Here is a 49036-nt window from a genome sequence, read left to right as displayed (position 1 = left end):
ACTCTCCGCTTCTGCAAAGCTGATCTGCCGCTTCATCACTATTGGTCCGTTCCGTGAACTTCCTTCTATAACGTACTCGAACACGTCAGCGATGACGGCCGAGCCTGATAAATCAGTGTTTCCCTAGACGAACGCAGGCGTTGCTTTTCACCGCATCGAAAAAGTTGCGCTGCTCTGCGAGGTCTGCATCGGGTGACACGATTTGAGAAAGCTTGCTCATTGGAAGTCTTCGATTCGGGTTGAGAAGGCCCAATACTCACACCCGTCGAACGTGACACGGCTGAGCGTTTTCCAACTTCAGTAATCAAAATTGCAAACCGGCGTGGTTGCCTCGACGGTCTGAACGTGGCACGCGCGCTCCGTGCATGAAAATTCCGGTCAAACTCTTCGTTTTAAATCGTACCGAGTTCCTGTATGCCTCAACCAGCAAGCGTTTAGCGGGCAATGTCGAAGTCGAAAATGCGCAAATAATCATGCGACTTGACCGACATGCAAGTGCGCCCGGATTGCTGTCGACCGAATGGCAACACGCCCCACAGTCCGTTCCGTATTGCAGATTGGCTAAAGGGTGCAGAAATTGCACCCGTCGCAAAGGGTGCAAACGGCGGCATAAAGGGCCCGACTGACGACAGAAAAGGGTGCAACAGCTATTGCGCCCGCAAATAACCATCAACAATCGTTAAAGAATCGTAAGCGTGCCATCGAGAGGTTGGCGGATCGTGGTGCAATCATGCTTCCACCGTTGGGGGAAACGTCTTTCCTCGGGGCCGATGGTCGTCGGCAGACGGTTGCCGACGATCGCATCGGCAAGCGTGACAGCTACGTGATCGGCGCGCAACTCTCGCCGGAATTCACCGCGCGTCTGGTTGATCGCCGGCAGGAACTTGAGACGTAGGTCGCCAAGCCCGCGCTCGACTTGAACGACCGGATGGCGTTGCGTGCGGCGCTATTTCGGGGTTGCGCTAAAAAGGCGGCAAGCTCAATCGTCCGGCTGGCGCCGAACCGACAACCACGTCCCCGCCGGACAAAGGAGCCAATAGCCGCTCCACACGCGGCCGCGCCACCGCCAACGCAGTCCCGATCCCGCCCACCAGCCCCACCCCGTACAAGGCTAGGAAGCCCGTATAGGACATCGCCGGGGCGATAAGGCGCGCCACGCCTACAAAAGACGCATAGAGCCACGACACCGAACTGATGGCCCCCAACAAGACGCATATCGTCGCCGCCCGACGTGGGCGACGCTGCGGTGTGGTCAGCATCGGAAACGCGACTCGATGCAGCAGCAAGCCGTTCGCCGTCAGCAGGCATACCACTGTCAGCTTTGCAGCCAGCTTCGGCTTGGAGACCAGCACAGCCACGTGTAAGCCGGTGCCAAGCAGGATCATAGCGACGCCCGTTATCCAGAGCAGGCCGAGCAACCCTGCAATGGTACGTCCGGTGGTTTCCAGTCTGACGGCATCAATGCGCCGAGCTGTGAGCAGCGCCACGTCTTCCCGCAACACGCGCACGATGGCGAAGGCGAAGGCGAGGGTGTGGCTATACAACAAGAGCTGGCGAGCGGTGATGGTTAGCATGTTCATGACGGGCCTCACTTCCTTTTGAGGGTCTCGCCGACCGACTCCTGGCAGGCGGTGGGTGATCGTCTTTGGGGGTCGCGGCGTTCCATTTTCCGACCAGAGCCCACTGTGCCGACGGTTGCATTTAACGGCTTGCCGACTCGACCGTTCAAGGCGTCAATCCGGCTGGTGAGCGTGGCGGCTACTGCTCGACAAAGCTTCGCGAATCTGGCCAGCTCGATTTCTTATATGCGGCTGTCGATTCATCGTCCGTGCGAGCCGTTGGACTGCCATGGCGCAGTGCCAGGCCGTACAGTTCGTCAAGCTGCTTGTCTGTCGGGTATTCGAGGGCGATTGAGCCATACGTACGGGTGAGGGCGTCGAACGCTCTGGCTTCCGCGTCGGCAATCGTGGCGAACAGCGCCTCGTTCTTCGACATGAAAGCCACGGCCTTGACTGCGACCCGTTGGGCGCGTCGGGTAGCCATCGGGTCAGTTCTTGAACCAAAGGCGCGGCCAAGGAACTTCAGCAGCCGGTCGCACGCGCCATTCCTTTCCGTTGCCGCGGCCTTCAACGCGTCCTGCATATCTGCTTCGGCCTGGCCCGTGGCGCGCTGCGCGGCCATTGAAGCCTGACTCCGCGCATGGTCTTCCGGCAGTTCCGGGCGCTTCGTTGCGGACACAACCAACTTCAACAGTTTGGCGAACTTGCTCACGGTAGGTCTCTCGTAGGGTCTTGTCGTTTTTTGATAGTGCAAGGAAGATGATAGATGGGCCATATGTTTTTAGTATGCACCTTGGAAAAAGCCTGTTTTGTTGTGTTGGAAAACGAACATAACGAGGGCAAGTACAAAAAGGTTCTAGAGCTGCATGAAGAGGTTGTCCCCGCTATGTTTTTATTCAACAGCAGCGTATCTGTCCGCCCAAACCGGCTCCATGTACACGCCCACGCCGACGTCAGCGGCCTGTAGCACGCGCTTGGCGGCCCGCCAGTACGGACCGTTTCGCAGATATCACAGCACTGCTCACTGCGAGGCTGGGTTACGAATTCAGGGGATCAGGTCTGTCGCATGAAATTCACCCATGAGCGAGGCGGCGCGAGATTTCAGCCCGGCCATCGGGCGTCAGTTGCGGCCACGCGATTGAAGAAGGTCCGCGCATCACAGCAACTCCGTCCGTGAGCGCCTGCGCCGTTGCGCGCCATCTGTCGTCGCTCGTGCGATACAGCCAGCCTTCGCGAACGAGCAGTTCGAACAGGTCGCCGCGACGCAGATCGCCCCGTTTGGTGCGATTCCAAACCGTGGAATTGCTGCAATCAAAAAGCGCAGCAACGACTTCAACGGACACGCCAGCCGCGTTCGGCAGCGCGTCGAAGTCAGAGAGGGGTTTTTTAGCTTTCTTCGTTTTCATTGTATCGACGTGGAAATCGTCCGGGATTGGACGGGTCGATACGAATTTATGCTCGGAGCCTAGATTGGAAAACCTGCGTACGACGGAGGGCTTTCGACGCGGAAGGGAATGCGCTTGGGTCGCGTGACCACTCAGCGATTACCAAACGTTCAATTTTTTTCATGGCGGCATGGCGTTTTTCAAGCAATAGTTGTGATTTCCGCTTCCGCTCCTTGGCGGCGAACCCTTCTTTTTCAGCTAACGCCTTCGCTATTTCTCTGGCGGATAAATGTGAAAGGTGCTGTCTAAGTTGTTCCTGACGGTCCATGGCTTCCGCCGTCGTGACAGCTTCCATAGCCTCAACGGCCCAATAGATAGCCTGTTGCAATTCAAAGGAGATTGGAGGATGGGCCTTTGGATTCAGTCAGGGACACGAAGTCGTTTTCGTCGGAACTCGCGTGCGTGATGCGCGGAGCGACGCGGCTCAGTTCGGCCACCTGCGGTCATACATCGGCCGTAGACGCCAGACATTCGATGGGCTGTAGCGGTCTCGATAACGGACATTCCTGGTGAGTGCGGATCGCATAGGGACGCGCGTCCACATCTGAGAACAGCCGATTTGAGCCGCCTCATGCGCCGTTCGCGACCGCCTGCACCTCGCGCGCATACTGCGTGGGCGGCCGACCGACGTGCCGCGTGAAGGCGACGCTGAAGGTGCTGGCTGAACTGTAGCCGACGCGCTGCGCAATCTCGGCGATGCGGCCTTCATTGCGACGCAGCAGGTCCTTCGCGAGTGCCATGCGCCAAGTGAGCAGGTATTCCATCGGCGCAATGCCGACCGTGCGGCCGACGCGCTGGAAAAAGATCGAGCGCGAGAGCGCGGCCTCCTTCGCGAGTTCAGCAACTGTCCAAGCGCGTGTCGGATGTTCGTGCATCCCGCGGATCGCGGCCGCGAGGCGGCCGTCGGAAAGCCCGCGCACCAGGCCCGGCGACGCATTGGTCTGTGCCGCGGACCGCAGCGCTTCGAGGAGCAGCACTTCCAGCAGTCGTGCGAGCACGACCTCGCGCGCAGGCCGCTGCTCGCGTGTTTCCTCTCGGACCAGTTGCACGAGCGTGGCCAGCCGCTGTTCGCCGCGCACATGCACGAGTCGCGGGAGCAGCGAGACCAGCAGCGATGCATCCGGTGAGCCGAAGCTGCAGTGGCCCGCCACCATGCGCGCGTCGATGGGGCGATCGGGGTCGCCGATTCTGAATTCGCCGTTGCCCAGCGCGACGGGCGGCCGCGTCTCGACGCCCGGCGGTGGCGGCTCCAAACTCGACATCGCCACACCGTAGGCCGCCGGAATCAGGACAAAGTCGCCCGACAGGAGCTCGATGGGCTCATGTCCGTCGATCGCGATGCGGCAGCCGCCCTCCAGGATCACGCAATAGAACGGCTGGCCGGCGACCGAGCGGCAAATGCGCCACGGACTCGCGCCGTGGACGAGCTTGGAGAATCGGGCGCCGGGCTGCAGCAGCGTCACGACTTCGGCCAACGGCTCGATCATCGCCGGACTCTCGCGAATGAAATTCGGATGATCGATTGTAGCGGGTACGACCTTGGCGATCTATCGTACGGACACCTTGCCCACAGGAGTCCCCATGAAAACCGTACTGATCACCGGCTGCTCTTCCGGATTCGGCCTTGAGATCGCCCGTTACTTCCTCGCGCGCGACTGGCAGGTCATCGCCACGATGCGCACGCCGCGTGCGGATGTGCTGCCGCCAGCGGACAGTCTGCGCGTGCTCGCGCTCGACGTCACGAACCCGGACAGCATTCGCGCGACTGTCGAGGCCGCAGGGCCGATCGACGTCCTCGTCAACAACGCGGGGTTTGGCGCGGCCGCCCCGGTCGAGCTCATCCCGATCACGACGGTGCGCGAAATTTTTGAAACCAACACCTTCGGCACGATCGCATTGACGCAAGCGGTGCTACCCCAATTCCGCCAGCGCAGGGCCGGTGTGATCGTGAATGTCACATCGAGCGTGACGCTGAAGGCCCTGCCCCTGATTGCCGCATACCGTGCGAGCAAGGCGGCGGTGAACGCATTCACCGAGTCGATGGCGCTGGAGCTCGAGCAGTTCGGCATACGGGCGCGCCTGGTGCTGCCGGGACGTGCGCCCGACACCCGCTTCGGAGACAACGCGCGCGCGCACATGAGCGGCCTCGACCACGAAGCCTATACCGATCTGGTCAAGGAGGTTTTCGCGCGGGTCCTCGATACGTCTGCCCCGATCACCCGGGTGCACGACGTCGCCGAAGCGGTGTGGCGCGCGGCGACCGATCCGTCAGCGCCGATACGCATTCCGGCCGGCGCCGACGCCGAAGCCTGGGCGGCCGAGGCTCACTAACCAGCCAGCGGCATCGCCCTGAGCTGAACTGAAAAACGGAACTGGCTTTTGCACGCTACAGCGCAACACCACAAGGAGATTGCCATGCAGGACAAACCCGTCGCCCTGGTCACCGGGGCCAATCAAGGCATCGGCCTTCAGATCGCCAAGGATCTCGCGGCACACGGCTTCACTGTGCTGGTCGGGTCGCGCAATCTCGAGCGCGGCGAGGCTGCGGCCAAGGAGGTGGGGCCGGACGGCCACGCACTCCAGCTCGACGTGACGGATCAGGCGTCGGTCACAGCCGCGGCGGAGCGCGTAAGCAACGAGTTCGGCCGCCTCGACGTGCTCATCCAGAACGCCGCCATTTCGAACACGAAAAAGCGGTCCGGTCAGTCCGTCGAGGAGTACGCGAAGACGACCCGCCCGGGCAACGTGTCCCCCGATGAAATGCGCGCGGTGTGGGACACCAACGTGTTCGGCGTGCTCGCCGTTTATCAGGCGATGCTGCCGCTTCTGCGCGCGACGCCGGGCGCCCGCATCGTCAACGTGTCGAGCGGCGTTGGGTCGCTAACGACGAACTCGGACCCGGCCTTCGCCTACCGTGCGATCTTCGGCCCCGTCTATCCGGCGTCCAAAACGGCTCTCAACGCATTGACGGTCGCCATGGCGATCGAGCTGGAACCGCACGGGATCAAGGTCAACGCTGTCTCCCCGGGCTTTACCAAAACGAACCTCAACGGCTATTCGGGCACCGAGACCGTCGAGGAAGGCGCTCGCGAAGCGGTGCGCGTCGCGCTGCTGGGCCCGGACAGCCCAACAGGGACATTCACGCGCTGGGAGAATGAAACGATCCCGTGGTGAGGGAGTCGCAGGCGGTCGAAGGGATTGATGGATTAGGCCAGGGCGAATGCAAATCGGCCGTTCGCCTAAACAATCGGTCACTGCGTTGCGTTTTGCCGTCATCGGATTGATGTCAGCTGACCGGCCACTCGGCAAATTCGATGAGGCGACTGGCAGTTGCACCTCGGAAGCAGCCGTTGCTGTGGCGCGAGTTCGAGCGGCGGCTCGGGGTCGAAACTGCGAGTTGGCGGATGCCGGAAGCGATCGTCCCGCTGCACGACGCCGTCACCGTCGGTAACCCGTCATATTGCTGACGTCCAAGGGAGCCTCGTCGAACGTCGGCAAAGGCCGATTCGGGTAAGAAGACCAGATGGAACCGGTGTGGCGGAAAAATAACGGCAGACAATATATCTCCCATTAACTCAAGGGGAGTCTGTCATGGGAAGCATTCAAAACCGGGAGCCTTGGAACAAGGCCAAGCTGATCGGTCAGAAGCCGCCGTTGAAGCCAAAAGACGTCTGGGCAATCCGGATTCACTTGCAGAACGCGCATGCGGTTCGTGATCTTGCGTTATTCAATCTTGCGATCGATAGTAAGCTGCGCGGTTGCGATCTCGTCAACCTGCATGTCCGCGACGTGACTCACGGCAATCAGATACTGCCGCGTACGATGATAATGCAGAGCAAGACTAAACGGCCGGTGCAGTTTGAGGTCACGGAGCCAGCTCGCACTGCCGTTGGTGCATGGATTGAGAAAGCCAAGCTGAGGTGCGATCAGTACCTATTCCCAAGTCGGCTTTCTCGCTCGCCGCACATTTCGACGCGACAATACGCTAGGATGGTTCATCAGTGGGTCGCTGCAATCGGTCTTGATCCGACCGCTTACGGCACGCACACGATGCGCCGGACGAAGGCCACCTTGATCTACAAGCGGACGAAGAACCTTAGAGCCGTTCAACTCCTGCTTGGTCACAGTAAATTGGACTATCTCCCGCGCGGAACTATGTCCGGTGCTCACTGAGAACCCCTGTCCCGCGTGGCTTTCCCGCATCGACGCTAGACATTGGCATTCTCCCTTTGCAGGCACTTTCGCCTGATAGGAGAAGACCATGGCTGATTCTTATGAGAGCGCTGCCGCGCTGGCCTGCACCATCAGAGGCGCAACTGGGGAGTACCTTAATGCGTTCGTCGGTTCTCTGATCGGGCAGCAATACTCGGTCAGTTATGTATGCCAGTTGGCACAACACGCGCTTGCGTTTGGGCACTGGTGCAAGGATAGCTGCATTTCCTTCCATGCCTTGAAGGACGATGACATCGTGCGGTATCTGAAGTTGACCCGGCAAAACGGACACCTATCCTTTTGATCAGGAGGTGCCATGATGAGGAAGCATCGCACACCGTACCCGGCGGAATTCCGGGCGCAGATGGTCGAACTGGTGAAGGCAGGGCGCACGCCTGAGGAACTTGCGCGCGAGTTCGAGCCGACCGCGCAGACGATCATCAACTGGGTTGCGCAGGCCGATCGCGACGCGGGCGTGCGTCAGGACGGCTTGACCACGGCCGAGCGGCAGGAACTCACGCGGCTGCGCCGCAAGGTACGCCAGCTTGAGATGGAGCGTGACATCCTCTCTCACGCGGCCGCCTGGTTCGCCCGCGAGACCGGGGCCGTACCACCGAAGGGTACGGATTCATGAAGGCGAACCGGGCCCGCTGGCCCATTGCCACGATGGCGCGGCTGCTGCAGGTCTCCACCAGCGGCTACTACGCGTGGCTCAGGCACGAGCCGTCGAAGCGCGCGCTGGCCGATGCGGACCTGCTCGCGCAGATCCGTGCCATTCATGCCAGCTCGCGCGGCACCTACGGCATGCCGCGCATTCATGCGCAACTGAGCCGCCAGGGCGAGCATGTGGGACGCAAGCGGGTGGCGCGGCTCATGCGCATGGCGGGACTGTGCGGCGTGAGCCGGCGGCGCTGGCCTGCCACCACCCGCCCACGGGCCGGCGCGCGCCGCGCCCCGGATCTGGTGCGCCGACACTTCAGTGCCGGGGCCACGAACGTGCTGTGGGTGGCTGATGCCACGTACATTCCTACGGGCGAAGGGTTCCTCTATCTGGCCATTGTGCTGGATGTGTTCAGCCGACGCGTGGTGGGCTGGGGGATGTCGGATCACCTGTACACGGAACTGATGCTGCGTGCGCTGGACATGGCTGTGCAACAACGTCGGGCTGAAGGGGTGATCCACCATTCAGACCAGGGGTGTCAAGGCGGATTCAACCGGTCGTTGCAACACTAGATTATTGAACAGATTTTAGGTATTCGTCCAAGGCCTCCGCAGGCGTCTTCCAGCCGAGTGTTTTCCGGGGCCTGGTATTCAATGTGTTAGCAACGGCCTGGATCTCGCGAGCACTCCACCGGGACAGGTCTGTGCCCTTTGGGAAGTATTGTCGTAGAAGGCCATTGGTGTTTTCGTTCGTACCGCGCTGCCATGGGCTGTGCGGGTCAGCGAAGAACACCTTCACGCCGGACTCGATCGTGAAGCGGGCGTGATCGGACAGTTCCTTGCCACGATCCCAGGTCAATGATCGCCACAACTGAGCAGGCAAGTCCGCCACGGTCTTCTTGAGTGCGTTGGCCATCGTAACAGCTCCGTAGCCGGCCAGCGCAGGCCCGTTTTTCGTGCGTGGAATTAGCCCATAGCCTTTCTCGCGAGGTAAGTGCACGAGCATCGTAAAGCGGCTTGATCTTTCCACCAACGTCCCGATGGCTGATCGGTTTAAGCCGATAATCAGGTCGCCCTCCCAATGGCCTGGCACAGCACGATCTTGCACCTCTGCAGGCCGGCTGGAAATCATCACCTCCTCGCTGACGTGCGCCCACGCCTTGGCACGCGCTCTCGCTCGGGGAACGCGCAACGCGCGCCCGGTGCGAAGGCAACCCACCAGCTCGCGCTTGAGCGCACCGCGCCCTTGAATATAGAGCGCTTGATAAATGGCTTCGTGAGAGATGCGCATAGATTCATCATCCGGGAAATCAGCTTGCAATCGATTGGCAATCTGTTCAGGTGACCAGCCGTTGACCCACTTTCGGTCACCGCGATGTGGTTTATTGCGCCCCTTGAACGGTGCCTGCCTGGGCCCCGCAATTTCACGACCATCAGCGTCATGTACCTTGCCCTCAAGGCGCTCCTGTACGTATTGGCGCAGCCGTGCGTTCGTCGCCAGCTTCGCTGGCTTTGGTCGTTTGGCGAACCGTTCCGCCTTCCACTGCGCGACCGAAGCACGATACTCGAGGCACCCACCACGGGTTGCCGCATTGCGTGTGAGTTCCCGCGAAACGGTTGACGGACTGCGTCCAAGACGCCGGGCAATTTCGCGTACCCCAAGACCTTGTACCGAGAGCAACGCTATATCTTCCCGCTCAGCGAACGACAAGTATCGACCAGCGATAGGTTTCGACATGAATAGTGGCATGCCGCCACGATAGCGGAACCAGCGCGAGCCTACCGCTTGAGATACGCCTACCGCCTCCGCTGCTTTCAAGCCTATTGACTGCAGTCAATAGGCTGGAAAGCACCGTTCGATATCTCGGGATTGAGGTCGACGATGCCCTCGAAATATCTGAGCAAACTGAAATCTGACATCGGAACGTGGCTGCGCGACAGGTTGCTCGCCGCCAGCCGCGCATGCGCCACGGCTAAACCGCGCTTTTCGACCAATATCCGTCATCCACCGCTAAGTTCGCTGGCTCCGTAGCTGGAACGCCCGATGCGCCATGGCCTACCTCGCTTTGTTGCCGGTGGGCGCCGCAAAGCGCAAGCGGCTCAGAAAAGAGACAGCCCTGCACGTCCGGTCGGCTATCATGCCAATCCTCTCCGAAGTAGCCCCTTATGATTTCCGTCCGTAATCTCACGCTGCGCCGCGGCGTTAATGTCGTACTCGACAGCGCCTCCGTCACCTTCGCCCCCGGCGAAAAAATTGATCTTGTCGGCCGCAATGGCGCCGGTAAGTCGTCTTTCTTCGGCCTTCTCAACGGCACGCTGCACGAAGACGGCGGCGAGTTCTCGATTCCCGCTGCGTGGAAGATGGGCCAGGTCGCGCAGGAGATGCCGGAGACCGAGCAGAGCGCGACGGACTTCGTAATCGAGGGTGACACCGTACTGTTGGCCGCGCAGGCCGAAGCAGCCGCCGCCGAAGCCAGCGACGACGGCATGCGCATGGCCCACGCCTATATGGCCCTGCACGACGCCGGTGCACACGATGCCCCCGCACGCGCCCAAGCGCTGATCCTGGGCCTCGGCTTCAGTGCTGCGCAGCTTAGCCAGCCGGTCAACAGTTTCTCCGGCGGCTGGCGCATGCGACTGCAACTGGCGCGCGCGCTCATGTGCCCGTCCGATCTGCTGCTGCTCGACGAGCCGACCAATCACCTCGACCTCGACGCGTTGGTCTGGCTGGAAGCCTGGCTCAAGCGCTATCAGGGAACCCTGGTAGTGATCAGCCACGATCGCGAGTTCCTCGACGCGGTGACGCAAGTGACGGTGCACGTCGACAACGCCAAGCTCGTGCGTTATGGCGGCAACTACAGCAAGTTCGAAGACATGCGCGCTGAGCAGCTCGTGTTGCAGCAGGCCGCGGTGGCCAGGCAGGCGGACAAGATCGCTCACCTGCAAAAATTCATCGACCGTTTCAAGGCCAAGGCCTCGAAGGCGAAACAGGCGCAGAGCCGGGTCAAGGCGCTCGAACGCATGGAGAAGATCGCACCGGTGCTTGCCGACGCGGAGTTCAACTTCGAGTTCAAGGAGCCCCTCAACATCCCGAACCCGCTGTTGTCGATGCTGGACACAAGCTTCGGCTACCCCGCGCCGACCGGCGCACTGCCGGGCACCCCGCCCACGGTCATCGTGCGGGGCATCAACCGATCCGTGCTGGCCGGGCAGCGGATCGGCATCCTCGGTGCCAACGGCCAAGGCAAGTCCACGCTGGTGAAGACGGTGGTGCACGCGCTAGCGCCGATTGCCGGCGAAATCAGCGAAGGCAAAGGCCTGAACATCGGCTACTTCGCACAGCAGGAGCTCGACGTGCTGCGCCCGCTTGACACGCCGATGGAACACATGATCCGCCTTGCAAGGGACACGCCGGCTCACTTGCGCGCCCCCGGCCAGAGTGGAACCGAACAATCGCTTCGCACCTTCCTCGGCACTTTCAACTTCAGTGGCGACACGGTCCATCAGGCGGTTAGCACGATGAGCGGCGGCGAAAAGGCGCGGCTCGTGTTGTGCATGATCGTGTGGCAGCGCCCCAACCTGCTGCTGCTCGACGAGCCTACCAACCACCTCGACCTGGCCACACGCGAAGCGCTAGCCATGGCGCTCAACGAATTCGAGGGCACGGTGATGCTGGTCAGTCACGACCGGGCCCTGCTGCGCGCGGTATGTGATGAGTTCTGGCTGGTCACGGGGGGCGGCGTCGAGCCCTTCGACGGCGATCTGGACGATTACCAGCAGTTCCTGCGCGACGAAGCCCGTCGCATGCGCGAGCAGGCTGCCGCGGAGCAGAAGGTCATCGCCTGAGTTACCTCCAGGCGGGCGGCGGGCGTTGCATGGCAGGCGAAGCGCGGACGTTCGCCAACGTCTTCAGCATGCGTGCGGACAGGCGCGCTCCAATGCAAGATTCGGCCATAGCCGACCGTGAGCGAGAGTGCGTTCTGCGTCAGCAGTGTTGCGGTTTGCTGACGTTGGCGGGTCATGCCGCGGACGTCAGCTTTTCGGATCGGTGAACTCGCACTTTCGACCCTGAGCCGCCGTCCACCGTCTTTAACCCGGACGCCCGTTTCCCAAGGTTAAGCAGTCGATCGCGCCTCCAGACGCAGCGACGGAATCGGCAGAAATGTCCGAAGGCGGAACCGATGCTCCAGGAGTTGAATCCCCGAAATCCCTTCGTCAACTCTTAGAGGATGCCGCCGCCCAGGCGACCTTCGAGCGCTCATGCGTCCAACGTTACGCCCCTTCCTCAACAGCGAATGCCCTTCCGTCACACATCCATTCGGCGTTCCGAAGAAGTACAACGACTTGCCTGTAGCGGATAACGCAAGAATTAATAGGGTTTTCCCTGATGTAATTCTGCGACTGTTTGCCTTTAATCCAAGCCGGTAAATTCGATGGAGGCTCAATGAAGAGACACGCGCTGCCCTGTGAGCCTTTCACAATCTTGCGCTGGCTTTAGAGTCGCGAAAGCTTGACCTCGCCTTGACGAGAACACCTGGGCACCCACCGGCTAAATTAAGGAACATTCAATGGAACACTACAGCGGTACCCTTTCCCCCGAGGCCGCAAACGTCTCCGCTGATCTTTTAGAGAAACTCGCATACGCCACGACGGAAACAGCCCCACTAGTAGCAGGTCGCCGAACATTCTTCAATTATCGGGATCTCGGTGTTTCCGACGCCACAGACGGTCGAATGAGGGCGCAGGTGACCGTGGCGACAGGCGTGATGCAGCAGACCGGTTGGCATTACCATGTTTGCGAAACGCAGTTTATTTTCACCCTCCGAGGCTGGATAGATCTTCAGTTCGAAGATGGTCGAGTTGTTCGGGTTGGCGCTGGCGAATCGCTTTATATTCCACCTGGTCTCAAACACAATGAAACGGCGATCTCGGAAGATTTCGAGTTCCTGGAAATTTCAGTGCCGGCCAGGATGGGAACAATACCGTGCGACCCTCCTGAAGGTTTAAAGATCCTCGACTGAATTGCACGACGTGCCGCTTGGCTCGCAATGCGCACTGAGACGCAGTAAGCATGACCTGAGGTCGTGCTTACCAGTCAAGAGCGCTTGCGCTGGTTGTTTTACTGCCCGCCCTTTACCGCCCGTACATTCCTAGTCATGCAGGCTAAAGGTTCTAACCAACCACGCGGCATGCGGCAGCAACAATGTTCTGCTTGTCCTGCTTTCCTTGGCGAAGCCGACGTTGCACGCAACAAAGACCGCGAAAGTCCGACGGCTGGACGGAGCCTATGTATCAGTTCAACGGGTATGATGCTTGGTATGTTCGTTACATAAGTCGTCTGGCCGATTGACCTGTCCGGCGGCTGAAGCCCAGGCGATGAAAGGAAGGCCGAAACTGCATCTGTCGTTAAGTCCAGAGGACAGAGCCGCACTCAACGACTTCGCGCAGCGCGGCGGCAATAGTCCAGCGCTGGCTTTTCGCGCCCGAATCGTCCTGGCCTGTGCAGAGGGACTGGACAATGCGGTTGTGGCCGCTCGCGTTCAGTCGACGGCGCACACAGTCTCCAAATGGCGCAGAAGGTTCCTCATGGATGGCCTGCAGGGCTTGACGGATCTTCCTCGCAGCGGGGCTCCCCAAAGAATCGGCGAAGCGACGGTGGCTGCGATTGCATCTCGCAAGCCCGACGGTGTCACGGCAGTAAGCACTGCCCGCCACGTTGCACGAGAGTCTAACGTTTCCGCCTCCACTGTCGGCCGGATATGGCAGAACATGGACAGGCCGGTAAAACGATCCGGATCCCACGGACAATCCCGTACCGCGCATCCTTCTGCTGGATCCGAAGTCGTTTCCATAAAGGCGGTGCCCCCCACCGTCAACCAGGAAGGACAGGGTTCCAGTGATGACAGACTGGCTACCGACGTGGGTTCCGGTGGGTCGCCGTATCCGCCTGACGATCTTGCGCAGGCGTTTCGCATGGCACCCGTTGGCCTGCTCCTGTCCAGGCAGCGAGTCATCGTGTCTTGCAACCACACGTTCGGTGAAATATTCGGGTGTGCGCCCGACGAACTGGCTGGACGCTCGCTGGAATACCTCTACCCCTCCCAGGACGAGTTTCGACACATCGGCGAGCGCGCATGGCTGGTGATGAAGGAGACGGGCTTCTATTCTGATGAGCGCATCATGCAAAGGCTTGATGGCAGCCCGTTCTGGTGCCACGTTTCCGGGCGCTCAATGAACCGAGACGATCCATTTGCAACTGCGATTTGGGCATTCGAGGATATTTCGTCGGTCCGTCGGGTGACCCGCGACCTGACTCGGCGCGAGCGCGAGGTCGCGCAACTGTTGGTGACGGGAAAAAGCAGCAAGCAGATCGCGCGCGAGCTGCAAATTAGTCATCGAACGGTTGAAGCACACCGTGCCCGGCTTATGCGCAAGTATGCAGCCATGACGACGGGAGAACTGATCGGCAAGCTACTCGGGCGCGATCGGTGACCTTCTGTACTACCTCTGCACCACGTTGCCACGTTATAGGACCTACGCCCGGAAAAACGCGGATTAATGAAAGGAAGTTAAGACGCATCTTACCGGTGTTCACCCTAATGTAATTCGACGACTGCCACCTCGGTGATGACGCGGGTAAATTTCCCAAAAGCACACTGATGGGAGAACGCGATGGGAGTGGCGATTGTAGGCTGGGCGCACTTGCCGTTTGGCCGATTCGACGGCGCAAGCCTTGAGGATCTGATCGTGCGGGCCGGCCGCGAAGCCGTGAAGGATGCGGGCCTGCAAGGCGAAGAAATCGACGGCACCTGGCTGGGCAATTTGAATGGTGGTCTGGTCCCCGATATCTTCGCTTCGTCACTGACGCTGAATTGCAGCGATGGGCTGCGATGGAAGCCGGCGGTGCGTGTTGAGAACGCCTGCGCGTCGGGCGCCGCCGCAATTTACTCGGCATGCGATGCGATTGAGGCGGGCCGTGCGCGTATCGCGCTGGTAATCGGCGCCGAAAAGATGACCGATGTATCCGGCGACGATGTTACGCGCATTCTTGGTAACTGCGCATACTCAGGCGAGGCGGGAAATCCACCCGGGGGCTTCCCGGGAATCTTCGCCTCAATCGCGCAGGACTATTTCGCGGAGTACGGAGACCATTCGTCGGCGCTCGCGCGTATAGCCGCAAAAAATCACGCGAACGGCGTCGACAATCCGTGGGCGCATATGCGGCGAGATCTCGGCTTTGAGTTCTGCAATACCGTATCTGAAAAAAATCCGATGATTGCGCCACCGCTGCGCAAGACAGACTGCTCGCTAATCTCCGATGGCGCTGCGGCACTGGTGCTTGCCTCGAGCGATGCGGCCGCAGATTTTCCTCGTGCGGTATCAATCCGTTCCCGTGTGCAGGTCAACGACTATCTGCCGCTGGGGCGCCGCCATGCTGCGTCGTTCGAAGGTCCGAAGCGTGCCTGGCGCGGCGCACTCGAGCGTGCCGGTTGCGCGGTTGACGACTTGTCGTTCGCCGAGGTTCACGATTGCTTCACCATCGCTGAGTTGCTCAGCTACGAAGCGATGGGCCTGGCCGCTGCTGGCCAGGGCCATCGTCTTGTCGAAGAAGGGGTCGTTGCCCGTGGAGGGCGACTTCCGGTCAACGCTTCTGGCGGGCTCAAAGCGAAAGGCCACCCGATCGGCGCCACAGGCGTGTCCATGCACGTGATTGCTGCGATGCAACTGACCAATACGGCAGGCGCAATGCAGGTTCCCGATGCCTCCCTCGCAGGCGTCTTCAACATGGGAGGCTCCGCGGTGGCGAGCTATGTCAGCATTCTGGAGCGCAGCCGATGAACATCGCGCGGTGGCTGCAGCGCACCGCAGCGATCTTTCCCAAGCGGCTCGCGGTTCTGCACGGCGACGAACCCTGGCTCGAATACGGGCAACTTGCAACACGCGTGGCGGCGCTAGCGGGTTTCCTGAGCGAGCAATGCGGCGTACAGCCTGGTGCTCGGGTTGCCATCTACTCCGCCAACCGTCCCGAATATCTGGAGGTGCTTCAGGCCATCTATTGGGCAGGTGCCGTTTCCGTGCCTGCTAACTGCAAGCTGCATCCCAGAGAGTTGGAGTACATCCTGGATGACGCCGGGGCCGACGTGCTGTTCGTTTCGAGCGAGTTGCTGTCGGCATTGGGCGACCTGCAATGCGGTAAGCGGCGCTGCGTCGTGTTCGGCTCGGACGAATACCTGCATGCGGTCGAATACGCACCGACCGACCTGCGTCACCGTCAGCCCGACGATCTCGCGTCGTTGTTCTACACATCCGGAACAACTGGGCGACCGAAAGGCGTCATGCAAACTCACCGGAACCTGATGGCGATGACCGCGTGCTATTGCATTGACGTGGACGACGTCAGCCCCGAAGACGCGATGGTCTACGCAGCGCCGATGTCCCACGGGGCCGGACTTTACCACTATGCGTACATCTTGCGAGGCGCGCGTCACGTGGTGCCGCGCTCGGGTGGATTCGAGCCCGAGGAGCTTGCTGCTCTGGCTGCGCGTGTCGGACCTCTCGCGATGTTCGCGGCACCGACGATGGTCAAACGGCTTGTCGATCACTTCCGCGCGGTCGATGCCGATCCCGCCGGCTTCAAGACGATCATCTATGGCGGCGGACCGATGTACGTGAATGACCTACAGCAGGCTTTGGAAGTGTTGGGTCCGCGCCTTGTGCAAATCTATGGGCAGGGCGAAAGCCCGATGACAATTACTGCACTCGGACGTCACCACCTCTCAGATCGGAAGCATGCTCACTGGTTGGCCCGTGCCGCTTCCGTGGGTGTCGCACAGTCGCTCGTCGAAGTCGACGTCGTGGCGCGAGATGGAAGCTCCGTTCAGAAAGGCAAGACGGGCGAGGTCGTAGTGCGCGGCGCCGCCGTCATGTCCGGCTACTGGAACAATGCGTCCGCTACGCGCGACGCGATCCGCAACGGCTGGCTCTATACGGGCGATACCGGCAGTCTCGACGAGGACGGGTTTCTCACGCTGAAGGACCGATCGAAGGACCTGATCATTTCCGGTGGTTCCAACATCTATCCGCGAGAGGTAGAGGAAACGTTGCTGGCCCATCCGTCGGTGTCGGAAGTGTCGGTAGTGGGACAGCGAGACGACGAATGGGGTGAGGTGCCCGTGGCTTTCGTGGTGCTTCACGCGGGCCGTCAAACGACCCGCGACGAACTGGACGAGTGGTGTGTGCAGCACATTGCACGCTTCAAGCGCCCGAAACACTACCGGTTCACCAATGAGTTGCCAAAAAACAGTTACGGCAAGGTATTGAAAACGGAGTTGCGCGCCCGGCTCGGCCAGTAGCCGTTGCGCAAGCTTCTGAAGATGAGGAGAGCAATCTTGAAACAAGTCAATGTACCGGTACTGATCGTCGGTGGAGGCGGTTGCGGGCTGAGCACATCTATTTTTTTGGCCAACCTTGGCGTTGAATCGCTGCTGATCGAGAGGCACCCGCAGCAGTCGCCGATGCCGAAGGCGCGGTACCTGAATCAGCGCACGATGGAGGTGTTTCGTCAATACGGCCTTGCCGACGCAATCTACGCGCGCTCGTTGCCGATCGAATACGTCAGCAAGATGCGCTGGTGCACGAGTCTGGGCGGCGATCGCCCTTGGGACCGCAAGACGCTTTACGAACTCGAAGCCTGGGGCGGCGGTTCCCTGGCGTCGACGTATCAGAAAGATAGTCCGTGCCAGAGCACCGTTTATCCGCAAGTCCGCCTTGAGCCGCTGCTAAAGGCGCATTCGGAGCAGATGGATGGTGCGCAGATGCGCTTCGGTCACGAGTTGCTGTCGATCGAGCAAAGCGGGACCGAGGTCATCGCGATCGTGCGTGACCGTATCGCTGACGAAACCTATCAGGTTCGCGCGCAGTACGTCGTTGCTGCCGACGGTGGCAAAACGGTCGGTCCTTGCGTCGGTGCGCGTCTTGAAGGTACGCCCGAACTGCTGGAGATGGTCACCGTGTATTTCGCGGCAGATCTCTCGGCCTATATCGACGACGACAACGTCAGCACGTTCTGGTTTGCGAATCCCGAAGGCGACACCAAAGCATGGGGTAGCGGCGTGCTGGGCAAGTTGGGCCCGACGCGGTTCGACCGTCGCTCAGAAGAATGGATGTTCCACTTCAGTTTCAAGCCCGGCAGCAGCGAAAATTACGAGGCGGCTACGCTCGTGCCTCGCATCCGCGCATTGTTGAAGATTCCTGATCTCGACGTTAGCGTGCTCAGCGTCGGCAAATGGATCGTGCAAGGTGTGCTGGCTGATCGCTATCGGTTTGGCCGCGTCTTTCTGGCAGGCGATGCCGCACATAGACACACGCCCACGACGGGGCTTGGCCTGAACTCCGCTGTGCACGACGCACAGAATCTGGCATGGAAACTGGCTGCCGTGATTCGGGGCCGGGCCGGCGCCGGGTTGCTTGACAGCTATGAGAGCGAACGTCGCCCGGTCGCCGAGCGCAACGTCAACTGGGCACTGTTCACGTTCGGAAATTATCAGGTGACGAACGCAGCCATCGGCATCGTGCCGGGCGATCCGCGGGGCAGCGAGGCAAACTTCAAGGCCTTGCTCGCCGAGGGCGACGACGCAGATGCACGACGTGCCCGGTTCAATGAACTGATGAAGGTTCACCAAACCGAATATCAGGCGCACGACCTCGAAATCGGCATCCGGTATGACACCGGTGCGCTCGTGAGCGACAACACATCGCCTCCGCCTCGCGACCCGCTCGGTCAACGCTTCGTTCCGACCACGCGCCCCGGCCATCGCATCGCGCATGCATGGCTGGCGCGCGGGGCGCAGAAAATTTCCAGCCTTGATCTCGCACGGGCTGATCGCTTTGTGCTTATTACCGGCCGGCCGGACGTCTGGGAAACGGCGGCAAAGGAGACCACTGACAGGCTCGGTATGCCCGTCGAGGTGGTGGTCATCGCCGACGACGCACAGGTAAGCGATCCTTCGGGCGAATGGCGCAACGTACGCGAAATCCAGGATGACGGCGCAATCCTGCTGCGCCCGGATCAGCACGTTGCGTGGCGCTGTACAACTGCTCCAGTAGGTGTCGATCTCGCGCAGTGCCTGACGGACGTGCTGGCACAAGTCATCGATCGCGCCCCCGTGCCGGTCTAACTACGACAGATAGGAGTCGATATGCAAACTTCCACATTAGCATCGCGCCGCTCGGCCTCCGAGCTGGGACTGCGGCCGAATATGCTCAATCACTATGCACGCGTCACGCATGACGTCGGTGCGACTGCCGACTTTTACGGCCGCATCCTCGGAATGGAACTCGCGAGCACGATCATGGATGATCACGTGCCGTCTACGGGTGATGCCTTTCCCTATTTCCATATCTTCTTCCGGATGGCGGACGGATCAACGATGGCGTTCTTCGAATGCACCGATTTGCCTTTGCCCTCGTCTCCGTCGCATCCCGCCTACGACGTCTTCGACCACATCGCGCTTGAAGTGAGCGATACGGCCGAGCTCATGCGCTGGAAGGAATGGCTGGTAAGCCAGGGCGTAGATGTACTTGGCCCCGTCGATCACAAAGGCATTATTCAGAGCATCTATTTCAGGGACCCGAACGGATATCGGCTTGAGTTGACGACGCCGATCGATCCTGCATGGAACCAGCACACTACCCGGGCGCAGGAAGATCTTAATCAATGGCTCGCCGCGAAAGCAGCGGCGCAAGCCGAAGGCCGGGACGTCTCCGCCGCCATGATTGAGTTGATCGGACAGATTAAGCGCAAGCGCTACGAGACCTCTGCGGAAGGAAATAATTGAACATGACCCGTTCCAATCACACCCATGACGTTTCACGGAAGAGCTGGGTCCGCTCAGCCAATGACGGCGCGACGGATTTTCCAATTCAGAACCTGCCCCACGGCGTATTCCGGCGGGCTTCGGGAAATGAAAATTTCCGCGGCGGCATCGCGATCGGCGATCAAATCCTCGACGTAGGCGCTGCTCTGGCAAGGAATCTTTTTCCGGCAGAAGCGCGTGAGGCAGCGCAGGCGGCTGCACGTGCGCCGCTCAACGATTACATGGCGCTGTCGCCCGACAAGCGAAGCGCTGTGCGCTCGGCTGTGTCGTTCCTGCTATCTGAGGACTGTCCTCAGCGGAAGGAGGTTTCCGAATGCCTCGTTCCGCAGGCGGACGCTGAATACGCTCTTCCGGCGCGCATCGAGAACTTTTCCGACTTTTACTCGTCGCTCAGCCATGCGACAAACGTCGGCCGTCTGTTCCGCCCCGACAATCCGATCTTGCCAAACTATCGCTGGCTGCCGGTAGGCTATCACGGCCGTGCGTCCTCGATTCGTGTGTCGGGACAGGATTTCCGCCGGCCAATCGGTCAACTGAAGGACCCGAGCAGCGCCGAGCCGGAGTTTGCGCCCTGCCGGCGACTTGATTACGAAGCCGAGCTCGGTGTACTCATCGGACAAGGAAACGAACTCGGCACGGCCATTGACATCCAGAATGCTGACGCGCATGTATTCGGCGTTTGCCTGTTGAACGACTGGTCCGCGCGCGACATTCAGTCATGGGAATATCAGCCGCTGGGGCCGTTCCTTGCGAAAAGCTTTTTCACCAGCCTGTCGCCGTGGATCGTGACGCTCGAGGCGCTCGAGCCGTACCGCACCGGCTTCTCTCGGCCTGAAGGTGATCCTGCGCCGATGCCGCACCTTTGGAGTCCGGAGCTGGCGACACGTGGTTCGATTGATATTCGAGTCGAGACCCTGTTGCAGTCAGCGCAGATGCGAACCAGCGGCGCACCTCCGGCGAGCTTGTCCATCTCGCGTTATCCGGACGCTTATTGGGCAATGTCACAACTGATTGCACATCAGACATCAAACGGGACGAATCTTTGCCCAGGCGACCTGCTCGGCAGCGGGACGCTCTCAGGCCCCGATCCGGCTTCGCGCGCCTGTCTTCTTGAACTCACGGAAGGCGGCAAGCATCCGTTCACGTTGCCGGGCGGAGAAACCCGCACGTTCCTGGAGGACGGCGACACAGTCATCATGCGCGGATGGTGCGAACGAGACGGCTATCGTCGCATCGGGTTCGGTGAGTGCCGCGCGACGGTGCTTCCCGCGCGCCGGCCGTGACGGGTGACGTGAGGATGTAAGGAGCGGCGGTGGCCTTGGCCCACCGCTGGTAGGAAAACATGAACCGTATTGTCCGTAAGAGATAAGCGGCTACCCAGGAATCACCTGGATCGGTGAAGGACAAGGCAACCCAGTGACATGCCCAAAGGGTTTGGTCCAAAGCCGGTCCACCATCGTCCGGATGGAGGAGACACAATGAGATCCGATCAAACCGCCGCGAGCCTCGCGGCAGGCACAGCTTTGCCTGAACATTCCGCAGGAAAGCGCTCGGGCGCGAGCCTTTACCAGATTGTGGTTGCTGCATCGCTTGGATCGTGCTTCGAGGCGTACGATTTGTTCCTCGTCGGCACTATGGCTGCCGTGATTGGCAAGCAGTTTTTTTCCGGTGTCAATCCCGCGCTGTCGCTGATCTTTACGTTGCTCGGATTTGCGGCAGGCTTTCTCGTCAGGCCGCTTGGCGCGATGGTCTTCGGCGGCATAGGCGACCGGCTCGGTCGAAAACAGGTTTTCGTCGTGACGGTCGCGCTGATGGGACTCGCGACCGTGCTCATCGGTCTGCTGCCGACATACGCAACCGTCGGCGTCCTCGCCCCCGTTATGTTCGTCGGGCTGCGGCTTGTGCAGGGGTTCGCGTTGGGCGGCGAAAATGGAGGGGCGATGGTGTACGTCGCGGAACACGTTCCGGCAAATCGGCGTGCCTTCTATACCTCGTGGCTCCAGATTGCACCGATCGCTGGTCTGATTCTCTCTCAGTTGGTCGTGCAGGGCACGCGTTCTACATTTGGCGAGGCGGCTTTTCTTGAATGGGCCTGGCGTGTGCCGTTCGTGCTATCGCTGGTTTTGCTGGCGTTGTCGTTGTGGATGCGTACCCGCATGGGCGAATCACCTGAATTCGAACGCCTGCGCAACGAACACCAGGTCTCACGCGCGCCGCTCAGGGAAGCGTTCACCGGTCGTCGCAACATCGTCGCAATGATCTGTTCGCTGTTCGCTCTTGGACCCGGCGCGGCGGTGACGTTTTACAGCGCATTTTTCTACACGCCATTTTTCCTGACTGAGGTGCTGCGAGTTGAGCCCGCAACGGCCAATACGCTTTCAATGTTCTCGCTCGTCGTGTCGGTTCCGATTTTTCTCGGTTTCGGGGTGCTGTCCGACAAGATCGAGCGTAAGACAGTAATCTGCACAGGTTTCATTCTAGTTGTCATTTGTTATCCGGCGATCTACCGCGGCCTGACGCATTTTGCCAATCCGGCGCTGGAACGCGCCATTGAGACGGCGCCCGTCGCGGTCGTGGCCGATCCGCACGAATGCTCGACGCAATTCAATGCACTCGGAACGTCGAAGTTCCATACGTCCTGCGATCTCGCGAAGAGTGCGCTTGTCCGCGCCGGCATCAGCTACACGAATGAGACAGCGAGCGCGGGTGCCGGTGCAATCATCAGGGTGGGCGATAAGGTCGTCGCTTCTTACGACAGCAGCGGGCCGGACGCCCCAGTCAAGGCTAAAGCTTTCGCCGCCTCGCTGCGCGGTGCGCTGGACTCCGCCGGATACCCGCAGAAGGCCCCGGCGCACGGTGTGAATCGGCCAATGGTCTTCCTGCTGCTGGTCGCCCTTGCCACGTTTGCAGCCATGACCTACGCACCTTTGGCAGCGGCCATGACTGAACTGTTTCCAGCCAGGATTCGCTTCACCGCGCTTTCCGTGAGCTACCACATTGGTTTTGGCTGGACTGGAGGATTTCTTCCTGCAGCGGCTTTCGCGATTGTCGCGGCGAACGGGAACATGTATGCAGGATTGGCCTATCCCAGGGTGGCCGCCCTGATCGGCGCAATTCTTGTCGTGACGTTCATGCTGGCAGCACGCACGGGAAGTCTGAAGCACGAGACGTGACACGAGGGGTTGGCGTGGCGGGCGGGCGCCGGGTCGGCGTTGCATGGCGTGGACCTGGCGGTGCGGTTACGCAAGGTTGTAATCTGGAGACATTGACAGTGCATAGTACCTATCAGTACGAGAAATTCGAATTTGTGCGTCCGCCTGAGCTCAATGGCGTTCCCCATGGGCACTACCCGGTGGTCGTGGTCGGCGCCGGTCCGGTTGGTCTCACTACCGCTATTGACCTGGCCGCCCAGGGGACGCCGGTGCTTCTCCTGGACAACGACGACACTGTTTCACTCGGCTCACGCGGGGTGGCGTACGCCAAACGCACGCTCGAGATCTTCGACCGACTCGGCTGCAGTGGGTCGATGATGGAAAAGGGCGTGTCTTGGAACGTCGGCCGTACATTCTTTGACGAGACGGAAGTTTTTAACTTCAATCTCAGCCCGGAGCCCGACCATCATCGGCCGGGCATGATTAACCTTCAGCAGTACTACCTCGAAGAGTTTCTGCTTCGACGCGCTCGCGAGTTGCCGAATCTCGAGATCCGTTTCAAGAACGAGGTGATCGGCGTTATGCCGCAGGGCCATGAGGTGACGCTTCAGGTCAGGACCCCTGCGGGGGACTACACCTTGGATACGGAATGGCTCGTCGCTGCGGACGGCGCGCGCAGCCCGATCCGCACCCTCCTTGGGTTGGACATCGACGGGAAAATCTTCAAGGATCGGTTCCTGATTGCCGATGTGGTCATGAACGCCGACTACCCCACGGAGCGGTGGTTCTGGTTCAATCCGCCGTTTCACCGTAATCAGTCGGCGCTCGTACACCGTCAGGCCGACAACGTCTGGCGGATCGACTTCCAGCTTGGCTGGCAGGCCGACCCCGAAGAGGAAAAGAAGCCAGAGAATGTCATCCCGCGCATCAAAGCGATGCTGGGCGACGACCGAGAGTTCGAGCTCGAATGGGTGAGCATCTACACGTTCCAGTGCCGGCGCATGGGCAGCTTCAACCATGGCCGCGTGCTTTTTGTCGGCGATTCCGCGCATCAGGTTTCTCCTTTTGGGGGGCGGGGTGCCAATTCGGGCATACAGGACGCCGACAACCTGGTATGGAAGCTCAAGCTCGTTATGGAAGGCAAGGCGCCGTCGGCGCTGCTCGACACCTACACGGAAGAGCGCGGGCTGGCTGCTGACGACAACATCAGGAACTCGACGCGCTCGACGGATTTCATTACCCCGAAAAGCAACATCAGCAAAACGTTCCGTGATGCTCTACTGGGGCTGGCCGGGGAGCAGCCTTTTGCACGGGCGCTGGTGAACTCTGGCCGTCTCTCGGTGCCCACCATCCTGATCGACTCGAGTCTTAACACGCCGGATGCGTCAAGGTTCGCCGGCAACATGGTGCCGGGGGCGCCGATGGCCGATGCGCCGGTGACCGGTGGCGGTCAATCATGGCTGCTCGGTGCATTCGGTGACCGCTTCGCGCTACTCCTTTTCACGAAGGACGCGTCAGCGCTCGATGCGGCGACTGTTCAGGCGCTCGTCGAACTTTCGGATGCGCCGATTCCGGTCGAAGCGGTTGTGGTGGCGGAAGGTGGCAGCGCCCCTAGCGGCATTCCCACGCTCATCGACGTCAAGGGGCGCATCCGCGAGCGATACGATCTCGCTCCCGGGAGCGTCTATCTAGTGCGGCCCGACCAGCATGTCGCGGCACGCTGGCGCGAGCTTGACCCGATGAAGGTACGGAGTGCGATTGCCCGCGCGACGTGCAACGATTGAAGGACTCACAATGGCACTGACTACGCAGCCCAATTTTGCTGAACCCGGCAAACGCTATTTCTATTCGTTCGTTCCCGGCGACGATTTTTACGAGGCGCTCATCGATGCTCATCGTGACCTCACCGATGAGCAGAGTTCAACGCTCAACGCGCGGCTGATCCTGCTGCTGGCCAACCACATCGGCGATCTATTAGTGCTGCGCGAGGCGCTTGGTATCGCGAGGGGAAAAGTGGAGACCACCGGCAACCTCGAACCTTCCGCGGAGCATTGATCCATGAGCGGATCCAATGATTTGATGCAGGCTGAATGGCGTCTGACGGATTTTGTGCATGGGTTTGATGCCTCGCATGCACCGGAACAGGCACTCGCAGTCGTGCGCAACATGCTTTTGACGACCCTCGGGCGACGACGGGCGAGCAGCAATAACCCGGAGGCTGTCGGAAAGCACTGAAGTGTTTGCAATATCAGCCGCCTGATGAATTTCTAAGGAACTCGATAGCAAATTCAGTTGCACGCCGCGAGAAGAAACGAAAACCCGCGTTGCCTCTAGCTGCCCGCGTGGACTCTGAGCGGTAGGCGGCTGTTGATTGTTGTGAAGCGGACAAACCGACGTCCCGTATGCGTAGGCTTCGGGCGTCGCCTAATGGCCGATAGGACCTGTTCGATGAGCGTTTTTGAGATCCGACGTTGGAATCCTCAACGCCGGCTTTCCGGCGACTTGCGTGAACGCGTACTGCCGGCCAATAGTTGCCATTCGCGCAACACAGAAGGCCGCCATTGCAATGGCCGGTTCACTTCGGAACCCGCCGGATGCCGGATGGAAGGAAGTCGGCCTTTGCCTTCGTTCGAGAGTCTGACGTGCTCAGGCAGCTGTGCTTCATCTTCCGGCCGTTCGCACATTTATTTCGCCGTGCTTGCCGGATAGCAAAACGAGCCGTTTAGATGGGGGGCAGCGAAATCCTAGCCATGTGCAAGTTTAGATGACGGAAAGTTCGTTGACGAGCCGGGAGTAACTGCTCCTCGCTTCTTGGCGTTAAATGGCCGGCGCAGTTTACACGTGGAATTCACGGTGGGCAAGTTCGGGCAGCGGTTTGATCGCTAAGTGAAACTATCTTGCAATTTGATTTACAGAAGCTAAGCTGATTAGCATCGAAAGCGCATACAGACCAGTCCCCGCGTCTGCCCACATGTAACGTTCGCCCGCAGCGCCCCTTAGAAACAGCCATCGGCGCTCGCAATCCATCCGCTTGAACGGCAGAGAGGAACTTCAGACCGCCGGTTTTCGAAACCCACTACATGAGGTCGAAAATGAAGCCTAAAGCGGACAAACACCAAAACCGTGATCGCGGCACGCATCAATCGTTCCAGGTTATAGACTGGGGAAAATTAAGAATGGAATCCCCCGTCGCAATCGCGACACGTCTACGCGGGGTGCAAACCGGCGTCTTGCCGGTTGCCAGCCTAGAAGGGTTAGTTTCTTCAGAAACTTTAGGAAAACTACTCAGCCGCGATTGGGTCACATTACCACGGGCGGAGCATGGTGCGCGCACACGCGGGAATGTGCCGATGGCGTCGTCGCTTGTCGTAACCGGCTCAAAGAGCGCAGTCGCCACACTTACGACGACAACCGTAGTAACGGATCCCAAACCCAGTACCTGGGGTGCGGTGATGGGCGTGGCCCAAGGTACATTCACGCCCGAGTATCAGCCACAGAGGATCGACTTCGGTGAACTAATGCCGGAAGAAAAACGAAGCGCTCGTATCACGTTGACCTCGCCGAACGATACAACATTGAACGTGGTGTGGGCCGATCAAAGTCATGCGCCCGAAAACCTCCTCCTCCCGCGGTTCACAGTTGACCGACTGACAACCTATACGCATGTCTGGAAGAATTTCGGAAATAAGTTCGCCGTTGTTCGCGAAGTAGACCAGACCACCACAGAAGGATCAATTGACATACGCGAAGGTCAGGACATCACAATAGACGTCAGTTTCGCGTCCGGTCCGGATGAAAACGACCGATTTAATAACACGCTTCAGGTTGCGGGACCTTCGGCACCGTGGACGGTCCGCATTCCTGCTCAGGCGCTCGTCACATTACTAGGGGATACTGGGTCTGTCGTTGTCACTGTGGACGGAGGATTCGAAGCGCTTAAGGGGCAGCAAGTCAATGCGAACGCAACGTTGATCCGGATCGGAGGCCCAGCTGAAGCGATGGATGTGACGATTAGTGGTGACTTCCTGCCTAACGGCGTCACCATGACCAATGTCACCACCACGCTCGGCCAAGGTGAGGAGCGCACCATCCCTTTGCAATTTAACGTGGCGCAGAATGCACCTCCGATGCGAGGGTTCGAAGCGTTGCTCGGAGTAAGTTGGCAGACTGGCTCGCGGGAACTTGGGATTGGCATCAGTGTTTACGACCCGCTGCTCTACAGCAAAGCAGACATAAACGCAGGGTCCATGACCGGCACCATCGAGGTAACGATCAAATCCGATGGTAGTTGGAGTTGGCATGTGTCTATGCAGGAACACGGCAAACTCGTTGGCGAAAACTACATCATTGCATTTGGCCTTGTCGTTCCGGGCGACGAAGGAAATTTGGGCCTTTACAAAACAACACGTGGAGCACTTGCGGCCGTCTTATTACCCGGCGATTCCAGTAGAACGGTTGATGAAGCTGGCAGTCACCCAGACATCCTCGAACACTTCTTCGAACTAGTCGACGCAGGAGTCTACTTCGAGGCAGACACTCAGGATAACCCTCTGCCGCTTCTTGCATTTATTGTAGGGGCTCTTTTTACGGCTGGCGCTGTCGGATTTATCAAAGATCTTGCGGCCCCCGTTGACTCTCCCGTACAACCAGTATCGCAACCTCCACCACCGGCAAACCCATGAGGCTGTCTTTGGTTTGATCGGAAGGCACAAGTGGCATGCATTTGTTGACAGCGAGTGGACAGCGCGACCGACAGACCGCCCGCGAGTGTTGCAGATAGGTTCGGTTGCCTAAACCGAGAAAGCAAAGTGACGAGCGTCAGGCGATGGGCGAATGACCGGTGCATCCCGCAGGCAAGATGTTAGTGCGGCAAAGCGACGATCGAGCTACGGGTCGAAAGTGTGTGATTCGGCCAATGCAGGAAGCGGCCCGCCCCGCGACGCGATGCCGCCAACGTCTGCAACCCGCCGAATTGCTGACGTAGAAGCGAGCCTCGTCGGACGTCGGCAAAGGCCTAGGGCAGCTTCGGGTCGAACTCGGCCAGATGCACCAGGCTAGACTCGGCCGACAGTTCGTGAAATATTCGAGAACCTGGCCGTCCGAAAACACATCTAGTTGACGTGAAATGCCTACACAGCGCCTACACAGACTCCAGAAAACAAAAAGCCCAGTCGCGAGGACTGGGCTTTTTGCTTGAAACTTGATGGTGCCGGAAAGAGGAATCGAACCCCCGACCTTCGCATTACGAATACTTTTTGATGCACTAGCGAATCGCAATTATATCAGGAGTACGCAACGAACGATTCGAGAGTGAACGATCTGTTGCCGTCTGACGGCTTCGCGACGCCGCTCCTGCGTCTACTACGTACCGACCGCGCGGGCGTCCCTGCGCGTCTGTATGCGATCCCCGGCGCTGTCGGCGGTCCAAATGCCTGCTCGCGCAGATCAAGCCTGCTACCGGCGCGCGGATGGACGTCGCGTAGAATGGCCGTCGCGCAACTACTGACTCCGATGCTTTACTTCGATCCCGACCATCTCGCTGAACTCGACCGTGAGGCCATTGCGCGCTATCACGCGATCCCGCGGCTGAATGATGATTACCGGCTGCACACTGAACTCGGGCCCCAACCGTTCGAGGGCGATGTCGCGAATGCGAGCATCGTCATCCTGATGAACAACCCCGGCTTTGGCGATACGAGCAAGTTCGAGGATCACCGCTTCCATGTCGACGGCTGGCCTTACGCCTCGCTGCATCCTGATGCGCCAAGAGGTATGCACACCTACAGCGCGCCGCGCTTTGCCGACCTCATTGCCGAGTTCGGTGCGCAGCGCGTGTCGGGCCGCGTTGCACTTCTTCAGATCCATCCGTGGGCGAGCGTCGCGCTGGACCGGTCGAAGCGGTTGGTGCTGCCTTCGATGATGCTGGCACTCAATCACGCCCGAGCGGCGCTATTGCGCGGCGCACTGGTAGTCATTGGGCGGGGCGCATGGTACTGGCTCCCGGCATTGGGGCCGGCGGACAGGCCGCTATTCGTCCACCAGTTTCCGCGTAGCGTCTACTGGAACCGCTCGTCAGTCCCGAGCGAGATTTACGAACAGATGCGCGAACGTCTTGCATAGCCATCACGAGCCCGGTGGCGCCTCGTGGCGACGTAGGCAGGTCACCGGGTGGGGGTGCAAAAAGATTTACCGGTCTCACCGGAAACCTCGGGCGAAGGTTTTCTTTCCACCGGCGCACTTCGATAACGGGGGCCGGAACGCGCCCGCACCCGCAACGCACGCCGCCGGTGTGCCGACCGCAACCGATGTTGATCGGGCAGCAACCGGCCAGGAAGCGTCATCCGACCGCACCGTCGTTCCGACATTCGGACGTCGGCATGCACCGGTTTGCAGCCGCTCGCATGGCGACGAGGACGAGGAGCGGTCAATCGCTGCGCGATGACATTGGTCGATGAGGCGAACTGGGCCTGTCGCGGTCACACATTCGCGAGCCGAGGCAACGGACTGTGAGGACAGCCCGCTTCTTGGGTCCGCTGCTAGAGGGGGAACAATCGCTCACGTAACTCTTCGCACGCGCCATCTAGACCAGGAAAAAGCGAGCCTGCCGTTATACCCATCAGCGCCAGTTCGCTCATTACCTTCTCCCGTTCCTTAACAAAGGCTCCATTGAATCCCGGGAAATCCTTGTGGCGGAAGGCAGCCGGAGTCGAACCGACCCGAGAGCGTCTGACGCCCCCAACTGGGTTTGAAGCCCAGCCGCACCACCGGATACGAATGCCTTCCTACGGTGATTGAATGACGCGAGCCCGATAGAAACAGACCGCCAGCCAGATCAAGGCAGATCGAGCCAGCGGCTATCCGTGCGCACGAGGTGCAGGCCACGGTGGAAGCGAGTATACCCAACCCGGTCGAAGAACTCCAAAAGCTGGATCGCGCGTTTTCGGCCGAGCCCGGTCGCGTCGCGAAACGGCGCGGCCGCCACGGTGCCGCCGTTCTTGTGCGCCTCCGCCGCCGCGATCGACGTAAGTTCGCGAATCACCTTCTGGTGATAGAACAGGTCATGCACGACCTGGAACAGCTCGCCCTGACGCGCGAGCTTGCGCAGCAACTGACGCACGCGCTCCTCCGGCACACCGTGCGCGTTCGCGAGCTCGCGCACCCACGGCGGATCGAAACGCCCCGCCTCGATCTCGGGCAGCAGCGTCGCGGCAAGCGCCTGATCGGCGGCGTCGAGCGTCACGGCGTGGTCGGGCAAATGCAGCCACGGTCCGCGTCTGACGAGCTCGCCACGCGCCGCCGCATCGTCGACCAGCGCGCGCCACAGCGCGTCGTCGACCAGTGGCGCCGCGATGCGCCGCAAGCGCGACACGTCCGGGCCGAGTTCGTCGGGCGAGCGCTCGTGATATTGCGCGAGCGCATTCGTCAGGCGCCCCTCGAGCGTGTGCCATGTCGCGTCCGCGACCAGCAGCGCGTCATGGCCCGGCAGTTCGATCGTGCGTGTCGCGGCGGGCAACGCGAGCGCCGCCGCCGGCATCCCCGTGAGGCGCTCCAGCAACGCCCGCGACAAACCGTGCGGCGCGCGAGCGAACAGCGCGTCGAGTGAGCCGGTGTCGAGCAGCGACTGCATCGCGTCGAGCCAGCCGAAGCGTTCCGGCGAGCGCCGCTTGCGCGCCGGAGCGAACGCATCGAGCACGTGCCCGCCGCCCACCGTGCGATTGGCCTGAGCGTTACGCACGACGAAGCGATCGCCCGGCACCGTGCACAGCGGCAGCTCGAACACGAGTTGCACGCGCGCGCGCTGACCGGGCGCGAGCGTGTCGCCTTCGAGCAGCGCGACATGCGCAACCTGATGCTGCGTGCCGAGATGCACGTGCAGCGGCTCCCAATGTTCGAGCGCGTGCGGCGCGTCGGCGAGCAGCGTCAACGCGACGTCGATGCGCTCGCTCGCTTGCGACAGTCGCGGATCGACGATCCAGTCGCCGCGCTCGATCGCACTCTTCTCGATGCCCGCCAGATTCAGCGCGCAACGCTGGCCGGCGCGACCGGTTTCGGCGGGGCGATTCTGCGCGTGGATGCTGCGCACGCGCACCGATTCGTTTTTCGGCGCGAGCAGCATCGTGTCGCCGACGCTCACGCTGCCCGCCACCACGGTCCCGGTGACGATCGTGCCCTGCCCTGCGAGCGTGAACACGCGATCGACGGCGAGGCGGAACAGGCCGTCGTCGCGCTTCATGCGCCATGCGGCGGCCTGCTCGCGCAGATGCGCGTTCAGCGCGGCGACGCCCGCATCGCCCGCGCGCGTTGCGCAGGTATCGAATACCGGCGCGTCGCGCAGCACGCTGCCAGCGACGAACGCGCTCACTTCATCGCGCACTTCGCGCAGGCGCTCGTCGTCGACGCGATCCACTTTCGTCAACGCGATTGCGCCGCGCCGGATGCCGAGCAGTTCGACGATCGCCAGATGTTCGCGTGTTTGCGGCATCACGCCGTCATCGGCGGCGATTACGAGCAGCGCGAAGTCGATGCCGCTCGCGCCCGCGGTCATCGTATGCACGAGCTTTTCGTGGCCCGGCACGTCGATCAGACCGAGCACGTCGCCATTGTCGAGCGGCACGTACGCGTAGCCGAGCTCGATCGAAATGCCGCGCGCTTTTTCTTCCTTGAGCCGGTCCGTGTCGACGCCGGTGAGTGCCTTCACGAGGCTCGTTTTGCCGTGGTCGATATGCCCAGCAGTACCGACGATCATGCGTGCCCGTCCTTCAGTTGCTTTTCGGTTGCGCGATCAGCTGTGCGATCAATTGCGCTTCGTCGGCGGCTTCGAGGCAGCGCAGATCGAGCCGCAACGCGTCGTCCGCGATCCGGCCGAGCACCGGCCGCGCCATCTCGCGCAACTGCTTTTCGAGCGCGAGCAGATGACGGCCGCCGCGCTTGCCGTCGGTCATCCTGATGACGAGGCCATAGCTCGGCAGCACGTCGACGGGCAATGCGCCGCTGCCGATCTGGCTGAACATCGGCTCCGCGGCCACGGTGTAGCGCGCGTCGATCGCCTGCTGTAGCGCCGGTAACACGCGCTGCGCGGCGCCGTGAATATCTTCGGCGGGCCGCGTGAGGAGCCGTAGCGTGGTCAGCCGCTCCGTCAACTTCTCCGGCGCGCGATACAGCTGGAGCACAGGCTCCAACGCCGCGAGTGTCAGCTTGCCGACCCGCAGTGCGCGCTTCAGCGGATGCTTCTTGATCTTCGCGATCAGATCGCGCCGCCCGACGATCAACCCGGCCTGTGGGCCGCCGAGCAGCTTGTCGCCGCTGAACGTGACCAGATCGGCGCCGGCCGCGACGGTCTCGCGCACCGTCGGCTCGCGCGGCAAGCCCCATTCGGCGAGATCGACGAGCGTGCCGCTGCCGAGATCGACGGCGACCGCAAGCCCGCGCGCGTGCGCGAGCGGCGCGATCTCTTCGATGCCGACTTCCTTCGTGAAGCCACTGATCGCATAGTTGCTCGCGTGGACTTTCATCAGCAGCGCGGTACGCGCGTTGATCGCCTGTTCATAGTCCTTCAGATGGGTGCGGTTCGTCGTGCCGACTTCGCGCAGCTTCGCGCCCGCGCGGCTCATGATGTCGGGAATGCGAAACGCGCCGCCGATTTCGACGAGTTCGCCGCGCGACACCACCACTTCCTTCTTCGCCGCGAGCGCGGACAGCGTGAGCAGCACTGCGGCGGCGTTGTTGTTGACGATGGTCGCCGCTTCGGCGCCGGTCAGCTCGCAGATCAGATCGTCGATCAGATCGTCGCGGTCGCCGCGCGTGCCGGTGGCGAGATCGAACTCGAGGTTGGCCGGTTGCGTGAGCGCGCTCATCACCGCGCGCACCGACTCATCGGGCAGCAGCGCGCGGCCGAGGTTCGTGTGCAACACGGTGCCGGTCAGATTGAACACGCTGCGCAGCCGCGACGCGTTACGCGTGAGCAGCGCCGCGGCGACCGTCGCATGCAGTTGCGCGGTATCGAGCGCGCTCACCGCCGGGTTGGCCGCCGCATCGCCCGATTGCGCGCTGATGCGCCACGCATCGAGCGCGTCGCGCAGCGCGTTGAGTACCTGGGTGCGGCCGTATGCGCCGATGAGCGGCACGAACTCTTCCGACGCCAACACCTTGTCCACCGACGGCACGCGCGCCATCAGCGCGCGCAATGCCGAGCTGCTCACATCGCTCACGAGCGATCCTTATGTCGTTTTGAACTTGGCTCCGGTCAGGTCGCCGTCAGGCCGACTCCTCGCCCTCCGTTTCGGCCGCGCCGGCCGTCTGCTCCGGCCACAGCCATGGATGCGGCGACGCGCGCCGGTAACCTTCCGCGCCCATCAGCAGATCGAGCGTGAGGCTCGCGAGGTCGTCCGCGAATGGATCGAACTCGTAGTCCTTCGCCTGGATGCCGATCTTGCGGTAAGTATGGCATTCGTCGCACGACTCCGCCTTCAGCGCGGCGTTTTTCGATTCGGCTTCGCGCGCGGCTGCGTCGGCGTCGGGCGAGCCGGCTACCTGGTACGCGATGCCCTTCGTCGAATCGCAGTTCGAGCATTTGCTACGGACCATATGCCATTCGGTCGCGCACAATCCGCATTGCAGATAGCGATAGTTGTCGTACGCGCCGCCGATGCGCAGCGTGCTCGCCACCGGATGCGAGCCGCACACCGGGCACAGGCCCGGCGTGTCGAGGTACGGTACGGCGCGCTTGTCGATGTCGGCGGCGAGGTCGGTCCATACGACCTGCAGCGCGGCCATGATGAACGGCGCGCTCGCCGGCTCGACGTCGGCGAAGCGCTGCGCGAAGATCGCGTCGGCCTGCGCTTCGAGCGCGGCGACGTCGAGCGAGCGCAGGCGCGCGAACAACGCCACGAGCGGCGGCGTCAACGGGGGACCCGCCGCTTCGATCCTGTCGAGCAGTTGTAGCAGCACGTCGCGCCACGCCGGATCGCGCGCGCCGGACAGCGCCGGAATCAGCGGCATCGAATACTGCTGCGCGCTCGCGATCAGCTCGGGGCTCGGCGGCTGGGCCTTGAAGTGCGCGAGCACCGCCTGCTGCGCATCGGCGAGCGCCGCCATCAGCCGCAGGTAGCCGGCGATCGGATTGCCGCGCGAGGCGAGCTGACGCAGGCGCGCGGCGCGCGGCGCGAACACCGCGAGCCGCTCGGGCATGCGGATGCGGGGTATTGCCGAGGGATCGAGCGACTCGATGTCGGCGGCTTCGAGAATGCGTTGAGTCAAGATATCGACCTCTGAAAACTGAAGGGCCGCCGCCCGTCATCGACGAGGCGCGGCGGCCCGGCGCGAGGGGCGCTGCGTGCGGCGCATTGAAACATGCGCTGGGGCAGCGCCGATTGAGCATACTTTACTTGCCGATGATTTCCCTGAACCAGTTTGGATGATGCTTGCGCGCCCAGCCATAGGTAACGGTGCCGCGCGTCATCGCACCTATGGAGCCCTTGACCCACAGCGCCGCATAGATATGCACGATGATGCCGACGATCAGCAGGAATGCCGTCACGGCATGCACGAGCGCCGAGAGCCGGATCACACCAATCGGGAAATAGAACGAAAAGTAGCGCCGCCAGATCACGATGCCGCTCAGCAACAGCAGCAGCATACAGATCACCATCACGAAGAACAGCAGCTTCTGCCCGGCGTTGTACCTGCCGATTGCGGGCAGGCGTTCCTCGCGATTGTTCAGCACGTCGCCGATCTGCTTCATCCACTGGATATCCGCCTGGTCCAGATAGTTGTGATGCCAGAAGCGCAACGCAAGAATCAGGAACGAGATGAACATCACGCAGCCGATGAACGGGTGCAGAATCCGCGTCCACTGCCCGCCGCCGAGTACCACGTACAGAAACGCCATCGACGGATGGAACAGCGCGAGACCGGACAGCGCAAGCAGGATGAAACAGATCGCGGTGATCCAATGATTCGTGCGCTCGTTCGGCGTATAGCGCACGATCAGTCGGTTGCCCTTTACGTCCGTGAAGTCGGTGTGCTCAGAGTGGTTCATTGCCTACCCTCCCGCGAACGGCGTGCTTCTTCGGCTTCCTTGACGGCTGCGGCTTCGTCGGCCTCGGACACCTCGTTCGGGCCGACGCGCGTGTAGTGGAAGAAGCCCGCGAGCGCGGCGATCCCCATAATGGCGAGCCCGATCGGCTTGGCGATGCCCTTCCACAACGAGACCAGCGGACTGATACGCGGATCGTCCGGCAGGCCGTGATACAGCGAGGGCCGGTCGGCGTGGTGCAACACGTACATCACATGCGTGCCGCCGACCTTGTCCGGGTTATACAGGCCAGCGTTCTGAAAACCGCGCTCCTTCAGATCGACGATGCGGTCCTCGGCCTGCTGCTTCATGTCCTCCTTGGTGCCGAACATGATCGCGCCGGTCGGGCAGGTCTTCACGCACGCCGGCTCCTGGCCGACCGCCACACGATCCGAACACAGCGTGCACTTGTATACGCGGTGATCCTTCTTCGACATACGCGGGATGTCGAACGGGCAGCCGGCGATGCAGAAGCCGCAGCCGATGCAGTTCTCCTGGTGGAAATCCACGATGCCGTTCGTGTACTGCACGATCGCGCCCGGCGCCGGACAGGCCTTCAGACAGCCCGGGTCCTCGCAGTGCATGCAGCCGTCCTTGCGGATCAGCCATTCGATATCGCCGGCGGAATTCTCGTACTCGGCAAACCGCATGACGGTCCACGAATGCTCGGTGAGATCGGGCGGGTTGTCGTAGACGCCCACGTTCACGCCGATCTCGTCGCGCAGATCGTTCCACTCCATGCAAGCCGTCTGACACGCCTTGCAGCCGATGCACTTCGACACGTCAATGAGCTTCGCGACCGTGCCCGTGGCCGGCTCGCGAATCACCGGCGGCTGCGTGGTGGTGGCCGAAACGCGTCTGATGTCCAGTGATTGCAGTGCCATCTCTTTTCCTTATGCCTTTTCGACCTTGACGAGGAACGACTTGAATTCCGGTGTCTGCGAATTCCCGTCGCCCACCGGGGGCGTCAGCGTATTGATGAGATAGCCCGGCCTCGCGAGCCCTTTGAAGCCCCAATGGAGCGGCAGCCCGACGGTCTGCACCTTCTTGCCTTCGATCATCAGCGGTTTGATCCGCTTCGTCACGACCGCGACGGCAACCAGGTGCCCGCGGTTCGAGCTCACCTTGACCCGGTCGCCGGCTACCACGCCGATCTCCTTCGCGAGGTCTTCGCCAATCTCGACGAACTGCTCGGGCTGGATGATCGCGTTCAGACGCGCGTGTTTGGTCCAGTAGTGGAAATGCTCGGTCAGACGATAGGTGGTCGCCGTATGCGGGAAGTTCTCGTGCGTGCCGAACGTGGCCATGTCGTCCGGGAACACGCGCGCCGCAGGATTGCTGACGACCAACTTGTTGTCCGGATGCAGCGGGTTGTAGCCGAGCGGCGTTTCGAACGGCTCGTAGTGCTCGGGGAATGGCCCTTCCACCATAGCTTCGCGCGCGAAGAAGCAAGCCACGCCTTCCGGATTCATGATGAACGGATTCATGCCGTCTTCGGGCGGCTCGTCGACCTTGAAGTCCGGAATGTCGGCGCCCGACCATCTGCTGCCGTTCCACGCGATCAGCTTGCGCGTCGGATCGAACGGCTTGCCGCTGAGGTCGCACGACGCGCGGTTGTACAGAACCCGCCGGTTCACCGGCCATGCCCAGGCCCAGTTCAGCGTGTTGCCGATGCCGGTCGGGTCCGAGTTGTCGCGGCGGCCCATCTGGTTGCCCGCCTGGGTCCACGCGCCGCAGAAGATCCAGCAGCCGCTCGAGGTCGAGCCGTCGTCGCGCAGCAGCGCGAAACTCGCGAGCTGCTCGCCCTTCTTCGCGAGCACCTTGGTCGTGTCCTTCGGATCGGTGACGTCCGCGAGCGCCTTGCCGTTGTACTCCATCGCGAGTTCTTCGGGCGTCGGGCTTTCCGGGTTCGCATACGGCCAGCTCATGTTCAGGATCGGATCGGGATACTTGCCGCCGTCCTTGCGATAAGCGTCGCGAATACGCAGCCACAGCCCCGCCATGATATCGAGGTCGCTCTTCGCTTCGCCGGGACCGTCCGCGCCCTGCCAATGCCACTGCAGCACCCGGCTCGAACTAACGAGCGAGCCGCGTTCCTCGGCGAAGCAGGTGGTCGGTAGACGAAACACCTCGGTCTGGATCGAGCCGCTGTCGACGTCGTTGAACGGGCCGTAGTTCTTCCAGAACTCCGACGTTTCGGTCGCGAGCGGATCCATGATCACGAGCCACTTCAGCTTGGCCAGCGCCGCGCCGTTCTTCGCCTTGAACGGCGCGGCGGCAAGCGGATTGAAGCCCTGCGCGATGTAGCCGGTCATTTTGCCCTGATTCATCAGCTCGAAGACCTGCAGCAGGTCGTAGGACTTGTCGAGCTTCGGCAGATAGTCGAAAGCGAAGTTGTTGTCGGCGGTCGCCTTGTCGCCCCACCACGATTTCATGAAGCTCACGTGGAACGCGCGATAGTTGCGCCAGTAGCTCAACTGGTTCGGCCGCAGCGGCTGTTTGGCGCGCGTCGCGATGTAGGCGTCGAAGTCCTGCTCCGCTTCCATGGGCAGCGTCATGTAGCCCGGCAGCAGGTTCGACATCAGGCCGAGATCCGTCAGGCCCTGGATGTTCGAATGGCCGCGCAGCGCGTTCATGCCGCCGCCCGCGATGCCGATGTTGCCGAGCAGCAGCTGCACCATCGCGCCGGTGCGGATGATCTGCGAGCCGACCGAGTGATGCGTCCAGCCGAGCGCGTACATGATCGTGGCCGCGCGGTTCGGCACCGACGTCGACGCGAGCATCTCGCACACGTGCTGGAACTTCTCCTTCGGCACGCCGCAGATTTTCTCGACCTGCTCGGGCGTGTAGCGCGAGTAGTGCTGCTTCATCAGCTGATAGACGCAGCGCGGGTCCTGCAGCGTCGGATCGACCTTGGCGAAGCCGTCGTCGCCGCGCTCGTAGTCCCACGAGGTCTTGTCGTAGCTGCGCGTGTCGGCGTGGTAGCCGGAAAACAGGCCGTCCTTGAACGCGAAATCCTCGCGCACGATGAACGGCACGTCCGTGTAGTTCTTCACGTACTCGTGCTGGATCTTGTCGTTCGTCAGCAGGTAGTTGATCACCCCGCCGAGGAACGCAATGTCCGTACCGGTGCGGATCTGCACGAAGTAGTCCGCGACCGACGCCGTACGCGTAAAGCGCGGGTCGACCACGATCAGACGCGCCTTGCGGTGCGCCTTGGCTTCGGTGACCCATTTGAAACCGCATGGGTGTGCCTCGGCCGCATTGCCGCCCATCACGAGAATCACGTCCGCGTTTCTGATGTCGACCCAATGGTTCGTCATCGCTCCACGGCCAAACGTCGGGGCAAGACCTGCCACCGTCGGGCCATGTCAGACACGCGCCTGATTGTCGAATCCGAGCATGCCAAGACTGCGAACAGTCTTGTGCGTCAGATAACCCACCTCGTTGCTGCCGGCCGATGCCGCGAGCATGCCGGTAGTCAGCCAGCGGTTGACCTTCTTGCCGTCCGCGTTCGTCTCGACGAAGTTCGCGTCGCGGTCTTCCTTCATCAGCTTCGCGATGCGGTCTAGCGCGTCTTCCCACGAGATGCGCTTCCACTCGTTCGCCCCGGCCGCGCGGTACTCGGGATAGCGCAGACGGCTCGAGCTATGGATGAAGTCGATCAGGCTCGCGCCCTTCGGGCACAGCGTGCCGCGATTGACCGGATGGTCGGGGTCGCCCTCGATGTGGAAGATGCTCGTCTTCACATTCTTGGCCTCGTCGCCAAGACCGTACATCAGGATGCCGCAGCCCACCGAACAGTACGGGCAGGTGTTGCGGGTTTCAGTCGCACGCGACAATTTGTACTGACGGACTTCGGCCAGCGCGGGTGTCGGCGAGAAGCCCATCAGGGCCAGGCTCGATCCGGCAAGTGTCGTGGCAGAGACCTTCAGGAATTGTCGCCGAGTCATTTGCGTCATTGCATGGCCTCGGCTCTTTTGGGGACAAAATTGATTATAGATGCCGTTTCGCGACATGCATCGTAGTGCATTCGCCACCCCTGTAGATGGGACATGCGAAAGTCACTTGAAAGGGCGGCACCCTGCTGGCACGATTTATTCCCGCTGTTGGGCACCGTTCATGCTGCATCCGCGAATAGTGACTCCCACTGACCTCATCGGCGGACCATTGCGCTCCTATGAACTACCCGGGCGCCGCGGAATTGCGTTGTAGCGTAAAGAATTCGTTTCATCGCGCGTACATGCCGCCTGCTCGGCAAAACGGGGTTCGAAACGGGTTCGGCATAGAGCCGGTTTGCGCCCGTGCCGACGCTGCACAGTGTGAAAACAACCCTCATAATGCGGTCATTCGACGAACCCCAACTCTCGCCCCCATGACCCAAGTCCAAGCAAGCCAGTCGCCCCGCCTGACGAGCCTGTCGCACGGCGGCGGCTGCGGCTGCAAGATCGCGCCCGGCCTGCTCGCCGATCTGCTCAAGCGCAGCGCGCCGCTGCCATTCTTCCCCGACCTGCTGGTCGGCAACGACACCGCCGACGACGCCGCCGTCTACAAGCTCAACGAAGACCAGGCGATCGTCGCGACCACCGATTTCTTCATGCCGATCGTCGACGATCCATTCGACTTCGGCCGCATCGCCGCGACCAACGCGATCTCCGACGTCTACGCGATGGGCGGCAAGCCGATCATGGCGCTCGCGATCGTCGGCATGCCGATCAACGTGCTGCCGCACGACGTGATCGCGGCCGTGCTGAAAGGCGGCGAATCGGTCTGCGCGGAAGCAGGCATCCCGCTCGCGGGCGGCCATTCGATCGATTCCGTCGAGCCGATTTACGGCCTCGTCGCGCTGGGCATCGTCGATCCGAAGCGCGTCAAGCGCAACGCGGGCGGCCAGGCCGGCGACGTGCTGATCCTCGGCAAGCCACTCGGCGTCGGGATTCTGTCCGCGGCACTGAAGAAAGACCGGCTCGACGAGGCCGGCTACGCGGCAATGATCGGCGCGACCACCAAGCTGAACCGGCCGGGCGCCGAGCTGGCGCGGCTCGACGGCGTGCATGCGCTGACCGACATCACCGGCTTCGGCCTGCTCGGCCACACGCTGGAACTCGCACGCGGCTCGAAGCTGACCGCGCGCGTGCGCTACGCGGACCTGCCGTGGCTGCCGAACGTCGCGAGCCTCGCGCAAGCAGGCATTTTCACCGGCGCATCGGGCCGCAACTGGGATGCCTACGGCCACGACGTGGTGCTGCCCGCCACCTTGCCGTCCGCCGGCCGCGCGTTGTTGACCGATCCGCAGACGTCGGGCGGGCTGCTGGTGTCGTGCTCGCCCGAAGCGGTAGACGAAGTGCTCGCGCTGTTCCGCGCCGATGGCTTTGCCGACGCACGGGTGATCGGCGAGCTGGTGAGCGGCGAAGCGCGGGTCGAAGTCATCTGAGGTAGGCGGCCGAAGGACGTCACTGGAGAACCCGGGAAGGACGCATATAACCGGCCCGAACGAGCCGCCCATGCGATAATTTCGGTCTTCCCGCGGTCCGTTTTGTCCCTACTCCCTTGAAAAGTCTTCTAGTCAGCCTCGACAAAGCCGGCGATTTCGATGAAATCGTCGACGTTCGCACTCCGCTCGAGTTCGAGGAAGACCATATTCCGGGCGCGACCAACGCGCCAGTGCTGAGCAACGAGGAACGCGTGCTGGTCGGCACGACCTACACGCAGGTGTCGCCGTTCGAGGGCACGCGGCTCGGCGCGGCGTTAGTCGCGCGCAACATCGCGCATCATCTGGAAACCACGTTCGCCGACCGGCCGCGCAACTGGCGCCCGCTGATTTACTGCTGGCGCGGCGGCAAGCGTTCGGGCTCGGTCACGACGCTGTTCAACATGATCGGCTGGTCGGCGCGGCAACTCGACGGCGGCTACAAGAGCTACCGGCGCGCCACGCTGGAGAGGCTCGAAACCCTGCCGCGTCGTTTCAGCTATATCGCGCTCGTGGGCCCGACCGGCAGCGGCAAGACGCGGCTGCTGTCGGCGCTGCATGAGGCCGGCGCGCAAACGCTCGACCTCGAGGCGCTCGCCGCGCATCGCGGCTCGTTGCTCGGCGCGTATGCGGGCGTGGCGCAGCCGTCGCAAAAGCGTTTCGACACGCTGCTCGTCAGCGCGCTGCGCGACTTCGACGTGAATCGGCCGGTGTTCGTCGAGGCGGAAAGCCGGCGTATTGGCTCCGTCACGCTGCCGCTCGCGCTGCTCGAAACGTTTCATCGCGGCGCGTGCGTCGAGGTGCACTCGAGCAGCGAGGACCGCGCGGCGTTTCTGTTGCAGGATTACGCACATCTGTTCGAGCATCCCGATTACTTCAAGGGACAGCTGGAACGGTTGATCGGTCTGCACAGCCGCGAGCGGGTCACGGGCTGGCTGCGGCTCGTCGACGAGAACCGGCGCGCCGAGCTCGCGCGCGAACTGATCGAACGGCACTACGATCCCGCATACGCGCGCAGCAGCGGCCAGCATTTCGAGCAGTTGCCCAACTCGCTGCAACTCGATTTCCGCCCGAACGACGCCGACATCGTCGAGCAGGCGAAAACGCTGCTCGCGCAGCTCGATACCCGCACGCTAGTCGTCGGTTGATCCACAACGACATTCAATAACCATCATGCAATCAACCCTTCGGCAACCCCGCGTCACGCTTGGCTGGATCGTGTTCCTGCTGATCGCCGTCGTCGGCCTCTTCTATGTGAAGTGGTTTCCGTACTACAACCGCGCGTTCGTCGCCGCGAGCCAGCATTCGATCGGCAAGTCGATCCTGATGGGCACGTCCGCGAGCGCGCCGGCGGCCTCATGGCAGGCCGCGATCGACTTCGCGCTCGCTTACGGCAAGGCAATCTGGCAGGCGATGGTGCTCGGCCTGCTGCTCGGCTCCGCGGTACAGGCGCTGATTCCACCGCAATGGGTCGCGCGCACGCTCGGCCGTGCCGACTTCAACAGCGTCGTCAAAGGCGGCCTGATGTCGTTGCCGGGCATGATGTGCACCTGCTGCGCGGCGCCGGTCGTCGCGGGCCTGCGCGCGCGTGAAGCGGCGCCGGGCGCGGCGATTGCTTTTTGGCTCGGTAATACCGCGCTGAATCCCGCTACGCTGATCTTCATGGGCTTCGTGCTCGGCTGGCAGTGGATGGGCCTGCGCCTCGCGCTCGGCATCGTGATGGTGCTCGGCCTTGGCTACGTCGTGAACCGCATGGTCACGCCGCAGGAAGCGCAAGCGTCGCGAGAGGCCGTCGCGCAACTGGTCAGCGCCGACGATCCAGGCACCGCGTTCTCGCGCTGGATCACGATTCTGGGGCGCATGACGCTGCGGCTCGTGCCGGAATACATCGCGCTCGTGCTGATTCTCGGCGCGGCGCGCGCGTGGCTGTTTCCGCACATCGGCCCGGACGTCGACAACAGCCTGCTGTGGATCATCGCGCTGTCGATCGCCGGCACGCTGTTCGTGATTCCGACCGCGGGTGAAGTGCCGATCATTCAGGCTATGCTGTCGTTCGGCATGGCCGCCGGCCCCGCCGGCGCGCTGCTGATGACGCTGCCGCTCGTCAGCGTGCCGTCGCTCGCGATGCTCGCGCGGTCGTTTCCGCGGCGCGTGCTGACGGTGGTGACCTGTGCAGTGGTGGTGGGCGGTGTCGTCAGTGGACTGCTGGCCGTTACGCTGGGCTTCTGAGTCGGTTTTTGAGTTCGAGTCGTAGAAGAAGGAAGCATGAAACGTATTGCCGCATTCGCTGTCACGTGTTGGTCCGCTGCCGGGCTGCTGTACCTCGGACAGCACTCGGTGGCGCTGATCGCACTGAGCGGCGTCGTGGCGTTCGCGGGGTTCGATCTGCTGCGGCCGTGACGGCGGCGTAGTTTTTCCCTGCTGCGAAAGTGCGCTCGTCCCTTGCGTTCGCCGTATCGTTCGCGTCCGCCTGCGCCTAACCGGGAAGCGCGTCGCGAATCGCCGCGAGCCACAACGCGACCGCATGCGCGCCCGGATCCATATGACCGAGCGCGCGCTCGCCGACATAGCTCGAACGCCCGCGCCGCGGATGCATCGATGCGGTACGAGACGTGCCGTCGCATGCCGCAGCGACGGTGGCCTGCAATGCGGCATCCGTCGACGCTCCTTGAGCGAGTGCGTCGTGCAGCGCGTCGGCAGCGGGCCTCAGCGCATCGACCATCGTCCGATCGCCCGGCCGCGCGCCCCCCAGTTCCATCAACCCATCGACACCGGCGCTGAACGCCGTCGCCCATTGCCGTGCGGTGGTCCCGCCCGACTGTTCGAGCGCGGCCGCCGCGCGCAGCAGCATCACCGCGTACAGCGGACCCGACGTGCCGCCCACCACGCGCCGCAGCGTCGCCGACATGCCGCGCAATACCGCGCCCGGGGTGGTTGCGCACGCGTAGGAATCGAGCTCGAGCTGCACCGCGCGTGCGCCGCGCGCGAGGCTGATGCCGAGGTCGCCGTCGCCGACGCGCTGGTCCATTTCGGTCAATGTCGGCTCGGCTGCCAGCAGGCACTCGCAGACCGCTTCGAGCGCGCGCCGCAGCGTCGCGTCACGCGCGAGCGTCGCGCCGCTCGCGCTTTGCGGCGCGGGTGGCGCCGCACGCACCGCGACCTGCGCGACGCGGCCGCTCAACGCAGGCCATGCGCTCGTCTGTGAGGCGGCGTCGAGCAGGCTCAGCCGTTCGTCATCGATACGCAGCAGCGTCAGCGAGACGCCGGCCATTTCGAGCGCGCTCAGGAACGTGCCGGCCCACGCGCGCGCGACTTCGATGCCGCGCCCGGCAAGCTCGCGCAGCGCGGCACCAGCCACCACGTTGAGTTCGCTCGGCGGCGTGCCACCCAGATTGTTGACGAGCAGCGCGACGCGCTCGCCCGCCTGCAACGCGAGATCGTCGACGATCTTTGCAAGCAGCTTGCCGACGATCGCGTCGGCCGGCTCCAGCGCGCCGCGCGCCACGCCGGCTTCGCCATGAATGCCGAGGCCCCATTCGATTTCGCCATCGCCCAGCGCGAAGCCCGGCTTGCCCGCGGCCGGCACCGTGCACGGCGTCAGCGCGACGCCCATCGTGCCGAGCGACGCGGCCGCTTCCCGAGCGAGCCGCGCGACCTCGGCCAACGGCAAACCGCGCGCGGCCGCCGCGCCCGCGATCTTGTGAACCAACACTGTGCCCGCGAGTCCGCGACGGCCCGCGTGATCGCCGCTCGCGCTCAGCGCGACGTCGTCGGCGACGATCATCATCTCAACGAGGATGCCCTCGGCGCGCGCGATTTCGGCCGCGAGGCCGAAGTTGAAGCGGTCGCCCGTGTAGTTCTTGACGATCAGCAACGCGCCAGCGGGGCCGGCCACCGCGCGTATCGCGTCGAGCACGGCGTCGGTGGAGGGCGAGGTGAAGACCTCGCCGGCCACCGCCGCGCTCAGCATGCCGTGGCCCACATAGCCGCCGTGCGCGGGCTCGTGGCCCGAGCCGCCGCCCGAGATCAGCGCGACCTCGCCGCGCGCGGCCACGGCCTGGGCATCGGCGCGCAAGACGATCGTGCCGCCTTGCAACAGCGAGAGTTGGGGATTGAGCGCGATGAGCCCGTCGAGCATCTCGGGGACCACGGTGGACACATCGTTGATGAGCTTCTTCATTGCGTCAGCTCCGTTGGATGCTGGCGGCATCGCATGATCGAAGATGCGATGGGAACGGCAGTCGGGTCGGCGGCGAAAGCGGAAGGTCTAACTGTACCGCGCATTGTCGAACGACGACGCAACGGCGAGAGCGCGCGCGTGAACGTGCATGAGCTTCGGGCCACGAGCGGACAACAACAACGAAGGGGACGTGATGCCGAACGGCGAAACTGAGGGAACGACTGGATCGATTTGACAGGACCGTAGACGAAAGCGGAACCGCTTTCGTCTACGTCACAGATGCGTTGGTAGGCTCGATTGGATTCGAACCAACGACCCCCACCATGTCAAGGTGGTGCTCTAACCAACTGAGCTACGAGCCTTTAGAGGCGCGAATTATAGAGACTCAATGCGGACTGCACAAGCCCTTGCCGCGACTTATCGAAACGCATGCATGTTGATCAGTTCGTCGCGGTCCATTCGGTGTGAGGGTCCAATGGATAAACCGGCCGCTTCACGTGCTCGAAGCTGAACAGACCATAGTCCGAACTCGTGACGCCGCGGCTATCGCATTCGACGAGTGCCTCCGCGATCGGCACGAAAACCGGCCGGCAATACATGCGTGATTTGAGCAGCAGAAAACGCGCGCGGCGCGGATCGATGCCGACGCTCTCGAACACGCCGAGATCCCACGGCTCATGCGTTCGTTCGGTCACGACGAGTTTCACCGTGCCGGTGTCGAGCACTGCCGCGCGCCCCATGTACGCGCGCTGGCCGGTGTAGGTCGGGCCGCTGATCACGTATTCGCCGTCGGTCAGCGCGCGCACGACGCCGGTCAGGGCAAGCGGCGAACGCGAGGGCAATGCATCGTTTGTGAGCTTGTTGCCGATCGCGAGCGTGACCGTGCTACCGACGCCCGAGGCCGCCAGGGCCGCGACCGCCTGCGGATCGCACAACGGCCCGCTGACGATGCCTTCGAGGCCCTGCCTCAACGCTTCCTCGAGCAAATCCATCGTGTCGCACGTGCCGCCCGACATGCAGTTGTCGCCGTGATCGAGCATTAGCACCGGTTTATCGGCGGCGCGTGCCAGCGACGCCGCCCGCTCGACCGATTCGGCAAGCGGCGCGCTGCGATAGACGAAATCGTCGCGCTCGTCCCAGATCTGCCGCGCGATGCGCTCGGCGACCGCCTCCGCATCCGCGCGCTCGCCATTGCCCACGACGACGACGCTAATGCATGGCGCTTCGATATCGGCGAGCGAGAAGCCCGCCAGCACCGACACCGCGAGCATGCCGTCGGCCTCGGCGGCGCGCGCGGCATCGAGCGCGCGTTTCATCGCGCCGTCAACGCTCGCGCTGCGCAGCGTGTGCGTGAGCAGCGGCGGCTGACGCCACGCGATCACCGGCTTCGCGTGGCCCTCGATCATGTCGAACAGCAAGCGCGCTGCATGTGCGCCAGTCTCGTACATGTCGACGTGCGGATAGGTCTTGAAGCTGACGATGACGTCGGCGTTGTCGATCATTTTTTGCGTGACGTTGCCATGCAGATCGAGCGCGACCGCGATCGGCGCGTGCGGCAGCGACGCACGCACGCGCCCGAGCAGATCGCCTTCACCGTCGGTCGAGTTCTCGGCGACCATCGCGCCGTGCAGATCGAGCATCACCGCGTCGCAGCCCGTAGCGGCTGCCACGATCGCGTCGCAGATCGTATCGTAGGCGGCGGCGTCGACCGGCCCGCTCGGATTCGCCATGGCGGAGATCGGCGTCACGATTTCGGCATGCACGCGCTCGGCGGCGTCGATGAACGCGGCCATCGCGGTTTGCATGCCCTTGTTTTCGTCGAACGCGGCGCGGCCGTAGCTCGGACCGTTGCGGCCGAATGCGGCCAGCGGGGTCTCTACTGGCGAGAACGTGTTGGTCTCGTGGTTCATTCGTGCGATCAGGATCTTCATGCGCGCATGCTCCCCGTTCTCGACGCCGCGCTCGGCATCACCTGCAGCAGCATATTGCAGCCGGCTTCCAGATGATCGGCGCGCGCGTCCTCGATTTCGTTGTGGCTCATGCCGTCCTTGCAGGGAACGAAGATCATCTCGCTGGGTGCGCCGCGCGCGCGATAGGCGGCGTCGTGGCCCGCGCCGCTGATCACGTCCATCGACGACACACCGAGCCGCTCCGCGCTCTGCCTGACCTCGGCGATCCATTGCGCGGCGAATCGCTGCGGCGGGAAGTAGACGACCTGCTCGATGTCGATAGTGATGGGGGCGTCCAAGCTGCTGCTCGCGCGGGTGGCGGCGGCGTTGGTGGCGGCGTTGCCCCCATTGCTGCCCGCCTGCGCGCACGCTGCACGCCATGCGAGGTCCATCGCAGTGAGCGATGCGTCATCGGCTGCGCGCAGGTCGACGCTGAATTTCACGCGGCCCGAAATGACGTTGCGCGAGTTTGAATGCACGTCGAGCCAGCCGACCGTGCTACGGCCATGCGGCGCGTGATCGAGTGCGATACGGTTCACCGCATGGATCGGATCCGCGGCGACGAGTAGCGCGTCGCGGCGCAGCGCCATCGGCCCCGCGTGCGCTTCCATGCCGTGCGCGGTCAGGTCGTACCAGCGCTGCCCGAGCGCGCCCTGCACGACGCCGATGACCTTGTCGTGCGCTTCGAGCACGGACCCCTGTTCGATATGCACCTCGAAATATGCGCCGACAGCGTGCGACTTGCGATGCTCGCCGGCATAGCCGATCGCCGCTAGCGCGTGGCGCACCGCTACGCCGTCGCGATCGCGTTGCGCTAGCGCGTGCTCGAGCGTGAATGCGCCGGCGAACACGCCGGACCCCATCACCACCGGCAAGAATCGCGAGCCCTCCTCGTTGGTCCACATGGCAACCTCGAGCGGCGCGATGGTCTGCACGTTGGCCTCGGCCAGCGGGCGCAGCACCTCCAGCCCTGCCAGCACACCATAATTGCCGTCGAATTTGCCGCCGGTCGGCTGCGTGTCGAGATGGCTGCCCGTCATTATGGGCGGCAGATCGTCACGCAGCCGCGTCCTCCGCGCGAAAATATTGCCGATCGCGTCGACCGGCACCGTGCGGCCGATCTCCTTCGTCCACGCGATGAACTGATCGCGTGCCTCACGGTCGAGTTCGGTCAGTGCTGGACGGCAGACACCGCGTTTGTCGGTCGCGCCGATCCGCGCGAGCTGCATGAGACAGTCCCACAGCCGCGCGCCGTCGATCCGCAAATCGGCGGGCGTCGAGACAACGTTGGATGAATGAGCCTGCATCGATGCATCTCGGGTCGAAGACAGCTGGATGGCGCTTGCCGGCGGGAGTTGCTCCGTTCCGGCTTGCTGGCCGAGGTTGTTCCAATCGTCATGATAGAGAGGTTTCGCCGAGGTAGATGGCCGGACGCGCGCGAGGTGGCAATGCGGCGCGACGCCTTTCCGTGGGCAAGCATAGGAAGCAAAGCCGCTGGATTCGTGGGGAGTGAACGGCGCATCTCGGGCGATGTAGGTGCCAATTCGCTCGACGACGGACGCCGCGACGTGCCGGCAATCTGCGCGCAAGTGGCCGCCAGCAAACGTTTTCGTCGAAGGAAGCGGCTAAAACGCAATGAAGGCTCAACCTTTTGCGAAGCGCGCCGTTATTGCATGTGCTCAGGCAAACCCCTCGGATCTCCATGGCACAACCAATTCCTTTCCGCAACACTGGCGCCGCCCGCGCGCGGCATGCCAAAGCCATGCTGTTGCCCATCGCGCGCCAGATCGCCGACGATCTCGCGTTGCGAGTTCATCTGTCGCTCGACGCACTGCGCCGCGGCCTCGGTACGAAGAGCGATGCGCAGACGGTCACACAGATCATGCTGTTGACCAGCTACCTCGCTGATGCCGGCTTTGGCTCGATGAGCCACGAAGAGCTCCACGCCGCGGACCGCGCCTCGGCGATGATGTTCGATGGAGGTCGGGAACGCAACGAATGGAAACTTGACGAAGCGGGATTCGCGCTCTTTGCATCGATCGCAACGAGCTACGATCGGCAGCTGCATCGCGCTCCGCTTTGGGCGATTACGGAGGCCAGCGAAAGACTCGACCGCTTTATCGCAGGGGGATCCGATCGAGCGCCGGCGCGTAAGCGGGCTTAGCGTGTTTGGAGGAGCTGCTGACCGGCCGAGCCAGAAGGACACGGATTTTGGACGACCGCGTCGGAAGTCGCCGGATTACGCGGATGCGTTGCGGATCGGAAAGTAGTGAAGCGCGCAAAGTCGGCCGCGTAAACGCAAAAACCCCACCGCGGCGGGTGGGGTTTCTGACCTGGGGGGAGCCTGACGATTACCTACTTTCACACGGGCAATCCGCACTATCATCGGCGTGGAGTCGTTTCACGGTCCTGTTCGGGATGGGAAGGGGTGGGGCCGACTCGCTATGGTCATCAGGCATG

The 49036-nt window shown here is 62.3% G+C and carries 42 protein-coding genes, 2 tRNA genes, 1 rRNA gene and 1 pseudogene; 28 read left to right on the top strand and 18 right to left on the bottom strand.

The window, feature by feature from the left end; genetic code table 11:
• Window positions 1-730: 730 nt before the first annotated feature.
• Window positions 731-895 (top strand): hypothetical protein, encoded by a 165-nt coding sequence (locus F6X37_RS30220; RefSeq protein WP_222944983.1) that lies wholly within the window; start codon window positions 731-733, stop codon window positions 893-895.
• 67 nt (window positions 896-962) lie between these two features.
• Here the strand turns inward: F6X37_RS30220 and F6X37_RS30215 are convergent, their stop codons facing one another.
• Together F6X37_RS30215 and F6X37_RS30210 are read right to left on the bottom strand one after the other, a co-directional pair.
• The gene (locus F6X37_RS30215) at window positions 963-1580 is read right to left on the bottom strand and encodes a hypothetical protein (protein WP_187613841.1); all 618 of its coding nucleotides are present in this window, start codon (window positions 1578-1580) and stop codon (window positions 963-965) included.
• A 178-nt stretch (window positions 1581-1758) separates the two neighbouring features.
• Window positions 1759-2271, bottom strand: a complete 513-nt coding sequence (locus F6X37_RS30210) for a hypothetical protein (protein ID WP_187613840.1) — start codon at window positions 2269-2271, stop codon at window positions 1759-1761.
• Between the two features lie 54 nt (window positions 2272-2325).
• Between F6X37_RS30210 and F6X37_RS30205 the strand changes: the two genes are divergently transcribed.
• Window positions 2326-2526: a hypothetical protein gene (locus tag F6X37_RS30205; RefSeq protein WP_187613839.1), complete on the top strand. Its 201-nt coding sequence runs from the start codon at window positions 2326-2328 to the stop codon at window positions 2524-2526.
• A 106-nt stretch (window positions 2527-2632) separates the two neighbouring features.
• Here F6X37_RS30205 and F6X37_RS30200 read toward each other — a convergent pair whose 3' ends face one another.
• The 3 genes from F6X37_RS30200 to F6X37_RS30190 form a co-directional block, all read right to left on the bottom strand.
• Window positions 2633-2965: a hypothetical protein gene (locus F6X37_RS30200; protein WP_187613838.1), complete on the bottom strand. Its 333-nt coding sequence runs from the start codon at window positions 2963-2965 to the stop codon at window positions 2633-2635.
• A gap of 46 nt (window positions 2966-3011) precedes the next feature.
• Window positions 3012-3272: a hypothetical protein gene (locus F6X37_RS30195; RefSeq protein ID WP_187613837.1), complete on the bottom strand. Its 261-nt coding sequence runs from the start codon at window positions 3270-3272 to the stop codon at window positions 3012-3014.
• Window positions 3273-3573: 301 nt separating this feature from the next.
• Complete coding sequence (locus tag F6X37_RS30190; protein WP_187613836.1) at window positions 3574-4491, bottom strand: AraC family transcriptional regulator; 918 nt, start codon at window positions 4489-4491, stop codon at window positions 3574-3576.
• Window positions 4492-4585: 94 nt separating this feature from the next.
• Here F6X37_RS30190 and F6X37_RS30185 point away from each other — a divergent pair, with 94 nt between their 5' ends.
• The 6 genes from F6X37_RS30185 (at window position 4586) to F6X37_RS30160 (ending at window position 8449) form a co-directional block, all read left to right on the top strand.
• On the top strand, window positions 4586-5335 hold the full coding sequence (locus tag F6X37_RS30185; RefSeq protein ID WP_187613835.1) for an SDR family oxidoreductase: 750 nt from the start codon (window positions 4586-4588) through the stop codon (window positions 5333-5335).
• An 84-nt stretch (window positions 5336-5419) separates the two neighbouring features.
• Window positions 5420-6178: an SDR family oxidoreductase gene (locus tag F6X37_RS30180; protein ID WP_187613834.1), complete on the top strand. Its 759-nt coding sequence runs from the start codon at window positions 5420-5422 to the stop codon at window positions 6176-6178.
• Between the two features lie 417 nt (window positions 6179-6595).
• Complete coding sequence (locus tag F6X37_RS30175; protein ID WP_187613833.1) at window positions 6596-7177, top strand: tyrosine-type recombinase/integrase; 582 nt, start codon at window positions 6596-6598, stop codon at window positions 7175-7177.
• A gap of 88 nt (window positions 7178-7265) precedes the next feature.
• Window positions 7266-7520, top strand: coding sequence for a hypothetical protein (locus F6X37_RS30170; protein ID WP_187613832.1), 255 nt, complete (start codon window positions 7266-7268; stop codon window positions 7518-7520).
• A gap of 12 nt (window positions 7521-7532) precedes the next feature.
• Entirely contained in the window at window positions 7533-7850 is a 318-nt protein-coding gene (locus F6X37_RS30165; protein WP_187613831.1) for a transposase, read from the top strand.
• On the top strand, window positions 7847-8449 hold the full coding sequence (locus F6X37_RS30160) for an IS3 family transposase (RefSeq protein ID WP_187613830.1): 603 nt from the start codon (window positions 7847-7849) through the stop codon (window positions 8447-8449). Before F6X37_RS30165 ends, F6X37_RS30160 begins: the two co-directional genes overlap by 4 nt.
• A gap of 1 nt (window position 8450) precedes the next feature.
• Here the strand turns inward: F6X37_RS30160 and F6X37_RS30155 are convergent, their stop codons facing one another.
• Entirely contained in the window at window positions 8451-9626 is a 1176-nt protein-coding gene (locus tag F6X37_RS30155) for an IS30 family transposase (RefSeq protein WP_187613829.1), read from the bottom strand.
• An 89-nt stretch (window positions 9627-9715) separates the two neighbouring features.
• Here F6X37_RS30155 and F6X37_RS37260 point away from each other — a divergent pair.
• From F6X37_RS37260 to F6X37_RS30085, 15 genes and pseudogenes are all read left to right on the top strand, one after another.
• A pseudogene (locus F6X37_RS37260) lies at window positions 9716-9793 on the top strand (integrase); the annotation flags it as partial.
• A gap of 249 nt (window positions 9794-10042) precedes the next feature.
• Complete coding sequence (locus F6X37_RS30150; protein WP_187613828.1) at window positions 10043-11722, top strand: ABC-F family ATP-binding cassette domain-containing protein; 1680 nt, start codon at window positions 10043-10045, stop codon at window positions 11720-11722.
• Window positions 11723-12444: 722 nt separating this feature from the next.
• A complete protein-coding gene (locus tag F6X37_RS30145) occupies window positions 12445-12897 on the top strand; it encodes a cupin domain-containing protein (protein WP_187613827.1) in 453 nt (150 codons plus the stop codon).
• Between the two features lie 355 nt (window positions 12898-13252).
• Entirely contained in the window at window positions 13253-14368 is a 1116-nt protein-coding gene (locus tag F6X37_RS30140) for a LuxR C-terminal-related transcriptional regulator (RefSeq protein ID WP_187613826.1), read from the top strand.
• A 180-nt stretch (window positions 14369-14548) separates the two neighbouring features.
• Complete coding sequence (locus F6X37_RS30135) at window positions 14549-15715, top strand: acetyl-CoA acetyltransferase (RefSeq protein WP_187613825.1); 1167 nt, start codon at window positions 14549-14551, stop codon at window positions 15713-15715.
• Window positions 15712-17229 carry an AMP-binding protein gene (locus F6X37_RS30130; RefSeq protein WP_187613824.1) on the top strand — a complete coding sequence of 506 codons (1518 nt, stop codon included), beginning with the start codon at window positions 15712-15714 and terminating at the stop codon, window positions 17227-17229. Before F6X37_RS30135 ends, F6X37_RS30130 begins: the two co-directional genes overlap by 4 nt.
• A gap of 36 nt (window positions 17230-17265) precedes the next feature.
• Complete coding sequence (locus tag F6X37_RS30125) at window positions 17266-19053, top strand: FAD-dependent monooxygenase (protein WP_187613823.1); 1788 nt, start codon at window positions 17266-17268, stop codon at window positions 19051-19053.
• A 21-nt stretch (window positions 19054-19074) separates the two neighbouring features.
• Window positions 19075-19713, top strand: a complete 639-nt coding sequence (locus tag F6X37_RS30120; RefSeq protein ID WP_187613822.1) for a VOC family protein — start codon at window positions 19075-19077, stop codon at window positions 19711-19713.
• Window positions 19714-19715: 2 nt separating this feature from the next.
• Window positions 19716-21035 carry a fumarylacetoacetase gene (gene fahA, locus F6X37_RS30115; protein ID WP_187613821.1) on the top strand — a complete coding sequence of 440 codons (1320 nt, stop codon included), beginning with the start codon at window positions 19716-19718 and terminating at the stop codon, window positions 21033-21035.
• A 195-nt stretch (window positions 21036-21230) separates the two neighbouring features.
• Window positions 21231-22925: an MFS transporter gene (locus tag F6X37_RS30110; protein WP_262420079.1), complete on the top strand. Its 1695-nt coding sequence runs from the start codon at window positions 21231-21233 to the stop codon at window positions 22923-22925.
• A 98-nt stretch (window positions 22926-23023) separates the two neighbouring features.
• On the top strand, window positions 23024-24688 hold the full coding sequence (locus F6X37_RS30105) for an FAD-dependent oxidoreductase (protein ID WP_187613820.1): 1665 nt from the start codon (window positions 23024-23026) through the stop codon (window positions 24686-24688).
• A 10-nt stretch (window positions 24689-24698) separates the two neighbouring features.
• Window positions 24699-24959, top strand: coding sequence for a DUF2783 domain-containing protein (locus F6X37_RS30100; RefSeq protein WP_187613819.1), 261 nt, complete (start codon window positions 24699-24701; stop codon window positions 24957-24959).
• A 3-nt stretch (window positions 24960-24962) separates the two neighbouring features.
• On the top strand, window positions 24963-25139 hold the full coding sequence (locus F6X37_RS30095) for a hypothetical protein (protein ID WP_184061838.1): 177 nt from the start codon (window positions 24963-24965) through the stop codon (window positions 25137-25139).
• Window positions 25140-25996: 857 nt separating this feature from the next.
• On the top strand, window positions 25997-27586 hold the full coding sequence (locus tag F6X37_RS30090; RefSeq protein WP_187613818.1) for a hypothetical protein: 1590 nt from the start codon (window positions 25997-25999) through the stop codon (window positions 27584-27586).
• Window positions 27587-28214: 628 nt separating this feature from the next.
• The gene (locus F6X37_RS30085; protein ID WP_187613817.1) at window positions 28215-29024 is read left to right on the top strand and encodes a hypothetical protein; all 810 of its coding nucleotides are present in this window, start codon (window positions 28215-28217) and stop codon (window positions 29022-29024) included.
• Between the two features lie 567 nt (window positions 29025-29591).
• Here the strand turns inward: F6X37_RS30085 and F6X37_RS30080 are convergent.
• The 7 genes from F6X37_RS30080 to fdnG form a co-directional block, all read right to left on the bottom strand.
• Window positions 29592-29687 (bottom strand) — tRNA-Sec (locus F6X37_RS30080).
• Window positions 29688-29736: 49 nt separating this feature from the next.
• Entirely contained in the window at window positions 29737-31650 is a 1914-nt protein-coding gene (selB, locus tag F6X37_RS30075; RefSeq protein ID WP_187613816.1) for a selenocysteine-specific translation elongation factor, read from the bottom strand.
• A gap of 13 nt (window positions 31651-31663) precedes the next feature.
• Entirely contained in the window at window positions 31664-33112 is a 1449-nt protein-coding gene (gene selA, locus F6X37_RS30070) for an L-seryl-tRNA(Sec) selenium transferase (protein WP_187613815.1), read from the bottom strand.
• 46 nt (window positions 33113-33158) lie between these two features.
• Complete coding sequence (gene fdhE / locus F6X37_RS30065) at window positions 33159-34160, bottom strand: formate dehydrogenase accessory protein FdhE (protein ID WP_187613814.1); 1002 nt, start codon at window positions 34158-34160, stop codon at window positions 33159-33161.
• Window positions 34161-34284: 124 nt separating this feature from the next.
• Window positions 34285-34941, bottom strand: a complete 657-nt coding sequence (locus tag F6X37_RS30060; RefSeq protein WP_090808550.1) for a formate dehydrogenase subunit gamma — start codon at window positions 34939-34941, stop codon at window positions 34285-34287.
• Window positions 34938-35861 (bottom strand): formate dehydrogenase subunit beta, encoded by a 924-nt coding sequence (gene fdxH, locus F6X37_RS30055; protein WP_090808548.1) that lies wholly within the window; start codon window positions 35859-35861, stop codon window positions 34938-34940. Before fdxH ends, F6X37_RS30060 begins: the two co-directional genes overlap by 4 nt.
• 9 nt (window positions 35862-35870) lie before the next feature.
• A complete protein-coding gene (gene fdnG / locus F6X37_RS30050) occupies window positions 35871-38939 on the bottom strand; it encodes a formate dehydrogenase-N subunit alpha (RefSeq protein ID WP_187613813.1) in 3069 nt (1022 codons plus the stop codon).
• 413 nt (window positions 38940-39352) lie between these two features.
• Here fdnG and selD point away from each other — a divergent pair, with 413 nt between their 5' ends.
• The 4 genes from selD (at window position 39353) to F6X37_RS37255 (ending at window position 42847) form a co-directional block, all read left to right on the top strand.
• Window positions 39353-40411: a selenide, water dikinase SelD gene (selD, locus tag F6X37_RS30045; RefSeq protein ID WP_187613812.1), complete on the top strand. Its 1059-nt coding sequence runs from the start codon at window positions 39353-39355 to the stop codon at window positions 40409-40411.
• 116 nt (window positions 40412-40527) lie between these two features.
• Entirely contained in the window at window positions 40528-41595 is a 1068-nt protein-coding gene (gene mnmH / locus F6X37_RS30040; protein ID WP_187613811.1) for a tRNA 2-selenouridine(34) synthase MnmH, read from the top strand.
• A 25-nt stretch (window positions 41596-41620) separates the two neighbouring features.
• Window positions 41621-42676 (top strand): permease, encoded by a 1056-nt coding sequence (locus F6X37_RS30035; RefSeq protein WP_187613810.1) that lies wholly within the window; start codon window positions 41621-41623, stop codon window positions 42674-42676.
• Window positions 42677-42712: 36 nt separating this feature from the next.
• Window positions 42713-42847, top strand: a complete 135-nt coding sequence (locus tag F6X37_RS37255; RefSeq protein WP_143037237.1) for a hypothetical protein — start codon at window positions 42713-42715, stop codon at window positions 42845-42847.
• 76 nt (window positions 42848-42923) lie between these two features.
• Here F6X37_RS37255 and dhaL read toward each other — a convergent pair whose 3' ends face one another.
• From dhaL to F6X37_RS30015, 4 genes are all read right to left on the bottom strand, one after another.
• Window positions 42924-44627 (bottom strand): dihydroxyacetone kinase subunit DhaL, encoded by a 1704-nt coding sequence (gene dhaL / locus F6X37_RS30030; protein ID WP_187613809.1) that lies wholly within the window; start codon window positions 44625-44627, stop codon window positions 42924-42926.
• A gap of 285 nt (window positions 44628-44912) precedes the next feature.
• A tRNA-Val gene (locus tag F6X37_RS30025) sits at window positions 44913-44989 on the bottom strand.
• 78 nt (window positions 44990-45067) lie between these two features.
• Complete coding sequence (locus F6X37_RS30020) at window positions 45068-46558, bottom strand: M81 family metallopeptidase (RefSeq protein ID WP_187613808.1); 1491 nt, start codon at window positions 46556-46558, stop codon at window positions 45068-45070.
• Complete coding sequence (locus tag F6X37_RS30015) at window positions 46555-47883, bottom strand: Zn-dependent hydrolase (RefSeq protein WP_187613807.1); 1329 nt, start codon at window positions 47881-47883, stop codon at window positions 46555-46557. The genes F6X37_RS30020 and F6X37_RS30015 overlap by 4 nt, the downstream gene beginning before the upstream one ends.
• Window positions 47884-48278: 395 nt before the next feature.
• Here F6X37_RS30015 and F6X37_RS30010 point away from each other — a divergent pair, with 395 nt between their 5' ends.
• Entirely contained in the window at window positions 48279-48740 is a 462-nt protein-coding gene (locus F6X37_RS30010; protein ID WP_187613842.1) for a hypothetical protein, read from the top strand.
• Window positions 48741-48918: 178 nt separating this feature from the next.
• On the opposite strand, the gene rrf is transcribed toward F6X37_RS30010, so the two are convergent.
• Window positions 48919-49032 (bottom strand): 5S ribosomal RNA (rrf, locus tag F6X37_RS30005).
• Between the last annotated feature and the right edge of the window lie 4 nt (window positions 49033-49036).

The sequence above is a fragment of the Paraburkholderia sp. 31.1 genome (assembly GCF_014397645.1).
Classification (GTDB): domain Bacteria; phylum Pseudomonadota; class Gammaproteobacteria; order Burkholderiales; family Burkholderiaceae; genus Paraburkholderia; species Paraburkholderia tuberum.
Note: the sequence above shows the minus strand (reverse complement) of the source record. Positions and strands in the feature narration are given on the sequence as shown.

What these genes read in the sequence shown, in the direction of transcription:
- F6X37_RS30205 (WP_187613839.1), top strand. Translation starts at nt 2,326, where the DNA reads ATGGGCCATATGTTTTTAGTATGCACCTTGGAAAAAGCCTGTTTTGTT.
- F6X37_RS30175 (WP_187613833.1), top strand. Translation starts at nt 6,596, where the DNA reads ATGGGAAGCATTCAAAACCGGGAGCCTTGGAACAAGGCCAAGCTGATC.
- F6X37_RS30180 (WP_187613834.1), top strand. Translation starts at nt 5,420, where the DNA reads ATGCAGGACAAACCCGTCGCCCTGGTCACCGGGGCCAATCAAGGCATC.
- F6X37_RS30120 (WP_187613822.1), top strand. Translation starts at nt 19,075, where the DNA reads ATGCAAACTTCCACATTAGCATCGCGCCGCTCGGCCTCCGAGCTGGGA.
- F6X37_RS30155 (WP_187613829.1), bottom strand. Translation starts at nt 9,626, where the DNA reads ATGCCACTATTCATGTCGAAACCTATCGCTGGTCGATACTTGTCGTTC.
- F6X37_RS30165 (WP_187613831.1), top strand. Translation starts at nt 7,533, where the DNA reads ATGATGAGGAAGCATCGCACACCGTACCCGGCGGAATTCCGGGCGCAG.
- F6X37_RS30095 (WP_184061838.1), top strand. Translation starts at nt 24,963, where the DNA reads ATGAGCGGATCCAATGATTTGATGCAGGCTGAATGGCGTCTGACGGAT.
- F6X37_RS37255 (WP_143037237.1), top strand. Translation starts at nt 42,713, where the DNA reads ATGAAACGTATTGCCGCATTCGCTGTCACGTGTTGGTCCGCTGCCGGG.
- F6X37_RS30200 (WP_187613838.1), bottom strand. Translation starts at nt 2,965, where the DNA reads ATGAAAACGAAGAAAGCTAAAAAACCCCTCTCTGACTTCGACGCGCTG.
- F6X37_RS30145 (WP_187613827.1), top strand. Translation starts at nt 12,445, where the DNA reads ATGGAACACTACAGCGGTACCCTTTCCCCCGAGGCCGCAAACGTCTCC.
- F6X37_RS30130 (WP_187613824.1), top strand. Translation starts at nt 15,712, where the DNA reads ATGAACATCGCGCGGTGGCTGCAGCGCACCGCAGCGATCTTTCCCAAG.
- F6X37_RS30170 (WP_187613832.1), top strand. Translation starts at nt 7,266, where the DNA reads ATGGCTGATTCTTATGAGAGCGCTGCCGCGCTGGCCTGCACCATCAGA.
- F6X37_RS30010 (WP_187613842.1), top strand. Translation starts at nt 48,279, where the DNA reads ATGGCACAACCAATTCCTTTCCGCAACACTGGCGCCGCCCGCGCGCGG.
- F6X37_RS30150 (WP_187613828.1), top strand. Translation starts at nt 10,043, where the DNA reads ATGATTTCCGTCCGTAATCTCACGCTGCGCCGCGGCGTTAATGTCGTA.
- F6X37_RS30195 (WP_187613837.1), bottom strand. Translation starts at nt 3,272, where the DNA reads ATGGACCGTCAGGAACAACTTAGACAGCACCTTTCACATTTATCCGCC.
- F6X37_RS30090 (WP_187613818.1), top strand. Translation starts at nt 25,997, where the DNA reads ATGAAGCCTAAAGCGGACAAACACCAAAACCGTGATCGCGGCACGCAT.
- F6X37_RS30160 (WP_187613830.1), top strand. Translation starts at nt 7,847, where the DNA reads ATGAAGGCGAACCGGGCCCGCTGGCCCATTGCCACGATGGCGCGGCTG.
- selD (WP_187613812.1), top strand. Translation starts at nt 39,353, where the DNA reads ATGACCCAAGTCCAAGCAAGCCAGTCGCCCCGCCTGACGAGCCTGTCG.
- F6X37_RS30190 (WP_187613836.1), bottom strand. Translation starts at nt 4,491, where the DNA reads ATGATCGAGCCGTTGGCCGAAGTCGTGACGCTGCTGCAGCCCGGCGCC.
- fdxH (WP_090808548.1), bottom strand. Translation starts at nt 35,861, where the DNA reads ATGGCACTGCAATCACTGGACATCAGACGCGTTTCGGCCACCACCACG.
- F6X37_RS30135 (WP_187613825.1), top strand. Translation starts at nt 14,549, where the DNA reads ATGGGAGTGGCGATTGTAGGCTGGGCGCACTTGCCGTTTGGCCGATTC.
- F6X37_RS30220 (WP_222944983.1), top strand. Translation starts at nt 731, where the DNA reads ATGCTTCCACCGTTGGGGGAAACGTCTTTCCTCGGGGCCGATGGTCGT.
- F6X37_RS30035 (WP_187613810.1), top strand. Translation starts at nt 41,621, where the DNA reads ATGCAATCAACCCTTCGGCAACCCCGCGTCACGCTTGGCTGGATCGTG.
- F6X37_RS30185 (WP_187613835.1), top strand. Translation starts at nt 4,586, where the DNA reads ATGAAAACCGTACTGATCACCGGCTGCTCTTCCGGATTCGGCCTTGAG.
- selB (WP_187613816.1), bottom strand. Translation starts at nt 31,650, where the DNA reads ATGATCGTCGGTACTGCTGGGCATATCGACCACGGCAAAACGAGCCTC.
- dhaL (WP_187613809.1), bottom strand. Translation starts at nt 44,627, where the DNA reads ATGAAGAAGCTCATCAACGATGTGTCCACCGTGGTCCCCGAGATGCTC.
- F6X37_RS30100 (WP_187613819.1), top strand. Translation starts at nt 24,699, where the DNA reads ATGGCACTGACTACGCAGCCCAATTTTGCTGAACCCGGCAAACGCTAT.
- F6X37_RS30215 (WP_187613841.1), bottom strand. Translation starts at nt 1,580, where the DNA reads ATGAACATGCTAACCATCACCGCTCGCCAGCTCTTGTTGTATAGCCAC.
- F6X37_RS30015 (WP_187613807.1), bottom strand. Translation starts at nt 47,883, where the DNA reads ATGCAGGCTCATTCATCCAACGTTGTCTCGACGCCCGCCGATTTGCGG.
- F6X37_RS30140 (WP_187613826.1), top strand. Translation starts at nt 13,253, where the DNA reads ATGAAAGGAAGGCCGAAACTGCATCTGTCGTTAAGTCCAGAGGACAGA.
- F6X37_RS30110 (WP_262420079.1), top strand. Translation starts at nt 21,231, where the DNA reads ATGAGATCCGATCAAACCGCCGCGAGCCTCGCGGCAGGCACAGCTTTG.
- F6X37_RS30060 (WP_090808550.1), bottom strand. Translation starts at nt 34,941, where the DNA reads ATGAACCACTCTGAGCACACCGACTTCACGGACGTAAAGGGCAACCGA.
- fahA (WP_187613821.1), top strand. Translation starts at nt 19,716, where the DNA reads ATGACCCGTTCCAATCACACCCATGACGTTTCACGGAAGAGCTGGGTC.
- F6X37_RS30020 (WP_187613808.1), bottom strand. Translation starts at nt 46,558, where the DNA reads ATGAAGATCCTGATCGCACGAATGAACCACGAGACCAACACGTTCTCG.